This is a genomic window from Kitasatospora viridis, assembly GCF_007829815.1.
Taxonomy (GTDB): domain Bacteria; phylum Actinomycetota; class Actinomycetes; order Streptomycetales; family Streptomycetaceae; genus Kitasatospora; species Kitasatospora viridis.
This window is the reverse complement of the sequence record NZ_VIWT01000006.1, coordinates 507083-561473: the sequence shown is the minus strand read 5'-3', so window position 1 is coordinate 561473 and position 54391 is coordinate 507083. Positions and strand designations below refer to the sequence as shown.

At 74.3% G+C, this 54391-nt stretch carries 60 protein-coding genes (2 of these 60 cut by a window edge); 32 read left to right on the top strand and 28 right to left on the bottom strand.

Annotated elements, in window-relative coordinates:
* Positions 1 to 1524, top strand: the 3' portion of a protein-coding gene (locus FHX73_RS41690) for a bifunctional nitrate reductase/sulfite reductase flavoprotein subunit alpha (protein ID WP_145911286.1). Its footprint begins 2697 nt before the window's first position; only the last 1524 of its 4221 coding nucleotides appear in the window; its start codon lies off the left edge, out of view; the stop codon is at positions 1522 to 1524.
* A gap of 18 nt (positions 1525 to 1542) precedes the next feature.
* Here the strand turns inward: FHX73_RS41690 and FHX73_RS41685 are convergent, their stop codons facing one another.
* Positions 1543 to 2856: a cytochrome P450 gene (locus FHX73_RS41685; protein WP_246214206.1), complete on the bottom strand. Its 1314-nt coding sequence runs from the start codon at positions 2854 to 2856 to the stop codon at positions 1543 to 1545.
* Positions 2857 to 2911: 55 nt separating this feature from the next.
* Positions 2912 to 4105, bottom strand: a complete 1194-nt coding sequence (locus tag FHX73_RS41680; RefSeq protein ID WP_145911285.1) for an aromatic ring-hydroxylating oxygenase subunit alpha — start codon at positions 4103 to 4105, stop codon at positions 2912 to 2914.
* A gap of 264 nt (positions 4106 to 4369) precedes the next feature.
* On the opposite strand from FHX73_RS41680, the gene FHX73_RS41675 reads away from it, so the two are divergent.
* Both FHX73_RS41675 and FHX73_RS41670 read left to right on the top strand, forming a co-directional pair.
* The gene (locus tag FHX73_RS41675; protein WP_145911284.1) at positions 4370 to 4990 is read left to right on the top strand and encodes an L-threonylcarbamoyladenylate synthase; all 621 of its coding nucleotides are present in this window, start codon (positions 4370 to 4372) and stop codon (positions 4988 to 4990) included.
* 250 nt (positions 4991 to 5240) lie between these two features.
* A complete protein-coding gene (locus tag FHX73_RS41670; protein WP_246214205.1) occupies positions 5241 to 6029 on the top strand; it encodes an RICIN domain-containing protein in 789 nt (262 codons plus the stop codon).
* A 31-nt stretch (positions 6030 to 6060) separates the two neighbouring features.
* On the opposite strand, the gene FHX73_RS41665 is transcribed toward FHX73_RS41670, so the two are convergent.
* From FHX73_RS41665 to FHX73_RS41655, 3 genes are read right to left on the bottom strand one after another with little or no spacing between them, the layout of a single operon-like run.
* Entirely contained in the window at positions 6061 to 6729 is a 669-nt protein-coding gene (locus tag FHX73_RS41665) for a response regulator (RefSeq protein ID WP_145911283.1), read from the bottom strand.
* Positions 6730 to 6732: 3 nt separating this feature from the next.
* Complete coding sequence (locus tag FHX73_RS41660; protein WP_211786500.1) at positions 6733 to 7896, bottom strand: sensor histidine kinase; 1164 nt, start codon at positions 7894 to 7896, stop codon at positions 6733 to 6735.
* Positions 7897 to 7924: 28 nt separating this feature from the next.
* Positions 7925 to 10120, bottom strand: coding sequence for an MMPL family transporter (locus tag FHX73_RS41655; protein ID WP_145911281.1), 2196 nt, complete (start codon positions 10118 to 10120; stop codon positions 7925 to 7927).
* Between the two features lie 205 nt (positions 10121 to 10325).
* On the opposite strand from FHX73_RS41655, the gene FHX73_RS41650 reads away from it, so the two are divergent.
* The 3 genes from FHX73_RS41650 (at position 10326) to FHX73_RS41640 (ending at position 11970) form a co-directional block, all read left to right on the top strand.
* On the top strand, positions 10326 to 10649 hold the full coding sequence (locus FHX73_RS41650; RefSeq protein ID WP_145911280.1) for a hypothetical protein: 324 nt from the start codon (positions 10326 to 10328) through the stop codon (positions 10647 to 10649).
* 4 nt (positions 10650 to 10653) lie between these two features.
* A complete protein-coding gene (locus tag FHX73_RS41645) occupies positions 10654 to 10908 on the top strand; it encodes a hypothetical protein (RefSeq protein ID WP_145911279.1) in 255 nt (84 codons plus the stop codon).
* A gap of 108 nt (positions 10909 to 11016) precedes the next feature.
* Entirely contained in the window at positions 11017 to 11970 is a 954-nt protein-coding gene (locus FHX73_RS41640; RefSeq protein ID WP_145911278.1) for an aldo/keto reductase, read from the top strand.
* A 44-nt stretch (positions 11971 to 12014) separates the two neighbouring features.
* Here the strand turns inward: FHX73_RS41640 and FHX73_RS41635 are convergent, their stop codons facing one another.
* Complete coding sequence (locus tag FHX73_RS41635) at positions 12015 to 12419, bottom strand: hypothetical protein (RefSeq protein WP_145911277.1); 405 nt, start codon at positions 12417 to 12419, stop codon at positions 12015 to 12017.
* 200 nt (positions 12420 to 12619) lie between these two features.
* On the opposite strand from FHX73_RS41635, the gene FHX73_RS41630 reads away from it, so the two are divergent.
* On the top strand, positions 12620 to 13429 hold the full coding sequence (locus FHX73_RS41630; RefSeq protein WP_145911276.1) for an MOSC domain-containing protein: 810 nt from the start codon (positions 12620 to 12622) through the stop codon (positions 13427 to 13429).
* On the opposite strand, the gene FHX73_RS41625 is transcribed toward FHX73_RS41630, so the two are convergent.
* A complete protein-coding gene (locus FHX73_RS41625) occupies positions 13416 to 13877 on the bottom strand; it encodes a hypothetical protein (RefSeq protein ID WP_145911275.1) in 462 nt (153 codons plus the stop codon). The two genes, FHX73_RS41630 and FHX73_RS41625, sit on opposite strands and share 14 nt — an antisense overlap.
* 338 nt (positions 13878 to 14215) lie before the next feature.
* On the opposite strand from FHX73_RS41625, the gene FHX73_RS41620 reads away from it, so the two are divergent.
* The 3 genes from FHX73_RS41620 to FHX73_RS41610 all read left to right on the top strand — a co-directional run bounded on the left by FHX73_RS41620 (position 14216) and on the right by FHX73_RS41610 (position 17426).
* Positions 14216 to 14818, top strand: a complete 603-nt coding sequence (locus FHX73_RS41620) for an acetate uptake transporter (RefSeq protein ID WP_145911274.1) — start codon at positions 14216 to 14218, stop codon at positions 14816 to 14818.
* Between the two features lie 220 nt (positions 14819 to 15038).
* The gene (locus FHX73_RS41615; RefSeq protein ID WP_145911273.1) at positions 15039 to 16262 is read left to right on the top strand and encodes an enoyl-[acyl-carrier-protein] reductase FabV; all 1224 of its coding nucleotides are present in this window, start codon (positions 15039 to 15041) and stop codon (positions 16260 to 16262) included.
* A gap of 468 nt (positions 16263 to 16730) precedes the next feature.
* Complete coding sequence (locus FHX73_RS41610) at positions 16731 to 17426, top strand: hypothetical protein (RefSeq protein WP_145911272.1); 696 nt, start codon at positions 16731 to 16733, stop codon at positions 17424 to 17426.
* 7 nt (positions 17427 to 17433) lie between these two features.
* Here the strand turns inward: FHX73_RS41610 and FHX73_RS41605 are convergent, their stop codons facing one another.
* Positions 17434 to 18228 carry an SAM-dependent methyltransferase gene (locus FHX73_RS41605; RefSeq protein ID WP_246214204.1) on the bottom strand — a complete coding sequence of 265 codons (795 nt, stop codon included), beginning with the start codon at positions 18226 to 18228 and terminating at the stop codon, positions 17434 to 17436.
* Positions 18229 to 18527: 299 nt separating this feature from the next.
* Here FHX73_RS41605 and FHX73_RS41600 point away from each other — a divergent pair, with 299 nt between their 5' ends.
* Positions 18528 to 19256 (top strand): hypothetical protein, encoded by a 729-nt coding sequence (locus FHX73_RS41600; RefSeq protein ID WP_145911271.1) that lies wholly within the window; start codon positions 18528 to 18530, stop codon positions 19254 to 19256.
* A 142-nt stretch (positions 19257 to 19398) separates the two neighbouring features.
* Here the strand turns inward: FHX73_RS41600 and FHX73_RS41595 are convergent, their stop codons facing one another.
* From FHX73_RS41595 to FHX73_RS41575, 5 genes are all read right to left on the bottom strand, one after another.
* Positions 19399 to 19971 (bottom strand): dihydrofolate reductase family protein, encoded by a 573-nt coding sequence (locus FHX73_RS41595; protein ID WP_145911270.1) that lies wholly within the window; start codon positions 19969 to 19971, stop codon positions 19399 to 19401.
* Positions 19972 to 20038: 67 nt separating this feature from the next.
* A complete protein-coding gene (locus FHX73_RS41590) occupies positions 20039 to 20779 on the bottom strand; it encodes an SRPBCC family protein (RefSeq protein WP_145911269.1) in 741 nt (246 codons plus the stop codon).
* Positions 20776 to 21477, bottom strand: a complete 702-nt coding sequence (locus tag FHX73_RS41585; RefSeq protein WP_145911366.1) for an ArsR/SmtB family transcription factor — start codon at positions 21475 to 21477, stop codon at positions 20776 to 20778. Before FHX73_RS41585 ends, FHX73_RS41590 begins: the two co-directional genes overlap by 4 nt.
* A 92-nt stretch (positions 21478 to 21569) precedes the next feature.
* Entirely contained in the window at positions 21570 to 22286 is a 717-nt protein-coding gene (locus FHX73_RS41580) for a hypothetical protein (protein ID WP_145911268.1), read from the bottom strand.
* Between the two features lie 96 nt (positions 22287 to 22382).
* Positions 22383 to 23180, bottom strand: coding sequence for a hypothetical protein (locus FHX73_RS41575; RefSeq protein ID WP_145911267.1), 798 nt, complete (start codon positions 23178 to 23180; stop codon positions 22383 to 22385).
* Between the two features lie 316 nt (positions 23181 to 23496).
* On the opposite strand from FHX73_RS41575, the gene FHX73_RS41570 reads away from it, so the two are divergent.
* Entirely contained in the window at positions 23497 to 24756 is a 1260-nt protein-coding gene (locus tag FHX73_RS41570) for a tetratricopeptide repeat protein (RefSeq protein WP_145911266.1), read from the top strand.
* A 74-nt stretch (positions 24757 to 24830) separates the two neighbouring features.
* On the opposite strand, the gene FHX73_RS41565 is transcribed toward FHX73_RS41570, so the two are convergent.
* The 4 genes from FHX73_RS41565 to FHX73_RS41550 form a co-directional block, all read right to left on the bottom strand.
* On the bottom strand, positions 24831 to 25040 hold the full coding sequence (locus FHX73_RS41565) for a hypothetical protein (protein ID WP_425461483.1): 210 nt from the start codon (positions 25038 to 25040) through the stop codon (positions 24831 to 24833).
* A gap of 58 nt (positions 25041 to 25098) precedes the next feature.
* The gene (locus FHX73_RS41560; RefSeq protein ID WP_145911265.1) at positions 25099 to 26139 is read right to left on the bottom strand and encodes an alpha/beta fold hydrolase; all 1041 of its coding nucleotides are present in this window, start codon (positions 26137 to 26139) and stop codon (positions 25099 to 25101) included.
* A gap of 154 nt (positions 26140 to 26293) precedes the next feature.
* The gene (locus tag FHX73_RS41555) at positions 26294 to 27064 is read right to left on the bottom strand and encodes an MBL fold metallo-hydrolase (RefSeq protein ID WP_145911264.1); all 771 of its coding nucleotides are present in this window, start codon (positions 27062 to 27064) and stop codon (positions 26294 to 26296) included.
* A gap of 105 nt (positions 27065 to 27169) precedes the next feature.
* Positions 27170 to 27685: a hypothetical protein gene (locus FHX73_RS41550; protein WP_145911263.1), complete on the bottom strand. Its 516-nt coding sequence runs from the start codon at positions 27683 to 27685 to the stop codon at positions 27170 to 27172.
* 168 nt (positions 27686 to 27853) lie between these two features.
* On the opposite strand from FHX73_RS41550, the gene FHX73_RS41545 reads away from it, so the two are divergent.
* The 11 genes from FHX73_RS41545 to FHX73_RS45340 all read left to right on the top strand — a co-directional run bounded on the left by FHX73_RS41545 (position 27854) and on the right by FHX73_RS45340 (position 38639).
* Positions 27854 to 29836, top strand: a complete 1983-nt coding sequence (locus FHX73_RS41545) for a ricin-type beta-trefoil lectin domain protein (RefSeq protein WP_145911262.1) — start codon at positions 27854 to 27856, stop codon at positions 29834 to 29836.
* Between the two features lie 300 nt (positions 29837 to 30136).
* A complete protein-coding gene (locus FHX73_RS41540) occupies positions 30137 to 31018 on the top strand; it encodes an SIS domain-containing protein (protein WP_145911261.1) in 882 nt (293 codons plus the stop codon).
* On the top strand, positions 31015 to 31995 hold the full coding sequence (locus FHX73_RS41535; RefSeq protein WP_211786499.1) for an ROK family protein: 981 nt from the start codon (positions 31015 to 31017) through the stop codon (positions 31993 to 31995). The genes FHX73_RS41540 and FHX73_RS41535 overlap by 4 nt, the downstream gene beginning before the upstream one ends.
* Complete coding sequence (locus FHX73_RS41530) at positions 31992 to 32936, top strand: 1-phosphofructokinase family hexose kinase (RefSeq protein WP_145911260.1); 945 nt, start codon at positions 31992 to 31994, stop codon at positions 32934 to 32936. Before FHX73_RS41535 ends, FHX73_RS41530 begins: the two co-directional genes overlap by 4 nt.
* Before the next feature lie 31 nt (positions 32937 to 32967).
* The gene (locus tag FHX73_RS41525; RefSeq protein WP_145911259.1) at positions 32968 to 33807 is read left to right on the top strand and encodes a class II fructose-bisphosphate aldolase; all 840 of its coding nucleotides are present in this window, start codon (positions 32968 to 32970) and stop codon (positions 33805 to 33807) included.
* Between the two features lie 394 nt (positions 33808 to 34201).
* Positions 34202 to 35473: an extracellular solute-binding protein gene (locus FHX73_RS41520; protein ID WP_145911258.1), complete on the top strand. Its 1272-nt coding sequence runs from the start codon at positions 34202 to 34204 to the stop codon at positions 35471 to 35473.
* A gap of 97 nt (positions 35474 to 35570) precedes the next feature.
* The gene (locus FHX73_RS41515) at positions 35571 to 36527 is read left to right on the top strand and encodes a carbohydrate ABC transporter permease (protein ID WP_246214203.1); all 957 of its coding nucleotides are present in this window, start codon (positions 35571 to 35573) and stop codon (positions 36525 to 36527) included.
* A 4-nt stretch (positions 36528 to 36531) separates the two neighbouring features.
* On the top strand, positions 36532 to 37368 hold the full coding sequence (locus FHX73_RS41510) for a carbohydrate ABC transporter permease (protein WP_246214202.1): 837 nt from the start codon (positions 36532 to 36534) through the stop codon (positions 37366 to 37368).
* Between the two features lie 14 nt (positions 37369 to 37382).
* Positions 37383 to 38165 (top strand): DeoR/GlpR family DNA-binding transcription regulator, encoded by a 783-nt coding sequence (locus FHX73_RS41505; RefSeq protein WP_145911257.1) that lies wholly within the window; start codon positions 37383 to 37385, stop codon positions 38163 to 38165.
* A 184-nt stretch (positions 38166 to 38349) separates the two neighbouring features.
* Entirely contained in the window at positions 38350 to 38454 is a 105-nt protein-coding gene (locus FHX73_RS47780) for a YciI family protein (RefSeq protein ID WP_484140838.1), read from the top strand.
* Positions 38451 to 38639, top strand: a complete 189-nt coding sequence (locus FHX73_RS45340; RefSeq protein WP_170305317.1) for a YciI family protein — start codon at positions 38451 to 38453, stop codon at positions 38637 to 38639. Before FHX73_RS47780 ends, FHX73_RS45340 begins: the two co-directional genes overlap by 4 nt.
* A gap of 7 nt (positions 38640 to 38646) precedes the next feature.
* Here FHX73_RS45340 and FHX73_RS41495 read toward each other — a convergent pair whose 3' ends face one another.
* From FHX73_RS41495 to FHX73_RS41485, 3 genes are read right to left on the bottom strand one after another with little or no spacing between them, the layout of a single operon-like run.
* Positions 38647 to 38910: a hypothetical protein gene (locus tag FHX73_RS41495; protein WP_145911361.1), complete on the bottom strand. Its 264-nt coding sequence runs from the start codon at positions 38908 to 38910 to the stop codon at positions 38647 to 38649.
* Between the two features lie 60 nt (positions 38911 to 38970).
* Positions 38971 to 39354: an Imm32 family immunity protein gene (locus FHX73_RS41490; protein ID WP_145911255.1), complete on the bottom strand. Its 384-nt coding sequence runs from the start codon at positions 39352 to 39354 to the stop codon at positions 38971 to 38973.
* Positions 39354 to 39938 carry a TetR/AcrR family transcriptional regulator gene (locus tag FHX73_RS41485; protein ID WP_145911254.1) on the bottom strand — a complete coding sequence of 195 codons (585 nt, stop codon included), beginning with the start codon at positions 39936 to 39938 and terminating at the stop codon, positions 39354 to 39356. The genes FHX73_RS41490 and FHX73_RS41485 overlap by 1 nt, the downstream gene beginning before the upstream one ends.
* Before the next feature lie 118 nt (positions 39939 to 40056).
* On the opposite strand from FHX73_RS41485, the gene FHX73_RS41480 reads away from it, so the two are divergent.
* The 3 genes from FHX73_RS41480 (at position 40057) to FHX73_RS41470 (ending at position 42923) form a co-directional block, all read left to right on the top strand.
* Positions 40057 to 41007, top strand: a complete 951-nt coding sequence (locus tag FHX73_RS41480) for an alpha/beta hydrolase family protein (protein ID WP_145911253.1) — start codon at positions 40057 to 40059, stop codon at positions 41005 to 41007.
* A 52-nt stretch (positions 41008 to 41059) separates the two neighbouring features.
* On the top strand, positions 41060 to 42082 hold the full coding sequence (locus FHX73_RS41475; RefSeq protein WP_145911252.1) for an aldo/keto reductase: 1023 nt from the start codon (positions 41060 to 41062) through the stop codon (positions 42080 to 42082).
* 82 nt (positions 42083 to 42164) lie between these two features.
* On the top strand, positions 42165 to 42923 hold the full coding sequence (locus FHX73_RS41470) for a hypothetical protein (RefSeq protein ID WP_145911251.1): 759 nt from the start codon (positions 42165 to 42167) through the stop codon (positions 42921 to 42923).
* On the opposite strand, the gene FHX73_RS41465 is transcribed toward FHX73_RS41470, so the two are convergent.
* The 5 genes from FHX73_RS41465 to FHX73_RS41445 form a co-directional block, all read right to left on the bottom strand.
* Complete coding sequence (locus FHX73_RS41465; RefSeq protein WP_145911250.1) at positions 42911 to 43552, bottom strand: nucleotidyltransferase domain-containing protein; 642 nt, start codon at positions 43550 to 43552, stop codon at positions 42911 to 42913. The genes FHX73_RS41470 and FHX73_RS41465 overlap by 13 nt on opposite strands.
* A gap of 35 nt (positions 43553 to 43587) precedes the next feature.
* Positions 43588 to 44502, bottom strand: a complete 915-nt coding sequence (locus FHX73_RS41460) for a DUF2797 domain-containing protein (protein ID WP_145911249.1) — start codon at positions 44500 to 44502, stop codon at positions 43588 to 43590.
* Positions 44503 to 44562: 60 nt separating this feature from the next.
* Positions 44563 to 45156: an ATP-binding protein gene (locus tag FHX73_RS41455; protein WP_246214201.1), complete on the bottom strand. Its 594-nt coding sequence runs from the start codon at positions 45154 to 45156 to the stop codon at positions 44563 to 44565.
* 36 nt (positions 45157 to 45192) lie between these two features.
* Entirely contained in the window at positions 45193 to 45864 is a 672-nt protein-coding gene (locus tag FHX73_RS41450; RefSeq protein ID WP_145911247.1) for a response regulator transcription factor, read from the bottom strand.
* Between the two features lie 92 nt (positions 45865 to 45956).
* Positions 45957 to 47201: a sensor histidine kinase gene (locus FHX73_RS41445; RefSeq protein ID WP_145911246.1), complete on the bottom strand. Its 1245-nt coding sequence runs from the start codon at positions 47199 to 47201 to the stop codon at positions 45957 to 45959.
* A gap of 171 nt (positions 47202 to 47372) precedes the next feature.
* Between FHX73_RS41445 and FHX73_RS41440 the strand changes: the two genes are divergently transcribed.
* Positions 47373 to 47576 carry a hypothetical protein gene (locus tag FHX73_RS41440; protein ID WP_145911245.1) on the top strand — a complete coding sequence of 68 codons (204 nt, stop codon included), beginning with the start codon at positions 47373 to 47375 and terminating at the stop codon, positions 47574 to 47576.
* Between the two features lie 25 nt (positions 47577 to 47601).
* Positions 47602 to 47946, top strand: a complete 345-nt coding sequence (locus tag FHX73_RS41435) for a hypothetical protein (protein ID WP_145911244.1) — start codon at positions 47602 to 47604, stop codon at positions 47944 to 47946.
* 44 nt (positions 47947 to 47990) lie between these two features.
* Here the strand turns inward: FHX73_RS41435 and FHX73_RS41430 are convergent, their stop codons facing one another.
* The 3 genes from FHX73_RS41430 to bla form a co-directional block, all read right to left on the bottom strand.
* A complete protein-coding gene (locus FHX73_RS41430) occupies positions 47991 to 48725 on the bottom strand; it encodes a class I SAM-dependent methyltransferase (protein ID WP_145911243.1) in 735 nt (244 codons plus the stop codon).
* Positions 48726 to 48825: 100 nt separating this feature from the next.
* Positions 48826 to 49461: an NAD(P)-dependent oxidoreductase gene (locus FHX73_RS41425; RefSeq protein WP_145911242.1), complete on the bottom strand. Its 636-nt coding sequence runs from the start codon at positions 49459 to 49461 to the stop codon at positions 48826 to 48828.
* 61 nt (positions 49462 to 49522) lie between these two features.
* Positions 49523 to 50437 (bottom strand): class A beta-lactamase, encoded by a 915-nt coding sequence (gene bla, locus FHX73_RS41420; protein ID WP_145911241.1) that lies wholly within the window; start codon positions 50435 to 50437, stop codon positions 49523 to 49525.
* Positions 50438 to 50570: 133 nt separating this feature from the next.
* On the opposite strand from bla, the gene FHX73_RS41415 reads away from it, so the two are divergent.
* The 4 genes from FHX73_RS41415 to FHX73_RS41400 form a co-directional block, all read left to right on the top strand.
* Entirely contained in the window at positions 50571 to 51518 is a 948-nt protein-coding gene (locus FHX73_RS41415) for a LysR family transcriptional regulator (protein WP_145911240.1), read from the top strand.
* A gap of 107 nt (positions 51519 to 51625) precedes the next feature.
* Positions 51626 to 52471, top strand: coding sequence for a serine hydrolase (locus tag FHX73_RS41410; RefSeq protein ID WP_246214222.1), 846 nt, complete (start codon positions 51626 to 51628; stop codon positions 52469 to 52471).
* Between the two features lie 67 nt (positions 52472 to 52538).
* A complete protein-coding gene (locus FHX73_RS41405; protein WP_145911238.1) occupies positions 52539 to 53903 on the top strand; it encodes a HEAT repeat domain-containing protein in 1365 nt (454 codons plus the stop codon).
* A 133-nt stretch (positions 53904 to 54036) separates the two neighbouring features.
* Positions 54037 to 54391: the 5' portion of a flavodoxin family protein gene (locus tag FHX73_RS41400; protein WP_145911237.1), read on the top strand. It continues 125 nt past the right edge of the window; only the first 355 of its 480 coding nucleotides appear in the window; the start codon lies at positions 54037 to 54039; its stop codon lies beyond the right edge, outside the window.

Genomic DNA, 54391 nt, shown 5'->3' with positions numbered 1-54391 from the left:
GCCGCCCCGGGGCAGCTCACCGCCGACACCGACCTGCTGGTCGTCACCAGCACCTTCGGCGACGGCGAAGCCCCCGACAACGGAGCCGACTTCTGGCACTGGCTGACCGCCGACACCGCGCCCCGGCTGGACGGAGTGCGCTACTCGGTGCTGGCGTTCGGCGACTCCAGCTACGACGACTTCTGCGGCCACGGCCGCCGCCTCGACGAGCGCCTCGCCCAACTCGGCGCCACCCGCCTGCACCCGCGCACCGACTGCGAACCCGACTTCGACGAGCCCGCCGGCCGATGGCTGGACCAGGTCACCGCGGCCCTCGCCGCCCCTGCGGCGAGACAGCCCGCCCATGCGCCGGCCGCACCCGCTCCCGCGGCTCTGCCGGCCCGCGCGCCGCAGTCCGCACCTGCGGGCCCGTCGAAGGCGTCCCCGTTCGCCACCCTGCTGATCGGCAACCGCGTGCTCAGCCTGCCCGGATCCCAGAAGGAGGTACGGCAGTTCGCCTTCGACACCCGGGGCGGTGAGCTCGCCTACGAGGCCGGCGACGCCCTCGGCGTGTGGCCGACCAACGGCTCCGGGCTCGTCGCCGAGTGGCTCGCCGTCACCGGCCTCGACGCCCGCGACGGCGTCGCGCTGGCCGGTGACGGCGTGCTCCCCCTCGGCGAGGCCCTGCGCACCCGCCTGGACATCGCCCGCATCACCCCGGACCTGCTCAGGTTCGTCGCCGAACGCACCGCCGACCGCGACCTGCGCCGGCTCCTGCGCCCCGACAACAAGGACGAGCTGGCGAAGTGGAGTTGGGGTCGCCAGGCCGCCGACGTGGTCGGCGCCTTCCCGGTCCGGGCGAGCGCCGCCGAGTGGGTCGGGGTGCTCAAACGTCTCCAGCCGCGCCTCTACTCCATCTCCTCCAGCCCGCTCGCCCACCCGAGCGAGGTCCGGCTCACGGTGTCCGTCGTCCGCTTCGATGACCCGGGCCGCGACCGCGGGGGCGTCTGCTCGACCTACCTCGCGGACCGCGCCGACGACGGCCCGGTGCAGGTCTTCGTCCAGCGCTCGCCCCACTTCAGGCCGCCCGCCGACCCCGCCGCCCCCATGATCATGGTCGGGCCGGGCACCGGTGTCGCACCGTTCATCGGGTTCCTCGAAGACCGCGAGGCCCGGGGGCACACCGGCCCCAACTGGCTGTTCTTCGGCGAGCAGCGCGAAGCCACCGACTTCTACTACCGCGAGGAGCTCCAGGCCCACCACGCCCGCGGCCACCTGGACCGTCTCGACCTCGCCTTCTCCCGCGACCAGCGCAACAAGGTCTACGTCCAGGACCGGATGCGCGAGCACGGCCCCCGCCTGTGGCGCTGGCTCCAGGACGGCGCCCACTTCTACGTCTGCGGCGACGCCGGCCGCATGGCCAAGGACGTCGACCAGGCGCTGCGCGAGATCGTCGCCACCCACGGCGGCCTCGGCGAGGAGGACGCGGCCGCGTACGTCAGGCAGTTGGCGGCCGACAAGCGCTACGTCCGTGACGTCTACTGAACGGGCCGCGCGGCGCCGTCAGGTTCCCGCGCCCGTCCGCCAGCGGATCGGCAGCTCCTTGAGCCCGTTCTGGAAGTTCGACACCAGTCGGGCGGGTGGCTTCCCATCAGCTGACTCCAACTCGGGCAGCCTGAACAGTGTCTGACGGAGCATCAGCCTCATCTGCAGGCGGGCCAGCTGCGCTCCGAGGCAGAAGTGCGGACCGTAGCCGAAGCTGACGTGGTCGTTCGGCGTGCGCCCGATGTCGAAGCGGTCCGGCTCCGGGAAGACCGTCTCGTCCCGGTTGGCCGAGGCGTGGTAGACGACCACCTTCTCGCCCGCCCGGATCAACTGGCCGCCCAGCTCGACGTCCTGAGTGGCGGTCCGCCGGAAGTCCAGCACGGGCGGCCAGAACCGGAGCATCTCCTCGACCGCCGGGTCGAGGAGATCGGGGTTGCGGAGCAGGAGACGGTACTGGTCCGGGTGGCCGAGCAGCGTGTACAGGCCTCCGGGCAGCGCGTTGCGCACGGTCTCGTTGCCGGCGACCGCGAAGAGGAAGAACGCCGTCTCGAACTCCTCGGTGCTCAGGCCGCCTTCGCGCATCCGGGCGAGCAGGCTGCCGGGGCGGGGGCGGGCGGCGAGGCCGTGGGCGTAGCCGAACATGTCGGCCAGGGCGGCGCGGGAGCGGGGGTTGACGGGGCGGCCGTCGGGGGCGGCGCGGGTCGGCCGGGCGGCGAGGGCGGTCCGGCCGAGGTCGGTGAGGCCGGCGGGGTCGACCGTGTCGGAGTCGGCGTAGTCGGCGTCCTGGTAGCCGATCACCCGGTTCGACCAGTCCACCAGCAGCTGCCGGTCCTGTTCGGGCACGCCGAGGATCCAGGCGAGCGTGCGCACCGGCAGGTCGGCGGCCAGCCGCACGAAGTCGGCCTCGCCCGAGCCGCGCACCGAGTCGACCAGGTCCCGGGCGCACGAGTCGATCGCGGTGGCCAGCTCGGCCAGCGCCCGGGGCGTGAACGCCGCCGCCATGATCCGCCGCAACCGCGCGTGCTCGGGCGGGTCCTGGTTGAGCATCATGGTCCGCGCGAACTCCAGGTCGCCGGCGGTGTCGGGGTCGCGGATCTGGGTCGCGCCCGCGTGGGAGGAGAACACCTGCGGGGTGCGCAGCACGTGCTTCACGTGGGCGTGCCGCAGCACCGCCCAGTACCCCGGCCCGGCCGGCCACTCCCCCACCGGCGGTTCCTCGACCCGCACCACCGGCGCCGCTGCCCGCAGTTCGCGGAAGAGGTCGTACGGCACGCCGTCGGCGTACGTCTCGGGACGGAAGATCCGGTTCACCCGCGCCTGATCAAGAGCCACGCCGATCGACGGTACGCCAGCGCCGCGCGGTGGGCCAGGGTGCCGGCGGGGCCGGTCAGCTGTCGGGGTCGGCGCAGGCGCCGACCCCGCAGCCGTTCGCCGGGGAGTCGTTCGCCGCGCAGCCGTGCAGTGGGGAGCCGTTCGCCACGCAGCCGTTCGCCGGGGAGCCGATCGGCACGCCGTTGGTGCGCAGCACCTCGCGCAGGTCCAGGATCAGCGGGAAGACCTCGTGGTTGCGGTCGCCGCCCTGCTCGTCCCAGGCCCGCTGCTCGGCCTCGACCGCCGTCCGGTCCTCGGCGAACACCCGCTCGGTGAAGCGCCTGATGAACGGCCAGGCCAGCCGCAGCGCGCCGGGGATCCGGGGCTTCTCGATCATCAGCAGGCCGTAGGCGTGGCAGCTGCGCTGCTCGGCGTCCTCGGGCACGTACGCGACCCAGAGGCGGAAGGCGGGGCGCTCGGCGCCTTCCGGAACGAGGTCGAGCGTCTGGTACGGGTACTCGGTGCGGATGGTCATGACGTCGCTGGAGTCGCGGCCGCCGAGGCCCTCGCCGGCCAGCAGGTTCGCGCCCCGGTTCCGCTTGCCCCCGGTGTGCGTGAACAGGTACCTGGCCTCCACCGACCGGGCGTCGGTGCGGCGGTCCAGCAGTTCGGGGCGGAGCTTGCCGACCACGCCCCGGTGCAGGAACTGGTGGTTCATGTCGAGCAGGTTCTCGTGCATGAACGAGTAGTGGCAGCGCACGGTCCGGGAGAACGTCATGGTCTGGTAGGCCTGCGTCCCGAAGGCCGGCAGCTGCGGCAGTCCGGTGACCGCCGCCTTCTGCGGGTCCCCCGGGAAGACGAACACGAAGCCGTACGCCTCGCGGACCGGGTAGCCGCGCACGCCGCGCGGCGGCCGGCCGTCGCCCTTGGACAGGTAGGGGATCTGCGAGATGCGGCCGTCGCCGCGGTAGGCCCACGCGTGGTAGCAGCAGCGCAGGGTCTCGCCGTCCACGACGCCCATGCTGAGCGGCACCTGACGGTGCGCGCACCGGTCCTCCAGTGCGTGGACGGTGCCGCTGCGGCCGCGGTAGAGGGCGATGCGCTCGCCGGCGAAGGAGGTCGCGATCACCCGCCCGGTGCGCACCCGCCGGGACAGCGCGACCGGGTACCAGAAGTCCGGGTGCGCCCCGACGCGCCGCAGGTCGGGTCGGTTGGCGTCCGGGGCGGGGCGCACCGCCTGCCGCTCGCTCCTGGCGTCGATCTCCGTCATGCCTCTCCCTAGCCCGGGGACTTCGGCTGCGCGCCGCCCTGGGCCGGGTCGGTGACGCCCCGTCGGGCGGCACCGGCCCGCCGACCCCGGCGAGCCCATCGCCGTCCATCCTCCCGGCCGCCCGGTCCGGTCGGCCCGCCCAGCGCCCCGCAGGGGTGAGCGGATCGGCGAACCGGCCCAACGCGCGACTGCCGAACGGCGCGCTTTCCCGAACGCGCCGGGCGGGATGCGACGGCCGGGCGCGGATCCCGCTAGGGTCGGCCAATGGCGAAGTACTTCGACGTGCACCCGGCCTCTCCGCAGCCGCGCACCATCAGCACGGTGGCCGACAGCCTCCGCTCCGGGGCCCTGATCGCGTACCCGACCGACTCCTGTTTCGCCCTGGGCTGCCGGCTGGACAACCATGACGGGCTGGAGCGGATCCGGTCGATCCGGCGGCTGGACGAGCGCCACCACTTCACCCTGATGTGCGTGGACTTCGCGCAGCTGGGGCAGTTCGTCCGGCTCGACAACAACGTCTTCCGCGCCGTCAAGGCCGCGACGCCGGGCAGCTACACCTTCATCCTGCCCGCCACCAAGGAGGTGCCGCGCCGGCTGATGCACCCGAAGAAGAAAACGGTGGGGGTCAGGATCCCCGACCACACCGTCACCAGGGCCCTGCTCACCGAGCTCGGTGAGCCACTGCTCTCCAGCACCCTGCTGCTGCCCGGCGAGGACGAGCCGATGACGCAGGGGTGGGAGATCAAGGAGCGGCTCGACCACCTGCTGGACGCCGTGGTGGATTCGGGCGACTGCGGCACGGAGCCCACGACGGTGATCGACTTCTCCAGCGGTGCCGCGGAGATCGTCCGGCGCGGGGCGGGCGACCCGGCGCGTTTCGAGTGACCTGCCTGTCCTGCCGGCGCCCCGCTGATTGATGGTCCGTCAGTTCGACTCCGCTGGTGACGCGTTCGCCACCGGGGCGGGTGGCGTCGGCGAGGCGCATGTGCTGAGATGAATGAAGTGATCGGTAGTGGCCACATCCGTTGACGCCTGTTCGATGATGCTGGCATGCTCCTGGCAGCAATGGTGAACGCCTGAGCGACAAGGCACACGTCTCACTCACCGAACACTCACCGAAAGGGATTCGTCCCCCATGCGCCGTACCGCTGCCGTCCTGATGACCACGCTGCTGGCCTCCGCCGCGGCCCTCACCGCCCCCGCCGCCGCGCAGGCGGCCGCCCCCAGCACCGCCAAGGCCGCCCCGGCGTCGACCGCGGTGAAGAACGCCCCGGCCGCGCCGATGGCCGGCAGCTGCAACGCCTTCGCCGCGGGCGGCGGCACCGTGGTGGGGATCTGTACCGGCATCGCCGCGAACCAGATCTGGCACGTGCAGGCGCAGTGCCAGTACTACATCAACGGCAACGGCCCCTTCACGACCTTCGCGATCGGCGGCCCGGTGGTGGGCCCCGGGCAGAGCACCGCCCAGTGCGGCTTCAACGACACCATCCTGTTCGAGCAGGTCGTCTTCACCGGCGTCGTGCCGCCGCCGGTGTCCGGCCCGCAGGGCCAGATCACCGGCTACGTCGGCAAGTGCATCGACGACCAGGGCGCCAACACCGCCAACGGCACCCCGATCCAGATCTACGACTGCAACGGCACCAACGCCCAGCACTGGACCGTCGCCACCGACGGGACCCTGCGGGTGCTCGGCAAGTGCATGGACGTGACCGGCGGCGGCACCGCCAACCACACCATGGTCCAGCTCTACGACTGCAACGGCACCGGCTCGCAGCAGTGGAAGGCGCAGGCCAACGGCTCGCTGGTCAACCCGCAGTCCGGCCGCTGCCTGGACGACCTGGGCTTCGGCACCAACAACGGCAACCAGCTCGGCATCTGGGACTGCAACGGCGCCGCCAACCAGGTGTGGAACCTCCCGCACTGATGCCCCGTGGGGGCGTGGGCGTGACCGCCGCTCACGCCTCGCCCGCCCGGGCCAGGCCCGACTGGTAGGCGATCACCACCAGTTGGGCCCGGTCGCGGGCGTCCAGCTTGGCCATCGCGCGGTTGACGTGGGTCTTCGCGGTGAGCGGGGTGATGAACAGCCGGGCGGCGATGTCCTCGTTGGACAGGCCCGCCGCGACCAGGGTGACCACCTCCAGCTCGCGGGCGGTGAGCGCGGACAGCCGGGCCGGCACGCCGTCCGGCAGGGCGGGCTGGGCGAGGAAGCGGCTGATCAGCGAGCGGGTGGCGGCGGGCGAGAGCAGGGCCTCGCCGGCGGCCACCACCCGGATCGCGGTGAGCAGTTCCTCCGGGTCGATGCCCTTGCCGAGGAACCCGCCGGCGCCGGCCCGCAGCGCCTCCGCGACGTAGCCGTCGTTCTCGAAGGTGGTCAGCACCAGCACCTTGACCGCGCCCAGCTCCGGGTCGGCGGTGATCTCCCGGGTGGCGGCCACGCCGTCCAGCTCGGGCATCCGGATGTCCATCAGCACCAGGTCGGGCCGCAGGGCCCGGGCCATGGTGACGGCCTGGCGACCGTTGCCCGCCTCGCCGACCACCTCCAGGTCCTCGGTGGAGTCGATCAGCAGGCGGAAGGTGCCGCGCAGCAGGGCCTGGTCGTCGGCGAGCAGCACGCGGATGGTCATGGGTCAGCCCTTGGGTCGCAGGGGGAGTTCGGCGTGCACCCGGAAGCCGCCGCCCGGGCGCGGGCCGGCGCTCAGGGTGCCGCCGGCGGAGCGGGCGCGCTCGTGCATGCCGATCATGCCGTGGCCGGTGCCGGGTCCGCCGCCGCGGCCGTTCCCGTCGTCGGTGACGGTGATGGTCAGGGCCGCGGCGCCGGTCTCCAGCCGGACCAGGGCGGCGCCCGCCCCGGCGTGCTTGTGGGTGTTGGTCAGCGCCTCCTGGATGATCCGGTAGGCGGTGAGCTCGGTCAGCTGGGGCAGTTCGCCGTCGGGGCCGCCGCGCTCCAGGCCGACGGTGAGCCCGGCGTGCCGGAAGGAGTCGAGCAGCGCCGGCAGGTCGGCCAGCCCGGGGGTGGGCTCGCGCGGCTCCTCGCCGTCGTCGCGTCCGCGCAGCAGGCCGACGGTGGCGCGCAGTTCGTCCAGGGCGGCCCGGCTGGTGTCGCGGATCCGCTCCAGCGCCTGGTAGGCGTGCTCGGGGTCACGGCGCATCAGGTGGTGGGCGACGCCGGCCTGGGCGTTGACCAGGGTGATGTGGTGGGCCACCACGTCGTGCAGCTCGCGGGCGATCCGGATCCGCTCCTCGGTGACCCGTTTCTGGGCCTCGGCCTCCTTAGTGCGTTCGGCGCGCTCGGCCCGTTCGCGGTAGGAGAGCAGCAGTTCGCGGCGGCTGCGCAGGGCGTCGCCGAGCGCGATGGCGGCGCCGGTCCAGCCGAGCACGCCGAGGTTCTCGGCCAGCCGCTCCACACCGGGGCGGAAGAGCAGGCCGGAGAGGAGCAGGACGGCGGCCGAGGCGCAGCCGGTGCGCCAGGAGGTGGCCCGGTCGGTGGTGACGGCCACCCAGTAGAGGGCGAAGATCACCGAGATCGGGGTGGAGGCCACGGCGGGGGTGAGCGCGAAGCTGAGCTCGCAGGCCAGCACGGTGGCCGCGGCGACCGGGATCGGCCAGCGGCTGCGGACGAGCAGCGGCAGGCAGGAGAGCAGCAGCACGGCCATGGTGACCGAGACCCGCTTGTGCTGCTGGTAGGCGGTGGTCAGGGCGATCGGCACGCCGATCGCCAGGCAGATGAGGGTGGCGATGACGTCGGCGAGGGCGGGCCGCATCCGCTGCCAGTCCCGGTACCGTTCGATCATCGCCACCCCTCCACCTTAGGTGCGCCGGTCAGCGCGGACCGACCACCGTGAGCTCGGGCGCGCGGGCCGGCTCCGGGTCGGGTTCGCCCTCGACGGACACGTGCGGCAGGACCCGGTCGAGCCAGCGCGGCAGCCACCAGTTGGCCCGGCCGAACTTGTGCATCAGCGCCGGGACCAGCACCAGGCGCACCAGCAGCACGTCGGCGAGCACCGCCACGGCGAGGCCGACGCCGAACTCGGCGATCATGCGCTGGCCGCCGAAGACGAAGCTGGCGAACACCGAGCCCATGATCACGGCGGCGGCGGTGATCACCAGTCCGGTCTCGCCGTGGCCGACCCGGACGGAGCGGCGGTTGTCGCCGGTGCGGTGCCACTCCTCGTGCATCCGGCTGATCAGGAAGACCTGGTAGTCCATCGAGAGGCCGAACAGGATCGCGATGATCATGGTGGGGGCGAAGGCCTCCACCGGTCCGGCCGCGCCGGCGCCGAGCGCCTCCGATCCCCAACCCCACTGGAAGACCGCGATGATCGCGCCGAACGCCACGCCCATGGTGAGCAGGTTCATCACGGCGCCGAGCAGCGGTACCAGCAGGCTGCGGAAGGCGATCATCATCAGCAGGCAGCCGAGGCCGACGATGATGGCGACGAACAGCGGCAGCTTGCCGGTGAGCACGTCGGCGAAGTCGGCCGAGGTCGCGGTCGCGCCGCCGACCAGCACCTTCAGGCCGGTGCCGTGCTCGGCCTGCGGGATCACGTCGTGGCGCAGGTGGGTGATCAGGTCCGAGGTCTGCGCGGACTGCGGCGAGGTGGTCGGCACCACGCTGACGGCGGTGACCTGCTGGCCGGGCTTGGCCGGCAGCTCCGCCACCCGGGCCACGCCCGGCGTCGTCTTCAGCTCGGTGACCAGGTGGTCCAGCGCCTGCTGGTCCTGCGGCCCGCTGGTCTCGGCGACCAGCAGCAGCGGCCCGTTGGAGCCGGGGCCGAAGCCCTGGGCCATCAGGTCGTAGGCCTGCCGGGTGGTGCTGGTCTTCGGGTTGTTGCCCGCGTCGGAGCTGCCGAGGCGCAGCGAGAGCACCGGCAGCGAGACGGTGACCAGTACCAGGAGCGCGATCAGGGCCTTGCTCAGCGGCCGGGCCTCGACCTTCTTCGCCCAGCGGCCGAAGGCGCCGCTGTCGTTGTGGTCCTGCGTCACCCCGGCGGCCAGCTGGCGGCGCTGACGGCGGCTCAGCACCCGCAGCTTCAGCAGGCCGAGCAGCGCGGGCAGCAGGGTGGTGGCGGCCAGCACGGTGAAGGCGACGGTGAGCGCGGCGCCGATCGCCATGCCGTTCAGGAAGCCGATGCCGAGCACCAGCATGCCGAGCAGCGCGACCACCACGGTGGCGCCGGCGAAGACCACGGCGCGCCCGGAGGTGTTCAGCGCCCGGACCACCGACTCCTCGACGCTCAGGCCGGCCATCAGGCCCTTGCGGTGCCGGTTGACCACGAAGAGCGCGTAGTCGATGCCGACGCCGAGGCCGACCAGCGAGGCCAGCGTCGGCGCGGTGTCGGCGAGCGAGACGGCGTGGCTGAGCATGCCGATGCCGAGCACGCCGGCCCCGACCCCGGCCGCGCCGGTGACCACCGGCAGCACGGCGGCCCAGGCCGAGCGGAAGATCAGCAGCAGGATGGCGAGCGCGGCCATGATGCCGACCAGCTCGCTGGTGCCGCCCATGTGCTGCTCGGTCTTGCCGATCGCCGAGCCGCCCGCCTGCACGTCCAGCGCCGGGGTGCGGGCCTGGTCGGCGAGCTTGACCACCTGGTCGGCCTCGCTGGTGGAGACGTGCATCGCGTCCTGGTCGAAGACCACCTGCGCGTAGGCGGTGCGGCCGTCAGCGCTGATCTGCGCGGCGCCGTGCGGGCCGTACGGGCTGGAGACGGAGGCGATGCCGGGGCTGTGCGCGATCGCGTCCAACGCGCCGGCCATCCGGTCCTTGACCGCCGGGTCGGTCACCGGGGTGCCGTCGGTGGTGTGCCAGACGACGGTGTCCTGGTCGCCGGCGGCCGCGGGCAGGCTCGACTTCAGCAGGTCCATCGCCTGGCTCGACTCGGTCGAGGGCAGCGAGAGGCTGTTGCTGTAGGCGGTGCCGACCTTGCCGGACACCACGCCGAGGCCCACCAGCAAGCCGAGCCAGAGCAACACGGTCACAACCCGGTGCCGGTGGCACCAGCGGGCAAGGACGGACATCGAACCTCCTGGATCTTGGAACCTTTCCAGGCTCCGGGATCGCGGCGGCCGCGTCGTCCGGCGGGCGCAGACACCTGGCCTGCTGCGTTCGCGGTACGCCGGGGATCGCGTACTGCGGACGCGGTGCGCGCACGTCCGGCCCCGGCGGTCGGGTGCGGGCCCGGCCGGACCGTGCCGTGCGGCCCCGACGGGCGTTGTACTTCGGGTGAACCGTGACGAGCAGCCCCGCACCGCCGACCCGCGCACGGCCTGGTCCCGCCGCGACGGGCCGGCCGACTTCCGGCAGGCCCCTCGGCAGGCCCCGCAGGAGGCGCTGCAGGACACGTTGCAGATCGACGCCTGTGCGAGCAGCTGGGCCGAGCTGGCCCTCGCGCTCTCGGACGCCGAGGTGCCGCTGGAGGTCGGCGACACCGCCGTGCTGCGCGCGCTGTCCAAGCTCGACCCCGTCACCATCGGCGTGCTGGCCCGCTGGCTGCGCACGGCGGGCGGGCGGCCCGGCGACCGGCGGGCAACGGCCACGGGAGAATGACCCGGTGACCCACCAACCGATGTCGCGCGGCCTGACCGCGTTGATCCCCACCGCCGCCGCCCCGGCCACCAGCAGCGCCGGCGAGCGGGCCGCCGCCCAGCTGCACCACCTGCGCACCGTCGCGCTGCCCGCCCCGGTGGTGGCCGCCGCCGTCGAACTGCTCGCCGACCGGATCCGCGACCCCGATCCGACGACCCGTCAGGCCGCCGCCGCGGTGCTGGCACACCTGACGGCGGCGCTCCAGACGCTGGACGGTTGACCTGCGTTTCTTGCGGAGGAGGGCGGCAGGTCGGCGCCCGGCAGGGCGTCGACCTGCTCCACGAGCCGTCGGCGCCGTTGCGACGGAGCGTCATAATAGAGTGGCGCCATGGACTACCGGACGCTCGGCACCAGTGGACTGCTCGTCTCCGTGGTCGGCCTGGGCTGCAACAACTTCGGCGCCCGCCTCGACGCGGAGCAGACCCTCGCGGTGGTGAACGCGGCCCTGGACGCCGGGGTGACGCTCTTCGACACCGCCGACATGTACGGCGGCGGGGGCGGCTCCGAGACGCTGCTCGGCCAGGCGTTGAAGGGGCGGCGCGACGAGGTCGTGCTGGCGACCAAGTTCGGCCACCAGCACGCGGACCTGGGCTACGGTCCGGCCGCCGGGGCGAAGGGCGGCCGGGCGTACGTGCGGCGCGCGGTCGAGGAGTCGCTGCGGCGGCTGCAGACCGACCACATCGACCTCTACCAGCTGCACACCCCCGACCCGCGCACCCCGATCGCCGAGACCCTCGCCGCGCTCAGCGAGCTGGTGCGCGAGGGCAAGGTGCGCTACGTCGGGCACTCCAACTTCGCCGGCTGGCAGCTCGCCGAGGCCGCGCACGTGGCCCGGGAGACCGGGGCCGTCCCGTTCGTCTCGGCGCAGAACGAGTGGTCGCTGCTGGAACGCGGCGCGGAGCGCGAGGTGGTGCCCGCGGCGCTGCACTACGGCCTCGGCGTGCTGCCGTACTTCCCGCTCGCCAACGGCATGCTGACCGGCAAGGTGCGCCGCGTCACGGGTGTGCCGGCGGGCTCGCGCCTGGCCTTGCGGCCCGAGCGGGTGACCGAGGCCGGGCTCGACACGGTCGAACGCCTCGCGGCCTGGGGCGAGGCGCACGGCCGGAGCGTCCTGGAGATCGGCGTGGGCGCGCTCGCCGCGCGGCCCGGCTGCGCCTCGGTCATCGCCGGGGCGAGCAACCCCGAGCAGGTGCGCGCCAACGCCGCCGCCGGGCAGTGGGTGCCGACGCCCGAGGAGCTGGCCGGGATCGACGCGGCGCTCGAAGCCCCCGGCTCCCCGTGACCCGGTGACCCCTTGACCTGGTGACCCCGTGACCTGGCGACCGATCAGGGCGCGGCGACCGCCTGGGCGGCCGGGGCGGCCTGAGCGGTGCTCTTGCGGATCCTGGCGACGAAGCTCTCCAGCTCGTCGCGCGACTGGAAGGACACGTTCAGGCGCAGCGGCCTGCGGCGCCCCGGCAGCCGCAGGAAGAGCGCGTTCCAGCCGTTGCCCCGCTTGACCTTGGCGATCAGGCCGGCGGCCCGGTCGAGCGGGACCACCTCGTACAGGGTCTCGGGGAGGTCCTGGGGGCGCGAGCCGCGGTGGATGTACACGGCCTGGTCCGTGAGGGTGACGAAGTACGCGTTTGTGACCAGCATGGACACCAAGCCGCCGCCGAGGCTCCGCAGGAACGGCGGGTAGGGCCCGCCCACCGCCAGCAGCACCAGGCGGCACCGCGCGGTCGGGTCCACCCGCCGGACGGCCCGTCTGGCCTCGGAGTGCAGATCGAGTTTCCGATCCGCCGTCAAACCCCTCATCGAACCTGCCTGTTTCCGAAGGAACCGTGCCCGCTGTGGGCGCGGGGTAGACCCTAGTGGTGCAGCCGTCCGGCCCGGCGGGCGGGGTCAGAACACCCGTGCGACCCGGCGCCGGTTCGGGCAGGATGGTGCGCATGGAGATCGAACTGCTCTGCCGTTACCCCGTGAAGTCGCTGCTGGGCGAGGAGTTGTCGCAGGTCGAGGTGACGGAGCGCGGGCTGGCCGGGGACCGCGCGCTGGCCCTGCTGGACCACGCGACGGGCAAGGTCGCGAGCGCCAAGTACCCCAGCCGCTGGCGGGAGTTGCTCCAGCTGTCGGCGGCCACCGGTCCGGACGGCCGGGTCGGGATCACCGGCCCGCGGGGGCTGCGGCTGCGGGCCGCCGACCCGGTCGGCACCTCGCGCGAGCTGTCCCGGCTGCTCGGGCGCGAGGTGGCGCTGATCACCGAGCCGCCGGCCGACGGCGAGCTCGACCGGGCCGTGCCCGAGGAGGTGCTCGCCTCCGGCGTGGCGGCCGAAGTCCCGTACACCGTCTCCCGGTTCGGCCGGGGCGCGCCCGCCGGGACGTTCTTCGACTTCGCCCCCGTCCACCTGATCACCACGGCCACCCTCAAGCGGACGGGAGCGGACTGGCGGCGCTACCGGCCCAACCTGGTGATCGCCACCGGCGGCGCCGAGGGCTACCTGGAGAACGACTGGATGGACCGCGAGCTGCTGATCGGCCCCGAGCTGCGGCTGCGCATCGTCGCGCTGACCCCGCGGTGCGCCGTCCCGACCCTGGCGCACGGCGAACTGCCGCGCGACACGGAGGCGTTGCGAGTGGTCAACCGGGAGAACCGGGTCGTCCCGCTGCCGGAGGCGGCCGCCATGCCGTGCGCCGGCGCGTACGCCCGCGTGGTGCGGCCGGGCCGGATCGCGCCGGGGGACGCGGTCAGGTTCGGCTGAACCGCTCGGCCGCCGCCCGGACCCGGGCCTCCCAGGCCCGGAAGTCCTCGGGGTGGTCGTCCCGCATCATGACGACGACGTACTCCTCCCCCACCGCTTCGAGGAACTCCCGTTCGGGCCCGGTGCGGGCGGCGGGCAGGGCGCACCAGACCCACCCCGCCACCTGCCAAGGCGTCCCGTCGCCGGCCGCCAGCCGGTCGGCCAGGTCGCGGAGCCGGCAGCGCTCGGCGCTCTCCGGGTCGGGCACGGTGGCGCCCAACTCGGCGACGGCCTGCCGGAACAGCCCTTCGAGCTCCCAGCCGTCCTCGCGGCGGCCGCGCCCCGCGAGGTCGCGCAGGGCGGGCGAGTCGAGGCCGTCGGCCAACAGCCGCGCGGCCGCCATCGGCAGGTCGTCGGTCTCGACGAGACCGGCGACGTACTGCCACGCGAGGGTGAACACCTGATCCATGCCCGGCATCCTGCCGCAGGGGCGGCGGGCGGGGCGAACGGATTTGATTGGTGATCATTTAACGGGGTGTTCGGGCCCTGTGATTACCTCTCCAAGAAAATCATATTTTTCTGATCATCGAAGGCTCATTCGAACGCCGCCCGAGAGCGCCCCGGTTGGCCGCCGAGCCGCTTCGAAGGCCCCCCGACCTCGGCCCGAACCGCCCGCCACCTCGGGCGATTGGCCGGTGCTCCTTTCGTTTGACAATTTCTCATCACGGAGCGTTTCAAAGCAGCTATTCATGTCAACATATCTCACCTGTCGCGGCGTCAGGCCGCTCGTCTGAAAGGACGACATCCATGGCAACACAACAGTCAACCCCGCCGTCCCCCGCCGTCGTTATCGCCGATCCGGCGCCGCTCGGCCTGGCCGGCTTCGCCATGACCACCTTCGTGCTCAGCTGCTTCAACGCCAACCTGCTGGACGCCAAGCTGGGCGCGGTGGTGCTGCCACTCGCGCTGATGTACGGCGGTCTGGCGCAGTTGCTCGCCGGCATGTGGGAGTTCCGCAAGGGCAACACCTTCGGCGCCACCGCGTTCAGCTCCTTCGGCGCCTTCTGGCTCGCCTACTACCTCCTGATCAAGGACGTGGTGCCCTCCATCGCCACCGACCCGGACCTGCACAAGGCACTCGGGCTCTTCCTGCTCGCCTGGGCCGTCTTCACCGCCTACATGACCGTCGCGGCGCTGCGGGTGAGCGGCGCGGTGCTCGCCGTCTTCGTCTCCCTGACCATCACCTTCGCGCTGCTCTCGGCCGGCCAGTTCGGGCCGAGCGACAGCGTGACCAAGGTGGGCGGCTGGCTCGGCCTGGTCACGGCCGTGCTCGCCTGGTACGCGTCCTTCGCCGGCGTCACCGCCTACACCTTCAAGCGCCAGGTGCTGCCCACCTGGCCGGCCCGCTAGCGTCCGGCAGCACGGGGGCACGGGGGCCGCGCGATGCGGCCCCCGCGGCGCCGGCCGGTAGCCGACCCGGGGGCCGGGCGCAATGCCGGTCCGCACAAGAACCGACCTGGTCCTCCGTCACCCGACCGCGCGGGCCGCGGTCCCGGGACTGCCTACGCTCATGAACGGACAGGCACCCGGGGCACTGCGCCCGGCCCGAACGCGGCGGAGAGGCCATCGAATGAGCAAGCAGCGGATCGCGCCGAAGCAGCGCGGCTACCTGATCCTCAACTCGCACCCGGCCGGCTGCGCGGCGGCCGTCGAGCAGCTGTGGGAGTCGATCGAGCCGGCTCCGGCCGGGGGCCGGGCGCCGGTCGTGCTGGTCCTCGGGTCCAGCGCGGGCTACGGGCTGTCGATCCTGCTGGCCGGTCTTCGCCGGCACGGCGTCCGGGGCGTCGGCGTGGCGTTCGAGGCACCCGAGACCGAGCGCCGCACCGCCTCCGCGGGCTGGTACCGGACCGCCGCGGCCGCCCGGCTGATCGAGGAGGCCGGCGGCGATGTCACCTTCCTGAACGCGGACGCCTTCGCGCACCGGACCCGCGCCGAGGTGCTGGACCTGCTGGCCGACCGCTACGGCCCGGTCGACCACCTCGTCTACTCGCTGGCCTCGCCCCGGCGCACCGACCCGGACACCGGCGCCGTCCACCACTCGGTGATCAAGCCGCTCGCCCGGCCGTACAGTTCGCCGTCGCTGGTCTTCGAGGACGGTGAGCCGCGGGTCGGCGCCGTGGAGCTGTCCCCCGCCGACGAGCCGGAGCGGGCGGCCACCGTGCAGGTGATGGGCGGTGCGGACTGGCGGCTGTGGGTCGAGGCGCTGGCCGGACGCGGGCTGCTCGCCACGGGGTTCAGCACGGTCGCGCTGTCGTACGTCGGCTCCGAAATCACCGCGCCGGTGTACCGGCAGGGCACCATCGGCGCGGCGAAGGAGCACCTGGAGCGGACCGCGCGCGAGCTCGACGCGACCCTGCTGGCCGAGCACGGCGGCCGGGCCCGCACGGTGGTGGCGGGCGCCGCCGTGACCCAGGCCTCCACCGCCATCCCGTCGATCGCGCTCTACACCTCGCTGCTGCGCAACGTGCTGGGCGCGGACGGCTGGCGCAGCACGGCGGACCAGGCGGTGGACCTGTGGGACCGGCTGACCGGCGCCGCGCCGCTCGGCCTGGACGAGCAGGGCCGGATCCGCCTGGACGACTGGGAGCTGGAGGAGTCCGTGCAGGACCGGGTGCGCGAGCTGTGGGCCGACCCGGGCGCCGCGCTGGCCGCCGGTCCGGCCGGACCGGCCTGGTTCCACGGCCAGTTCCGCGAGTTGTACGGTTGGGACGTCGCCGGCGTGGACTACGCGGCCGAGCAGGAGACCAGCGTCGCCTGGCCCGGGGCCGAGGTCGCCGGCCGGGCCGGCGGCTGACCCGCCGCTGCTCGCCGCCCCCGGTGATCGTGACCCCGTGGGCGGCGAGCGCCCGGGCGAACTGCTCGGGGTGGTCGGGGGTGACGACGGGCTTGATCCGCCCGCCGAGGTCGAGGACGAACCCGGTGCTCTTGTGCGGCCGCCCGGTGTCGAGGTTGTAGTAGTGCACGAAGTCGCCGGAGCCCCAGAGCCGCCACCGCCCGCGCACCGCCGTCAGCGCCGTCCGGCGCGCGCCGCCGATCCGGGCGTAGGGGATGCGCTTGGGCGGGCCGACGGGAAAGAAGTACCGACGGATGATCAGTTCCCGCTCGGTGCACGCCACCAGGCCGTCGTCGTACATGTGTCCATGGTAGGGCCCGCCGCGCCGAACCGCCCGGGTCCGGGCGGCGGCTGATCCGCTGTCAGTGGCGGCTGCCAGACTCTCGCCGCTGTCCCCCGCCTGTCCCCTATCGAACGGAGCCGCCGGCGATGAGCGTCCACTTCGATGCCGGTTGGTGTGCGACCGACCTCGGCGACCACCGGCCCTGCCGCCTCACCTACGAGCGGTACTCGTACGACTCGCTGCCGGTGCTGGACGGGGCGCGCTTCACCGGCGCCTTCCAGTGGCTGGGCGAGCCGGGCGAGCCGCTGCCGGAGCGGACCGCCGAGCTGCGCCGGGTGTCGGAGCTGCTCGCCGCCGAAGGCCTGGCGCTGCCGGCGGACTTCGTGAAGTTCGAGACCGCGTCGAACCTGCGCGGCAGGCTCGACGAGGTCTCGGTGACCGGCTGCTGGAGCAGCCTGTCCGAGCCGCTGCCCAGCCCGGTCGAACCGGGGGCGTTCCTGGTGCGGTTCTTCCGCGACCAGCAGGACTGCGTGCTCTGGTGCCTCTACCTGCGGCCGTCCGGCGAGGTGTTCGTGGTCAACTCGCACCTCGACTACGAGGCCGAGTACGAAGCCCGGGACGAGGACGGCTGGGAACCCCGCTCCGACCTGGACGACCCGGTGGCGCAGCGGGCGGCCATCCTGTGGTGCGCGCCCACCTTCGAGCAGTTCGCCTACCGGTTCTGGGTGGAGAACCGCCTCTGGTACCTGACTGACGACGGGCCGGAGCAGGAGCTGCACCTCGACGCCGAGCTGCGCGCGTACCTGGACCACTACCGGGCGGACCCGGCCGCCGCGGGGTGAGCCCGGCTCAGCGCTTGCGGGCGACGCCGGACCAGTAGTACGCGGCGGTGGGGTCGGCCGGCGCCGGGCCGTCGGGGCGCCAGGCCATCACGGGCACCACGCCCGGCTCGACCAGCTCCCAGTCGCCGAAGAACCGGGCCACCTCCTCGCGGGTGCGCGGCACCAGGGTCATCCGCCCCTTGCCGGCGGCCTCGACCACGGCGGCCATCGCGACCGGGTCGAAGTCGACGCCCGGGTGGGTGATCGCCACCTGGCTGCCCGGGGGCAGGGCGTCCATCAGCACCCGGGCGCGGGCCCACGGGTCGTCCGCGTCGGCGAGCAGCATCAGCACGGCGACCAGGGTCAGGCCGACCGGCCGGGTCAGGTCGAGGGTGCCGGTCAGCACGGGGTCGGTGAGGATCTTCTCCGGCTCCAGCAGGTCGGCGTGGATGTAGGCGGTGCGGCCGGAGCCGGTGGCGTCCATCAGCGCGCGGGCGTGGGCGAGCACGATCGGGTCGTTGTCGACGTAGACGACCCGGCTGTCCGGTGCCGCGGCCTGGGCGACCTCGTGGGTGTTGCCCTCGGTGGGGATGCCGGTGCCGATGTCGAGGAACTGGCGGATCCCGCCGTCCACCACCATCGCGCGCACGGCCCGGCCGAGGAACTTCCGGTTCTCCCGGGCCATCACCTTGATGCTGGGTATCGCCTGCTCGAAGGCCTCGCCCAGGGCCCGGTCCGGCGGGAAGTTGGTCTTCCCGCCGAGCCAGAAGTCGTACATCCGCGCCGAGTGCGGAAGGTCCGTCCTCAGGTCCACCGACTCCACCGCTGCCTCCTCAAGCCCGCGCCTCATCCAGTCCGTGCCGTCCGACACAGCGTCCACCCCCAGTCGAGAGATCCGACGGATCGTCAACAACCTACCCTAGCCACCGCATTGCCCCGAACCGGCACCCTCCGTGGCCACCCCGGCACTCTCCCAGCGGGCGCGGGGGCCCGGCCACCCGGGTCGCCGACTGTTTCCCGAACCGACCCCGGATGTGCGCCCGACGTCTTCCATGACCCCTGCGAGTAGTGGTATGTATACCGTCCGAGACGACAGGATCCGGTCATGACAGGGGGTGTGCCGTGAGCGAGAGCTGGCCGGGACTCGCCGGAGACGGTGCTGAGCTGGCAGCCCTCGGGCTGCTGCGGATCGCCGCGGACGGCCTCGCCACCGGGGGTGCGCGGGGCGGGGGCGCGCGGGCCGGGCGGGGGCAGGACGGGCAGGAGCAGGACCGGCGGGAGCAGGACTGGCGCTGCCGGGCCGAGGAGTACCTCAAGGCCTGGTCGGGCGACGGGCCGCAGGCCGCGGAGGCCGCGGCCGTCGCGGTGGCCCTCGCGCTGGCCACCCGCCAGGCGGCGCTGGTGATGGAGCTGCACCACGGCGACGCGGACGGCGCCCGGGCCTGGCTCGGCGAGCGCTCGGCGGCGGCCGGCGAGGGGGCCCGCTCGGCGGGCGAGGCGCGGCCGGTGGTGCCGGTGGTGATGGCGATGGTCTGGTTCGGCATCGACGCGATAGCCGCGAGCGCGCCCGGGCCGTCTGCTGTCTGCGTGCTGGACCCCGAGCGGGCGCTGCGGGTGGTCGAGCGCTGCGAGGCGTTCCTGCGCCGCGCGGAGGACCACTCGGCGCTGGTGCTGAGCGCGGCCGAGACCACGGCCGCCGTGCTGGCCCGGCGGACCGGTCGCGGCCGGCGCCAGCTGCGCGCCTGGCTCGACGCGCAGGCCGACGGCCTGCTGCGGGCGCCCGGCGACGCGGACCGCTCCGGCCACGACACACCCTGGTGGGTCCCGGAGCACCCGGGCGGCATCCGCTGACCCCACCGGCCGGGGCGGTCGCCGTGCGCCCGCAGGTAGGGGCGCGGCGGCCGCTGCTCGGCCCGGCGGGCCTGGCACCGCTCTCCGCCCTCGCCGCGGTCGGCCCTGGTGGCCCGAGGCGAGGGCCACCAGGGCCGGGCGGTCAGCGGACCACGTCGAAGACCTGCTTCTGCAGGCCGTTGGCGTAGGCCTCGTGCTCGACCAGCTTCAGCTTCTGGGTGTCCTTGTCGGTGCTGCTGAACAGGCGCTTGCCGGCGCCGAGCAGCAGCGGGAAGACCAGCAGGTGGTAGCGGTCGATCAGGCCGGCGTCGGACAGGGCCTGATTGAGGGCGGCGCTGCCGTGCACGATGATCGGGCCGCCCTCGGTCTCCTTCAGGGCGGCGACCTGGTCGAGCGAGCTCAGGATGGTGGTCTCGCCCCAGCCGGCCACCAGGTCGGCGTCGGTGAGGGTGGTGGAGACGACGTACTTGGGCAGCTCCTTGTAGCGGGCGAACTCGGGCATGTCGGGCCAGACCGGGCTGAAGGCCTGGTAGCTGACCCGGCCCAGCAGCATGGCGGCGGCCTCCTCCTGCTCCCGCCCCTTGATCTCGAACGCCTCGGGGAGGAACTCGACGTCCTTGAAGGTCCAGCCGGCGTTGCGGTATCCGCTCTCGCCGCCGGGGGCCTCGACGACGCCGTCGAGCGAGATGAAAGCGGTGCTGATCAGGGTGCGCATCGGTTCTTCTTCCTTGCCTTGGTGGGGAGTTGGGGGATGTCTGAGGGGGGACGTCTATGGACGGTGCTCAGGCGAGCAGCCTGGTGAGCCAGGCCTGCCAGGCGGCCTCGGCCCCGTCCGTCCGCGGATTGAACAGGTGATGGAACATCAGGACCGGGCCGGCGCCGTGGTGGAAGGTGTGGAGGCCGTCGGCGGAGCGGACTTCGAAGCGCTCCGGGTCCGCCCAGGTCACCTCGCCGTCCAGCGGCGGCAGGCCGGCCGGCTCGGCGCGGGTCCGCGCGCCCACGGTGACCGGTGACGGCAGGCCGAGGGCCCGGGCGAGCAGCTCCCCCGCCTGCTGCGGCGTCCGGCCGGGGGCGGGTGGAGCGAAGGCGAAGACCGGGGCGGCGGTGCGGCCCGGGAAGTGGGCGAGGTACTCGCGCAGCGTGTGGAGGTGGAAGGGCCAGCCGCGGCGCAGCGCGTCGTACTCGTCCTGCCAGTCGTCGCCGAGCAGGCCGCTGTGCACGACGCGGAGCACGGTGGCGGAGCCTTCGCGTCCCTCGATCAGGTACTCGAAGGCCATGAAACGGCCGTCCTCGCCGGTGGCGGTGCGGGTGGCCAGGCGCTTTCCGGGCTGGTAGGCGGTGATCACCGCCTCGGCCCGGTGGCCGCCGGTCTCCATGGCGGCCACCCCGCCCTCGTGCGGGTCGAGTTCGTTGCGGCCCATGAACCAGGAGTCGAGGCCCGGGCCGGTGGCGATCGCCTCCCAGACCTGGTCCGGGTCGGCGGGCAGGGTGATGTCCAGCTCGATCTCGAACGGGTGGGTCATCGGGGGGTCTCCTCTCCTGCGGCGGTTCCGGCGCCCGTTCCGGCACCGGTTCCTGCGGCGGTTCCGGCGCCGGTTCCGATGGCGGGTCGCGGGTCGGGGTCGGTGCCCGCCACCGGCCGGGCCGCCGGGACCTGGTGGAGTCCGACCACCACCCGGTGGGTGCGGCCGCCGGTGGCGGACTCGTCGTGGTAGCGGCTGACCAGGCCCGCGACGGCCTGGGCGAGGTCCTCGGCGAACGCGGTCCGGTCGGCGGCGGAGGCGAACCGCACCTGCGCGTCGATCCCGAAGGTGGCGACCCGCTGCCGGGCCCGGGAGGCGCCGGTGAGCAGCGCCCCCACCTCCTGCACCAGCCGCGACCCGAGGGCCAGCAGCCAGCGGGCGGACAGCTGGTCGGGCGAGCGGGCGGGGTCGGGGCTGACCCCGGCCAGCACGGCGGGCGAGATCACGTAGGAGGCCGCCGTGGCGCGGTACACGCGTTCGGTGACGTTGCCCTTGCGGCGCTCCTCGATCAGTTCGACCAGGTGGTGGCGCTCCAGTTCCTTCAAGTGGTAGTTGATCTTCTGCCGGGGCAGCCCGAGGCGGCCGGCCAGCATGGTGGCCGAACCGGGTTCGGCCAGGGCGGCGAGGATCCGGGCCCGGATGGGGTCCAGGGAGGCCTCGGCCGCGGCGGGTTCTTCGATCACGGCGACGTCCAGCACGCTTCCAGCCTGCAACCGACAAATTTTTTTGTCAAGAAAGGCGCGCTTGTCGGTGAGCCGAACGGGGGACCTGACCGAAGCGGGGGTGAGCCTCACCCGGACCGGCGGCTCCACGGCGGCCCGGTGCAGGTGCGGCTGTACTTCGCGTGCTGGTCGGCGCGGGCGGCGTTGATCGGCACCGCTTCCGTGGCGAGGCCGCCGGGCCGCTGGACCTGGGCCTCCAGCACGCCGGCCGCCATCCACGGCGCGTCGAAGACGTAGGCGGCGAGCGGCTCGCCGTCGGGGGCGGTGAGGCGGGCCACCTGGCGCGGGGTGATCCGGGCCCCGGCGCAGCCGAGGCTGCGCAGCTGCTCGCGGTCGGCGACCAGGACGGCGAGCCAGTCGGTGGTGGTCACGGCGTCCGGGCCGAGCAGCGGCCGAACCACGGGGGCACCCCCGGCGGGCAGTTCCGCACCGGGCACGCAGCCGGCCAGCACCCGGAAGTCGGTGGCGGCGTACTCGCCGCACAGGTCGTGGCCGACGGTCTGCCAGATGAACAGCGTCGACGGGCCGTGCCGGTAGGCCACGATCAGCGCGCCCACCGGGGCCTTGCCGGCGTCCACCGCGTCTGCGGTGACCAACCGCGCCGTCTCGGGCGGGGGTTGGTCCGGCGGCGGGAAGACCGGCTGGGTGCTCACCGGCCCGTCCGGGGGCGGCGGCGCGGCAGGGTGGCGGGTGCGGGCGGCCAGCGCCAGGCCCGGCAGGATCGCGGCCACCACCAGGCCCAGGGCGATCCGGTTGAGCCGGCTCTCCGGTGACCGCTGTGCCATGGTCGCTCCCGTTCCGCTGCGCGCAGGTACGGGGTGGGTCTACCCGTCAGCCCACCCGCGCACCGCCGGCGCGCGGGTGGGCTGACGGGGCGTCGGTCAGCGGTGCAGGCCGCTCGGGCAGCGGCCCTCGTCCGGATCGGTCTGCAGGCAGAGCACCTGCGCGGGACCGATCAGCTGGACGTCGAAGGCGAAGAGGTCGGAGAGTTCGGCCGGCCGCCCTCGCGCGGGGGTGAGCAGCACGCTCGGCACGTCGCCGTCCTGCATCATCCAGGTGCCGGCCTCGTCGGTCGCCGTGCCCGTGGGCAGCGAGGGGTCCAGCCCCGGCGTCGCGTGACGGAGGGTGAAGTTCCCGTCGGCGCGCAGCTCCAGTGCGCCCGGTCCGCCCGCCTCGTGCCAGGTGCCGGTGAGTTGGCCCGCCACCACCGGGCCGGGGTCGCGGACGTGCTGGCGCGCGTAGGCGTCGAGGCCCCACCAGCCGCCCGCCACCAGCAGCAGCGCGCCCACGGCGATCGCGCCGACCCGCTGCCGGGCGCGCCGGGCCCGCAGGGCGAGGCCGACGGCCAGCAGCAGGGCCTCGACCGGCCAGAGGATCGCCAGCAGCAGCGCGAGGTCGGCCCCGAGCAGCACCGGCAGCAGCGCCTCCGATCGCCAGCGCCGGTGCCGCAGGGCCAGCAGGATCCCGCCGGGCACGACGGTCATGCCCCAGAGCGCGGACGCCACCAGGTAGTGGGAGTACGGGTACTGTTCCGGGAACGGCCCCGGCCCGAACGCGTTGGCCACCCCGATCAGGGTGGCCACCAGGAGGCCGAGGAAGGTGACCACGGACAGCCCGGCGATCGCCGCCCAGCGCCATCCCGACTGCCGTCGCGGCAGCCCCGATTGCTGTCGCGCCACTGGAACCTGCCAGGTCACGACCCCACCTCCGAGCTTTTGAACGCGTTCGAAACCTGTGCTCAGACCCTAACCCACGCCCGTCGGCGAAAAGGACTTGGCCCCCGGCCGACGATCCGTCATGCTCACCCGTATGTTCGACCGGATGTACGACCGAGACTTCGACCGGAAGGGCGGCCTCCGCCCCTCCCGTTGAGCGCGCCGCGCCGCCCGTGGGCGGCCCGCCTGACGCGCGTCCCCTGCCGTCGCACAGACCGTCCCGCCGTTCACCACCCTCTCGGCGGAGCACGTCTGCTCGCCGACCGTCCCAGGAGGACCCATGACCACTGAACCGTCCGCGCTCGACCAGGCCTGGGAGCAGTACCGCTCCGGCGACGTCCCGGGCGCGGTCCGCACCCTGCGCCGGTCCGCCGAGCAGCTGCGCTCCGTCGACATCGCGCCGCTGATCGCCGAGTTGGCCGCCGGCAGCGGCTTCGACGACCTGGCCTCCGCCGCGACCGCGCTGCTCGGGCGACCAGACGGCGCCCGGGAGCACTACGACTTCGGGTACGCCTGCATCGAGCGCGGGGTCTCCGCGCTGGCCGTGCCCGCGCTGCGCGAGGCGCTGGCCCTGGCGCCCGGCCGCAAGGTGCTGGTCGAGCTGGCCGTCGCCCTGGAGGACGAGCAGCGCCACGCCGAGGCGGCCGACCTGCTGACGCAGCACCAGGAGATCACCGCCGACTGGCCGGACCGCTACCTGCTCGCCTACAACGCCGCGATGGCGGGTCAACTCGACCGCACCAGCGCGGTGTTCGCCCAGCTGTCCACGCCGGACGCGACCTGGGCACCGGCCGCCGACCGGATCCGCGCGATCCTGACACGGTCCAGCCAGGCCGCGCCCGGCGACCACTACGACCTGCGCGGCTGGCACTACGCGCTGACCGGCGGCCTGCTCACCACGCTCTCCCCGCACGGCTACCGGCAGGGCATGACCGGGCGTTGGGCCTACCTGCACGACACCCTCGACTCCTGCCGCCACGGCCTGCACCGCCTGCACACCGTGCTGTCCGCCACCGGCCGGCGGCCGGCGACGGTCGCGCTGCTGCCCGACCACGCCAGCCAGGCGCTCGGCCTGGCCGCCGCCGAGCTGTTCGGCCTGCCCGCCGCGCCGTACCGGCCGGGCACGCCGGATGCGCTGGTGGTGGCCTACGACCTGAGCGAAACCGACCCTGCGGCCGTGCGCGCGCTGCGCGAGCGGGCCCCGGGCGAGGTGCTGTTCGAGCACGCCACCTGCTGGACGCAGCCGCCCGCCGCCACGGCGGACGTCTCCACGCTGCTGGTGCAGCACGTCGTCGCACCCTGGGAGCCCGGGATCGGCTCGGACGGTGGCGCTGCGCCGGTAGAACCGCCCTCCCCCGTCGCGCTGGCCGGGTCGATCCGCTCGGCGACGGGCGAGCCGGACCCGGGGGACGGCGGCACCCCGGCGGACCCGGACGAGGCGCTGGCCGCCTTCGCCGCGCGGGCGGCGGGCAGTTGGCTGAGCGGTCCGCGCGATCAGGTCCGCTCCCCCGGCCCCGTACCCAGCTCGCGGTTCGCCTGACGGTCCGTCATACCGGTGACGAGGGAGCAGCCAACCTCGCCCCCTCGTCACCGGTTCATCAGGTGACGTTTTCGCTACAGGCCTAGGTCCACGGCGAGGCAGGAGTAGTGCAGCCACGCGCTCTGCGGGTCGTACCCCGTCCCGGCGGGGTCGCGCGGTCCGGCGGGGCGTTCCTCGACCAGGTCCGCGTACGCGACGCGCTCGGGCAGCTTCCCGAACCGCGCCCGGCGGGCCTCGGCGGCGGCGTCCGGCGCCTGCGGACCGGTCTTCACGATGGTTCCCACGGTCTTCCTCCGATCGGTGTGCGACTGGGTCCTGCCTGGTGGGACGGGCTCCGTCGGATCAGAGCCGGTCCGCCGTCAGCACCGCGCGGGCGAACGCGCCCGGCGCCTCCTGCGGCAGGTTGTGGCCGATGCCGGCCAGGGTGTGGTGCTGGTACGGGCCGGTGAACCGGTCCCGGTAGGCGGCGCCGTCGCCCGGCGCGGTGAACGGGTCCAGCTCGGCGTCCAGGGTGACGGTCGGCACCGTGATCACCGGCCGCGCCTGGAGCTGCCGCTCGTACTGGTCGTACTGCCGCTCGCCGTCCGCCAGGCCGAGCCGCCACCGGTAGTTGTGGATCACGATGGCCGGGTAGTCGGGGTTGTCGAAGGCGGCGGCGGTCCGGGCGAAGGTCGCGTCGTCGAAGTGCCAGGTGGGCGAGACGGTCTGCCAGACCAACCGGCACAGCTGCGTGCGGTCGGTGGCGTCCTCCATCGCGAGGCGGCCGCGCTCGGTCGCGAAGTAGTACTGGTACCACCAGGCGTACTCGGCCTTCGGAGCGAGCGGCTTCTGCTGGGCCGCCAGGTTGGTGACGAGGTATCCGCCCACCGAGACCAGCGCCTTGACCCGCTCGGGCCAGAGCGCGGCGATGATGTCGGCCGTCCGCGACCCCCAGTCGAAGCCGGCCAGCACCGCCCGCTCGATCCGCAGCGCGTCCATCAGGGCCACGATGTCCAGGGCCACCGCCGACTGCTGGGCGTTGCGCACGGTCCGGTCGGACCGGAAGCGGGTGCTGCCGTGCCCGCGCAGGTAGGGCACGATCACCCGGTAGCCGCGGGCGGCCAGCAGCGGCGCGACGTCCACGTAGCTGTGGATGTCGTACGGCCAGCCGTGCAGCAGGATCACCACCGGCCCGTGCGCGGGGCCCGCCTCGGCGTAACCGACGTTCAGCACACCGGCATCGACCTGCTTCAGGACCGGGAAGCCGGTGTGCGTGGAGCCGGCGGGCTCCGGCGCGGCGGCCGCGGCGGCCGCGGCGGCCGGCGCACCCAGCGACCCGGAGACCGCGAGGGCGGTGGGTGCGCCCAGGCCGACGGCCTTGGAGAAGGTGCGCCTGTCGATCATGGGGAGCCTCCTTGGGTGCTGGCCGGGGCGGTGCCGCCCGCCGCCGGCGCGGTGCGTGACGTCATGACTGTGCCACGCCGCGCGTAACCGGTCAAGGAGGTTACTCATCTCTGTCGCGGTGCGGCGGACACCAACTGACGCACCGACAGTGCCGCTACCACAACCGCTGGGCGCGCTCCCGGGCCAGCGCCGCCGCCTCGCACACCGAGCCGCGGTGCACCGGCCCGTGACCGGGCACCAGGACGTCCGCGTCCAGCTCGCCCAGCACCGCGAGCGCCCGCTCCGCCGCCGGCCGGTCGTGGTGGAACATCGCGGGCAGCAGCTGCGGGCCGGTGACCCGCGTGGTCGGATGACCCGTCACCAGCGAGTCGCCGCTGATCAGGATGCCGCTGCCGGGCAGCAGGTAGGCGCAGTGCCCCCTGGTGTGTCCGGGCGTGTGCACGGGCACCGGCGCCCCGGGCAGGTCGAGCGCACCGGGCGCCGGAAAGGCCTGCGGCTCCAGCACGGGCACCGGCACCTTCCCGCCCGCCGCCAGCGCGTGCTTCGCCCACGCCGCCACCCCCGGCCGCCAGGCCCTGGCGAACACCTGACCCAGCGTCACCTGGTCCAGGAAGTCCCGCCGGGCGTGCGGCACCTCCTCCTCGTGCATCAGCACCGGCACACCGTGGCCGACGCGCAGGCGCTCGGCCGCGCCGATGTGGTCGTTGTGCGCGTGGGTCACCAGCACGGCGGCCACCGCCTCGGGGCCCAGCCCGACGGCGGCCAACGAAGCGAGCAGCGCGTCGTGGTCGCCGGGGTAGCCGGTGTCGATCAGGGTGCAGCTGTCGCCGTCCTTGACGATCACCCAGTTGGTGTTGCTTCCGGCGACCGCGTACACGTGGTCATCGACGCGGACCAGGTCCTCGTCGCGCAGGGTCTTCGGCATGGTCGGTGGCGTTCCTCTCGCTGCGGTCGGCCGGGCGCCGGGCAGGAGGGAGCCGCGGCGCCGGGGGGCGGGCGTACCGTACCGCGCACCGGAGGCGACGGTGGGTCAGCAGGGGTGCGCCAGCAGCGCGGCGAAGGCCCGGTCCACGGCGTCGTCCGGGAACCGGCGCAGCACGGCGCTCCCGTCGGCCGAGGTGATCAGGTAGCCGAGCGCGAGGTACGACAACTCGCCCCACGGCTCCCACTCGTGCAGGCGCGTCAGCACCGCGCCGCATCCCGTGCAGGCGATCCACGGCACCCGGACGGACCCGGACACCTCCGCATCCGCACCCGCGCCCCGAGCCTGCTCCGCCAGCAGGACCAGCCGGTCGGGCCCGCCGGCGCCCACGCACCGGGCCAGCGCGGGCGCGAGCGTCGCGCGCTCGCCCCAGGCCTCGGCGATCACCGCGATCTCGGCGCGGGTGGCCCCGTCGATCGGGATGCGGTGGGCGAGCAGTCCGGTGACGAGCAGGCCGAGGCCCGCCTCCTGCTCGCCGATCTGCCAGCAGTCCGCGACCTGCCCGGCCTCGGCCGGCGGCAGCAGGGCGGCGAGCCGGTTCCAGGCGTCGAGGTCGTCGGTCACCCGCGAGAGGCTACCGGCCCGCCCGGCGCGAAACTCCCCCGCGTCGACGTCTTGACGGCAGCACCCCTCTACCCCAACACTCTGGCCACAGCAGTTGAGCAAAGCTGCGCGTTTCTCGCTACTTTGCAGCAGCATCGATCATAAACCCCTCACAAGGACGGCTTCTCCATGGCCAACCGCCTCCTGCACCGCACCGCCCCAGCCCTCATCGCCGCCGCCCTGCTCGCCAGTCCGCTCGCCGTGCCACAGGCACTCGCGAACGACGGCGTGAGCCAGCCGGCCGCCAACTACACCGCCTCGGCCTCCCCGAACGGGCCGCTCGCAGCCGTGCCCCCGATGGGCTTCAACGACTGGGCGCGCACCGAGTGCACGCCCCAGGCGCCGCTGGACGGCTCGCCGCAGCTCGGCTACTCGTTCCAGCAGTACATGGAGGACAACGCCAAGGCGCTGTCCGACACCGGTCTGATCGCCGACGGATACAAGACCGTCACCGTCGACGACTGCTGGATGTACCGCAACAGCTCCGGCTACCTTCACGGCGCGCTCAACTGGGGCGGCGCCACCGACGTGCGCGACACCACCAGGCAGCCGGGCTTCGACTCCGAGCTGACCGCCTACGGCGACTACCTGCACGGCCTCGGTGCCAAGTTCGGCATCTACGAGACCTCCGGCACCCACACCTGCTCCACCGCCGCGCCGACCGCGCCCAACCTGCCCAACGGCAGCGAGTACTACGAGCAGAACGACGCGAACTCCTTCGTCGCCTGGGGCGTCGACCAGCTCAAGTACGACAACTGCGGCGACCAGGAGCCGGTGCAGACCCTGGACACCCGGATGTCCGGCGACCTCGCCACCGCCGTCGCCAACGCCAACGCCGCCGGCACCGCCACGCCCAACGTCGCCTTCGACATCTCCGCGCCCGCCGGGTACGGCAACGGCTCGACCAAGTCCGCCGCGATGAACTGGGTCCGGCCGCTCGGCCAGCTCTGGCGGGTCGGCCCGGACATCTGGACCTACGGCGACGGCAAGGACCCGTGGAACCAGGCGCTGCAGAGCGGCGGCTACAACTTCGGCGCCTACCAGAGCTTCGACAACACCCTGGAGTACAGCCGCTACCAGGGCCCGGGCAACTGGAGCAACCCGGACATGCTGCTGATCGGCGACAACGGCATGACCACCGCCGAGGAGCGCAGCCAGATGTCGCTGTTCTCCGCGCTGGCCGCGCCGCTGACCATCTCCACCGACGCCCGCAAGTTCGAGCCCTCCTACATCTCCTCCCACCCCGCCGAGGCGGCGCACCTGACCGCCTCGCTCGGCATCCTGGGCAACACCGAGGTCATCGCGGTCGACCAGGACCCGCTGGGCGCGGGCGGCTACCGCGTCTCGGGCGGCGCGGCCAACGCCGACGGCACCCCGGCCGCCGCGAGCGGCATCGACGTCGTGGTCAAGCCGCTGGCCGACGGCAGCCGCGCCGTCGTGGTGACCAACAAGGGCGCCTCGACCGCGAACTACACGCTGAACCTGAACGCCGTCGGCTTCGACACCACCGGCGCGAGCTACACCGTGCGCGACCTGTGGGCGCACAGCACCAGCAGCTCCACCGGCACCGTCCCGCTGACCATCGCCTCGCACGACAGCGCGATGTTCAAGATCACCCCGCCCAGCGGCAGCACCGCCACCCCGCGCGGCCAGATCACCGCGGCCCGCGACGACTGGAGCAAGGAGTCGCTCTGCCTGGACAACTACCAGTCCCGCACCAGCAACACGGCCGTCGACGTCTACCCGTGCAGCGGCACCTCCAACCAGCAGTGGCAGATGAACGCTGACGGCTCCGTCCAGCTGCTCCAGACCGGCGCGGCCAACCTGTGCCTGACCGCGCAGAGTTCGGCGAGCACCGGGGTGATCAACGGTCAGCAGGGCCAGTGGGTCGGCGTCGCCGCCTGCGGCTCCGCGCCCGGCCGGCAGAGCTGGAGCTACGACCGCGACGGCAACCTGAAGCTCGCCGGCACCAGCCAGTGCCTGGACGTCTACAGCGGTTCGACCACCACCTCCGGCACCCCCGTGGACCTGTACTCCTGCGGCGCCGCGCCCGACAACATCCAGACCAACCAGTCCTGGGCCGCCCCGTACAACACGCCGCCCGCGGCCTGACCCCTCCCACTCGCGTGATCCGGCCCCCGGCTGACAAGCCGGGGGCCTTCTCGCTGAGCGCTGCCGCGCACCCTCGTCGGCCCTCCCCTGCCCTCGCCTCCCCTCGTCTGCCCTCGCCTCCTTGCTCGCAAAGTCCATACTCCGATCAGCATTGCTCAATGTTGCTCGTTTGGTCTATAAAAGCTGCATCTTCACGCACACGTTTTTCGCGCAGCCAGTTCCGCCGCGCTCCGATCCCCAGCACCCGCACCCGCTCCCGTTCCGCGCCGCAGGCGCGGGACGCCGTGGAAGGACCCGCCCATGACCACCCACGTCGCCACCGAGATCGCCAGCCAGCCCGAGTGCTGGCGCACCGCGATGGCCCTCGAACCCGCCGGGCTGCCCAAGCCGGGCGAGCGCGTCGCCGTCGTCGGCTGCGGCACCTCGCTCTACGTCGCCCAGGCCTACGCCGTGCTGCGCGAGGCCGCCGGCCTCGGCGAGACGGACGCCTTCGCCGCCTCCGAGTACCCGGCCGCCCGCCGCTACGACCGCCTGCTGGCGATCACCCGCTCCGGCACCACCACCGAGGTGCTCGCGGCGCTGGCCCGGGCCCGCGCCGCCGGCATCCCCACCACCGCGATCACCGGGGACCTGGCGACCCCGATCACCGGCGCCGCCGACACGATCGTGGACCTGTCCTTCGCCGACGAGCAGTCGGTCGTGCAGACCCGGTTCGCCACCACCACCCTGGTGCTGCTGCGCAGCAGCCTCGGCCTGACCCCGGCCGACCTGCCCGAGCAGGCGGCCGACGCCGTCGCCGGCGAGCTCCCTGCGGCCGCGCTGGCGGCCCGCCAGTTCACCTTCCTCGGCACCGGCTGGACCATCGGGCTGGCCAACGAGGCCGCGCTCAAGCTGCGCGAGGCCGCGGGCGCGTGGACCGAGTCCTACCCGGCGATGGAGTACCGGCACGGTCCGATCAGCGTCAGCGCGCCGGGCGGCGTGGTCTGGTTCTTCGGCGAGGCGCCGGAGGGCCTGCTGGAGCAGATCGCCGCCACCGGCGCCGAGGTCTGGCTGGGCGGCATCGACCCGCTGGCCGACCTGGTGCGCGCCCAGCGGGTGGCCGTCGCGCTCGCCGAGGCGCAGGGCCTGGACCCGGACCAGCCGCGCAACCTGACCCGTTCGATCATCCTGGCCACCCCGTGACCACCCCGCGCCGCCCTCCCGGCGACCGGCCGGTGGTCGCGCTCGACGTCGGCGGCACGCACGTCAAGGCGGCCGTGCTGACGGCCGACGGCACCCCGCTGCACACCGAGAGCGCCGACACCCGGGCCGAGCGCGGCCCCGACGCCGTGCTGGAGACCATCCTGGCGCTGGCCGGCGGGCTGGCCCGCCGGTTCCGGCCGGCGGCGGTGGGCATCGCCGTGCCGGGCATCGTCGACGAGGCGTCAGGCGTCTGCCGCTACTCGGCGAACCTGGGCTGGCGGGACGTGCCGGTGCGCCGGTGGGCCGAGGAGGAGCTCGGCCTGCCGGTCGCGGTCGGCCACGACGTGCGGGCGGGCGGCATCGCGGAGGCCCGGCTCGGTGCCGGGCGCGGCTGCCGCTCGTTCCTGTTCGTTCCGGTCGGCACCGGCATCGCGGGCGCGGTGCTGCTGAACGGCCGGGCGCTGCTGGGCGGGCACGGCGGGGCGGGCGAGGTCGGGCACCTGGTGGTGCGGCCGGACGGGCCGCCGTGCGCGTGCGGGGCCCGGGGCTGCGTGGAGGCGATCGCCTCCGCCTCGGCGATCGCCCGCCGGTACCGCCAGCTCACCGGCCTGCCCCCGCAGCAGCAGGTCAGCGCCGAGCAGGTGCAGCAGCGGGCCCGGGCCGGCGACGCGGTCGCCGCGCGGGTCTGGCGCGAGGCGGTGGCGGCGCTGGCCGACGGGCTGCTCGCGGCCGTGACCCTGTTGGATCCGCAGCGGGTGGTGATCGGCGGCGGCCTGTCGCGGGCCGGCGCCGCGCTGCTCGATCCGCTGCGCGCCGCGCTGGCCGAGCGGCTCACCTTCCAGGCCGCGCCCGAGCTGGTCCCGGCGGAGCTGGGCCACCGGGCGGGCAGCCTGGGCGCCGGCCTGCTCGCCCTGGACCTGCTGGAGCGCACGGCGGCGGACCGGGCCGACCTGGTCGGGGCGGGTGAGCGCGAGTGATCCTCACCGTGACGCTGAACGCCGCGCTGGACGTGACCTACCGGGTGGAGCGGCTGCAGGTGGGCGGCAGCACCCGGGTGCTGGCGGTGGCCGAGCGGGCCGGCGGCAAGGGCATCAACGTGGCCCGGGTGCTGCGCACGCTCGGCCACCCCGCCGAGGTCACCGGCCTGGTGGGCGGCGCGACCGGCCGGGCGATCCGGCTGGAACTGGCCGACGCCGCGCTGCCGGACGCCATGGTGACGGTCGCCGGGGAGAGCCGGCGCACCGTCGCCGTGGTCGACGAGCAGGCCGGCGAGACCTCGGTCCTGCTGGAGCCCGGCCCGCGGGTGACCCCGGGTCAGTGGCGGGCCTTCACCGCCCGGTTCGCCGAGCTGGTGCGCTCCGCGCGGGTGGTGGTGCTCTCCGGCAGCCTGCCGCCGGGCCTACCGGTGGACGCCTACGCACAGCTGCTGCGGATCGCCGGCGAGCACGGGCTGCCGACCGTGCTGGACGCCGAGGGCGAACCGCTGCTCGCCGCCCTGCCCGAGCGGCCGGCGCTGATCAAGCCGAACGCCGACGAGCTGCGCGCCACCACCGGCGAGGCCGATCCGCAGGCGGCGATCGCCCGGCTGCGCGAGGCCGGCGCCCGGTCGGTGGTCGCCTCGCTGGGCGCCGAGGGCCTGCTCGCCGTCACCCCGGAGGGCAGCTGGCGGGCGCGGCCGCCGCACCCGGTGGCCGGCAATCCGACCGGCGCCGGGGACGCGGCGGTGGCCGCGCTCGCGGCGGGCCTGCTGGCCGGCACCGACTGGCCGTCCGCGCTGGCCCGGGCGGTCGCGCTGTCGGCGGCCGCGGTCGCCGCGCCGCTGGCCGGCAGCTTCGACGCCGCGCTCCACCGGCGCCTGCGCGAGCAGGTGGCGGTCACCGCTCACACCCCATCCACCCCGTCGACCCCGACCCGATGAACCGTCAGTTGATCCACCAAGGAGTCCTGCCATGCCCCTGATCGGAACCGGCGCGCTGGTCGCCGAGGCCGCCGCCACCGGCCGCGGAGTCGGCGCGTTCAACGTCATCCAGCTGGAACACGCCCAGGCGATCGTCGCGGGCGCGCAGGCGGCGAACGCGCCGGTGATCCTGCAGATCAGCGAGAACGCGGTGCGCTACCACGGCGCGCTGGCGCCGATAGGCCGCGCCGCCCTGGCCGTCGCGGAGGCGGCCACCGTGCCGGTCGCCGTCCACCTGGACCACGCGACCAGCACCGAGCTGGTCGCCGAGGCGGTCGCGCTGGGCTTCGGCTCGGTGATGTTCGACGCCTCGAAGCTGGCGTACGCCGAGAACGTCGCGGCGACCGCCGAGATCGCCGCCCGCTGCCACGCGGCGGGCTGCTGGGTCGAGGCGGAGCTGGGCGAGGTGGGCGGCAAGGACGGCGTGCACGCGCCCGGCGCCCGCACCGATCCGGGCGAGGCGGCGGAGTTCGTCGCCGCGACCGGCGTGGACGCGCTGGCGGTCGCCGTCGGCACCTCGCACGCCATGCTCACCAGGGACGCCGCGCTGGACTTCGAGCTGATCGGCGCGCTGCGGGCCGGCGTGCCGGTGCCGCTGGTGCTGCACGGGTCGTCGGGGGTCGCGGACGAGCACCTGAGCGAGGCGGTCCGGCGCGGCATGACCAAGGTGAACATCGCCACGCACCTGAACGCGGTCTTCACGGCCGCGGTGCGCGAGGCGCTCGGCGCGCAGGCCGCGCTGGTGGACACCCGCCGCTACCTGGGCCCGGCCCGGGAGGCGACGGCGGCCGAGGTCGCCCGGCTGCTCGGGGTGCTCGGCGCCGGGCGCTGACCCCCCGTCAGCTCCCGTGCCCGGGCGGGAGCGCCGCGCCCCGGTCCGGCGTCTCCCGCCCCGCGCGCACTGCGCACTTGGTGCGCTTACTCGTGCGCACTTCTGACTGCTTAATCAAGAAGTTACGCAGTAATGCGCACCAAGGTCTGTTCTTCGACCCGCTCGGGTCTCTAACATCACTGCCACAACGGGCGGAACCCTGACCCCCTGCGGACGGTCCACCACCGCCGCGGACGCCGGTCCCCCGCCCCCGCAGAGCCCACCGCCATCCCGGAGCACCGCCTTCCCGAGGCGCCGCCCCGCGGCACAGCACCACCCCCCTCACGAACGAACCGACCCTCCCGGACGCCGGCCCTCCCTCACCCGCCGGCTTCCGCGGTGAAGGAGCAGTCACATGAACAAGCGTCTCTGGACCGCGTGCGCCACCACCGCGGCGGCCGCGCTCGCCCTGACCGCGTGCGGCGGCGGCAACAGCGGCGGGACCTCCGCGGACGGCACCACGACCATCAAGGTCGTCACGGCGGACTACGGCTCCAACGGCGAGAACCCCAGCCAGGCGTACTGGGACGGCGTGATCCAGGCCTTCGAGCAGGCCAACCCGAAGATCAAGGTCGACCTCCAGGTGATCAACTGGAACGACATCAGCGCGAAGCTGTCCACGATGGTGCAGAACAAGCAGTACCCGGACGTCGTCGAGGGCCCCGGCTACGCCAGCTTCGCCCAGAACGGCCTGCTCTACAGCGCCGACCAGGTGCTCGACCCCTCCGTGCAGAACGACCTGGTGCCCGCCCTGGCCAAGGCCGGCCAGCAGGGCGGCACCGCCTACGGCATCCCGTTCGTCTCCTCCTCCCGCGCCTTCCTGATCAACAACGCGCTCTGGCAGAAGGCCGGCCTGCCGATGAACGGCGCCCAGGCCGTCGCCCCGAAGACCTGGGCGGACGTGGAGACCGACGCCAAGGCGCTGAAGGCGGCCGGCGTCGAGGTGCCGCTCGGCCTGCCGTTGGGCTCGGAGGAGGCGCAGGCCGAGTCCTTCATGTGGGAGATGAACAACGGCGGCGGCTACACCGACGCCTCGGGCAAGTGGACCATCGACTCGCCCGCCAACGTGGCCACCTTCCAGCAGCTCGGCAAGTGGGTCGACGCGGGCCTGACCGAGAAGGACCCGGGCGCGGTCAAGCGCACCGACCTCTACGCCGACTTCGCCTCCGGCAAGGTCGGCATGCTCAACGGGATGCCGATCCAGCTGGACGACGTCAAGAAGAACAACCTCAACGTCACCTGGGCCCCGCTGCCGACCGCCCAGGCCGGCCAGGCCCCGCAGACCCTGGGCGTGGGCGACTGGATCTACGGCTTCAAGCCCGGCGGCCACGCCGAGCAGATCAAGGCCTTCCTGGACTTCGCCTTCCAGAAGGGCAACCAGGTCAAGTTCGACGAGGAGTACGACCTGCTGCCGGTCACCAAGGACGCCGTGCAGCAGGTGCAGACCGACGTGCCGGCCCTGGTGCCGTTCCTGAACGCGCTGCCCACCGCCCAGTTCGTGCCGGTCTCGAACCCGGCCTGGGACACCGTCAACTCCCAGGTGAAGACCCAGATCGGCGGTGCCCTGAAGGACCCGCAGGGCGTGCTCTCCACCCTCCAGAAGGCCGCGCAGCAGGCCGGCCAGTAGTCCGGACGGGAAGTGAGACCCGCGGCGGCGGGCTGTGGGGCCCGCCGCCGCTTCCCCCGCCCAGCCGGCTGTCCCGAACCGTCAGGAGAACGCCCCCGTGTCCGAGCAGACCACCGCAGCACCCCCGGCTCCCCCGCCACCGGGCCGACCCGCCCCCAGCCCGCGGGCCAGCCGGCCCGGCGCCCGCAACACCCTCGCCCGGCTCGGCCCGTGGCCGTGGATCGGCCCGTGCGTCGCGCTGATCCTGCTGGTCGTGGTCTGGCCGGTGGTCGAGATGGTGATCACCTCCACGCACAAGATCAGCGGCCTGGGCATCGACTTCGGCTTCAACGGCGCCGGCCGCTACCAGAAGCTCTTCGCCGACCCCCGGCTCGGCGCGGTGATGCTGTGGACCATCGTCTGGACGGTGCTGGTGGTCGGCTTCACCATGGCGATCTCGCTCGCCCTGGCCCAGCTGTACAACCAGCAGTTCCCGGGCCGCCGGTTCACCCGCTGGGCGCTGATCGTCCCCTGGGCCGCCTCGGTGATCGTCACCTCGATCGGGTTCCGCTGGATGCTCGACGAGGTGGCCGGGGTGCTGAACCGGCTGATGATCGACCTCGGCCTGATCTCCTCCGCGCAGAACTGGACCGGTGACGCCGCGCACTCCAAGCCCTGGCTGATCCTGGTCGCGGTCTTCGTCTCGCTGCCGTTCACCACCTACACCCTGCTGGCCGGCCTGCAGACCGTGCCCGGCGAGGTCTACGAGGCCGCCCGGGTGGACGGCGCCGGCAAGTGGCAGACCTACTGGCGGATCACCCTGCCGCTGCTGCGCCCCTCCTTCCTGGTCGCCCTGGTGATCAACCTGATCAACGTCTTCAACTCCTTCCCGGTGATCTGGGGCATGACCCAGGGCGGGCCGAACACCGACACCGCCACCTCCACCGTCTTCATGTACGTCCTCGGCCAGACCGACGTCGGCGAGGCCGCCGCGATGTCGGTGGTCAACTTCGCCGTCGTGATCGTCATGGTGCTGCTCTTCCTCAAGGTCAGCCGCTGGAACGAGGAGAACTGACACCGTGTCCGCTGCGCTCAAGACCCGCTTGCCCCTGAAGACAGCCCTGATCACCGCCCTCGCCTGGCTGCTGGCGGCGGTGTTCCTGGCCCCCTACCTGGAGATGGTGATCACCGCCGCCCGCCCCGCCGGCGAGCTGCGCGACAACGGCTACCTGCCGCACCACTTCGCCTGGAACAACTTCGTCGACGTCTGGTCGAAGACCACCATCGGCACCAACCTGGAGGTCTCCCTCCTGGTCGCCGGCGGCGCCACCCTGCTCACCCTGCTGGTCGCGCTGCCCGCCGCCTACTACACCGCCCGGATCAGGTTCCGCGGCCGCACCGCCTTCCTGCTGCTGGTGCTGATCACCCAGATGTTCCAGCCCACCGCCCTCCAGGTCGGCCTGGCCCGCGAGTTCACCTCGCTGAACATGATGGACTCGGACCTGACCCTGATCCTGGCCAACGCCGCGTTCAGCCTCGCCTTCGCGGTCTGGATCCTCTCCGCCTACATCTCCTCCATCCCGGCGGAGCTGGAGGAGGCGGCGATGATCGACGGCACCGGCCGGGTCGGCGCCCTGTTCAAGGTCACCCTGCCGCTCGCCCTGCCCGGCGTGATCACCTGCGTGATCTTCACCTTCATCACGGCCTGGAACGAGTTCGTGATGGGCCTGATCCTGGTCAACACCCCGTCCAAGCAGCCGCTCACCGTCGGAATCGACTCGATGATCGGCGCCTACCACCCGCAGTGGAACTACATGTTCGCCGCCTCGCTGGTCGCGATCGTGCCGGTGGTGGTGCTGTTCGCCGCGATCGAGCGCCACGTGGTGGCCGGGCTCACCGCCGGCTCGGTGAAGTAGCGGGACGGCGCGCCATGACCACCCACACCCGACGGGCCCGCCTGCTGGACATGCTCGGCGACCGGCACCGGATCGACGTGACCGAAGCGGCCGAGCAGCTGGGGGTGTCCGCCGCCACCGTCCGCCGGGACCTGCGCGAACTCGCCCACCAGCAGCTGCTCACCCGCACCCACGGCGGCGCGGTGCCGGCCGGCGTCAGCTACGACCTGCCGCTGCGCTACAAGTCCTCCCGCCGGGCCGACGAGAAGGTGCGGATCGCCCGGGCCGCCGCCGCCCTGGTGCCCGCCGGGGCGGTGGTCGGCCTCACCGGCGGCACCACCACCTCGGAGGTGGCCCGCGAACTCGCCACCCGGCCCGACCTGCTGACCGGCCACGAGGTCTCGCTCACCCTGGTCACCAACGCCATCAACATCGCGAGCGAGCTCGCCGTCCGACCCCACGTCAAGACCGTGGTCACCGGCGGGATCGCCCGCCCGGCCTCGTACGAGCTGGTCGGCCCGCTGGCCTCGCTGGTCCTGGAGACCATCTCGCTCGACTACGCGATCCTCGGCGTCAACGCCCTGGACCCGCGCACCGGCGCCTCCACCGTGGAGGAGACCGAGGCCGGCATCAACCAGGCGATGGCCCGCCGCGCGCACACCGTGGTGATCGTCGCCGACTCCAGCAAACTCGGCCGCCGCGCCTTCGCCACCGTCTGCCCACCCAGCGAGATCGACGTCCTGGTCACCGACACCGACGCCCCCGCCCACCTGGTCGCCGCCCTGCGCGCCGCCGGCATCGAGGTGCACCTGGTCTGACGACGCCTCGGCGCCACTGCGGGACGTGATCTGACGGGTGTTCAGGTACGTTTCGGGCCAGGGCTACTACGACATCCACTTCCAGTGATGTCATGCGGGTGAGCGCCGGGGCACCGCCTCGGCGCTCACCCGCTTCCCACCGCGGCGGTGACGCACCGTCGCACGCACCCATGCGGAGGGCCCCGTGGCCTACTACGTCGTCGAGTACACCTTCACCGCCGACCGCCGCCACCTCCCGGTGCGGCCCACGCACCGCGAGTACCTGGCGGGGCTGGCCGACCGGGGGTGATCGTGCTGTGCGGGCCGCTGGTCCGGGACACCGGCGGGCTGCTGATCTTCCGGGCCGGGAGCGAGGCCGAGGTCCGGGGGCTGGTGGACGGCGACCCGTACGCGCGGGAGGGCGTGCTCGAACACGTCCGGATCGAGCACTGGGACCCGGTGCTCGGGTCGCTGGTCGGCCACCTCGGCGACTGACCCGACCTCAGGGCACCTCGCCGACGTCGCCCTGCCAGTCCCAGCGGCGCGGGTCGCCCGGCCGGGGACCGTAGCGGGCCCGGCCGCCCGGGCCGTGGGCGCCGATCTCGGTGGGCAGGGCGGCACCCGCGGCGAGTTCGGCCTCGGTCCAGCCGGTGACGTCGAGCAGCAGGCCGTCGAGCGGGCCGGCCACCAGCTGGCGGTAGGCGTGTCCGGGGCGCGGGCCGGGGTCGGGGTCGTCGTGGTCGGTGCCGTAGACCCGGCCGCGCATCAGCTGTTCCTCATCCACCCGGCCAGCATCCCGCGCGCCACCGACAACGGCGCCCCGGCGTCACCGGGTGAACGCGAGCACCAGGGGGTCGGAGCCTTCCGCCACCCAGTCGAAGCTCGGGTGCTCGACGTGCTCGTGGTCGGACGGGTCGGCCTCGTCGGCGAAGCTCTCGATCTCGGCGGCGAACAGGTCGAGGGCGGCCCGGCCGCCGGTGACCCGCAGCACCGGGCCGTCCGCGACGATCGAGACGGTGTCGCGCTCCGGCTCCTCCCGGCACGCGAACCGCGCCAGCGCCGCGTCGTACGGCGCGGGGTCCGGGCTGCCGGCGAGCGCGCAGCCGCCGGCCAGCTCCCGGAGCAGCTGCCCGACCAGGCGCAGTTCCGGCCGGGTGCCGGAGAGTTTCAGCTCCCTGGTTCGCTCGCTGAACAGCACCTGAGGCACCATCACGACCGCCCCAGTCCGCGCAGCAGCACGGCGATCAGGCGGCGGGGGTCGTAGTCGGGGTCGTCCTGGCGGCCGATGCAGAGGTTGCCGACGCCCCGCATCAACTCGTAGGCGGTCAGGCCGTCCGCGATCTCGCCGGCCGTGACCGCCGCGTCGAGCAGCTGCGCGCAGGCCGGGACCAGGCGGTCCAGGAAGTAGGCGTGCAGGGTCTCGAAGCCGCTGTCGGCGCGCAGGGCGTCGGCGAGGCCGTGCTTGGTGACCAGGAAGTCGACGAAGAGGTCGATCCACTGGCTCAGCGCCACCAGCGGCGTTTCCGCCTCGGCCAGCAGCGCCGGGCCGGCCTGCGCGCAGGACTCGACCTGGTGGCGGTAGACGGCGACCACGAGGTCGGCCCGGGTGGGGAAGTGACGGTAGATCGTCGCGACGCCGACCCCCGCCCTGGCCGCGATCTCCCGGATCGGCACGTCGACGCCGGAGGCGACGAACGCCTCGGCGGCGACGGCGACCAGCGTCTCCCGGTTGCGCACCGCGTCGGCGCGCTTGCTCCGGGCCGGCGTTCCGCCGACCTCGTCCGCGGTGGTCATCCACCCTCTCCTTCCACACGACTCGCCGGGCGTTGACTAAACGGAACGGTGTTCCGTATCGTCGGAAGCGTTAACGGAACATCGTTCCGCTTCGACTCTACTCGAAGAGGGCATCGCCATGCGCACCCCTACGCCCCGAACCCCGCACGCCCGCACCGTCCTGTCCCTCGCCCCGATCGTGCTGCCGACCCCCGACCGCGCCGTCGACCTGCGGCTGCGCGTCTCCGTCCCCGTCGGCGGGGGCGACCTGCCGGTCGTGCTGCTCTCGCACGGGCACGGCCCCTCCCACCACCTCTCCTCGCTGCACGGCTACGCCCCGCTCGCCGAGCACTGGGCCGCGCACGGCTTCGCCGTCGTCCAACCGACCCACCTCGACTCGCGCACGCTGCACCTGCCCGCCGACACCCCCGGCGCACCGCTGCACTGGCGCTCCCGGGCCCAGGACATGACCCGCGTGCTCGACCGGCTCGACGAGGTCCGCGCCGCCCTGCCCGGGTTCGACGGGCGCCTCGACCCGGAGCGGGTCGCCGTGGCCGGGCACTCGATGGGCGGCCACACCGCGAGCCTGCTGCTGGGCGCCCGGCTCACCGACCCCGACGACGGGAGCGAGGCGGACCTCGCCGATCCGCGCATCAAGGCGGGCGTGCTGCTCGCCGCCCCCGGGCGCGGCGGCGACGCGCTGACCGCCGCCACCGCCGAGCGGTACCCGTTCTTCCTGACCACCGACTTCTCCACCATGAGCACGCCCGCCCTCGTGGTGGTCGGGGACCGGGACGCCTCCGCGCACCTGACGGTCAGTGGCCCGAGCTGGCACACCGACCCGTACACCCTCTCCCCCGGCCCGAAGAGCCTGCTCACCCTGTTCGGCGCGGAGCACGGGCTCGGCGGGATCTCCGGCTACGACGTCGCCGAGACCACCGACGAGGACCCCGCCCGCGTCGCCGACGTCCGCCGGTTCACCACCGCCTACCTGCGCACCGCGCTCGACCCGGACGACAACTCCTGGCCGGCGGCGTGCGCGGCGCTGGCCGCCGAACCGCACCCCGTCGGCCGCGTCGACGCCAAGTAGCCCCACCACCTGACGCCCCACCAGACGCACCACCAGGATCGGAGAACCACCCATGCAGTACCGCACTTTGGGCCGCACCGGCGTGCAGGTCAGCTCGCTCGCGCTGGGCACGATGAACTTCGGCCCGATCGGGCGCACCACCCAGCAGGAGGCCACCGCGATCGTCGACGCCGCGCTGGCGGCCGGGATCAACCTGATCGACACCGCCGACATGTACGGCGCCGGCGTGTCCGAGGAGATGGTCGGCAAGGCCATCGCCGGCCGCCGGGACGACCTGGTGCTGGCCACCAAGGCCGGCCTGCCGATCGGCGAGGAGCGCAACCACCGGGGCGCCTCCCGCCGCTGGCTGGTCACCGCGCTGGACGCCAGCCTGCGCCGGCTCGGCGTGGACCACGTCGACCTCTACCAGATCCACCGCTGGGACCCGGGCACCGACGACGAGGAGACCCTCGCTGCGCTGACCGACCTCCAGCGCGCCGGGAAGATCCGCTCCTTCGGCTCCTCCACCTACCCCGCCCACCGCATCGTGCAGGCCCAGTGGGCCGCCCGCGAGCACCGGCTGGGCCGCTTCACCACCGAGCAGCCCAGCTACTCGATCCTGCAGCGCGGCGCCGAGGCCCACGTGCTGCCGGTGGCCGAGGAGTACGGCCTCGGCGTGCTGGTCTGGAGCCCGCTGGCCTCGGGCTGGCTCTCCGGCGCGATCCGCGCCGACCGGCGGCCCGACACCCACCGCGCGGCGCTGCTGCCGGAGCGCTTCGACCTCACCCGCCCCGCCAACCAGGCGCGGCTGGACGCCGTCGAGCGGCTCGCCGGGGTGGCCGAGCAGGCCGGCCTGACGATGATCCAGCTCGCCCTCGGCTTCGTCACCGCGCACCCCGCCGTGACCAGCGCGCTGATCGGGCCGCGCACCACCGAGCACCTGCACGCCCAGCTCGCCGCCGCCGACACCGTGCTCCCCGCCGACGTGCTGGACGCCGTCGACGCGATCGTCGCCCCCGGCACCGACCTCGCCCCGCAGGAGAAGTTCGACACCCCGCCCGCCCTGCTCGACCCGGCGCTGCGCCGCCGGCGCTGACCGGCAGGGCCCGGGGGCCGGTCTGTCCGTCCCGTCTGTGATGATCGCCCGGACCATCACCCGGACGACCGAGGAGGACAGCGTGGACGATCACTGCGGGGGCGGGACCGGGGAGTTCCGGGCGGGTGACGTGCTGCTGCTGGAGTGCCCGTTCACCGCGACGACGGTGACCAAGGTCGGCCCGCACTACCTGTCCGTGCGCTGGCCGTGGCTCGTGGTGGACCCGGCGGTGGACTCGATCCGGTGGAACGGCGACTTCGCGATCGCGCTCCCCGGCAGCCTGGACTGGGGCCGCCTCCACTACGGCTGCGAGCCGCCGGTGCAGGAGCTGCGCGCGGGCGACGCCTGCCGGGTGGGCCTGGCGCCGACGGTGGTGCACGTGCTCCGCGTCGACCACTTCGATCCGCCGCTGGAGACCGGCATGCTGCCCCGGCCCGCCTGCTACGTCACGCTGCTGGCGCAGGGCGAGGCGGAGCAGCCGGAGGACGAGGACCAGGGGTTCCCGATCGACCCGGCGGGCGGCGAGCCACTGCGGCTGGACCTGCTCCTGCGGCCCTACGCCTTCCTCGAACCGGGCGACGAACTCGCCGACCGGGCCGGGCGGGCCTGGCGGTTCGACGCGGCGTGGGAGTGGCACGCCTTCGACGGCGCCGAGCCCGGCGGCGACGACGGCCAGCCGGCCTGGCCACTCGTCTTGCTGACCCGGGGCGGCGCGCCGGTCCTGCCGCAGTCGGAGCCCGCCGAGGCCGTCGCCCGCGCGACGGCGAGCGGCAGCCATGCGGAGCAGCTGGCCCGCTGGACCGAGCTCACCCGGGTCGCCCCGCTCCGCTACCCGGGCTGAAGCTCCGTCAGCCACGGGTGGCCGGGGTGCACTTGCTCCAGCCAGCCGCTCAGCCGGGCCCGCCGCTCGGGGCCGAGCAGCGGCAGCGTGCCGGCGAAGTCGGCCCGGTCCTTGGGCCGGGCCGACTTCGCCTTGAAGAGCAGCACCACTTCGGGGGCGAGGTAGGGGATGCCGTCGGCCGTGCGCTCGATGACCGACTCGTACGGCGCGCGGATGGCGGGGTCCCGTCGGCAGATCCAGGTGTCGCCCTGGTGCGGCTCGCGGAACACGTCGAGCAGGTAGTCGCCGGTGCCCGGGTCGCGCAGCCAGGTCTGGTGGGTGGCCGCCATGGCCGGGGCCGCCGTGCCCGTCCAGACCCGGCCCGAGCCGATCGCGTCGAACTCGTACTCGGGGAAGCGCTCGCGGATCCGCGGGAACAGCGCCGCGGGCACCGCGATCTCCAGGTCGCCGTGCGGCCGGGTCCGCGCCCCGCGGAACAGGTCCAGCGCCCAGCCGGCCGCGACGCACCAGGGCGCCTCGACCCCGCGCAACCGCAGCGCGGCCTGCTCGGGTTGCCAGGCGCGGGCCCAACGGGCAGTCAGCTCGGCGGAGTCGATCACGACGCCACCGGCGGGAAGGTCGTCCGTCATCGCCCGACCGTACCCCAACTGTCGGCTCACCCGGCTCAGAAGAGCGCGTCCTGCTCCTCCTCCTGGTCGAGTTCCCGATCGATCGGCGCCAGGCCGACCGACGGTGCCGCGTCGGCGGCCGCGCGGACGAGCGCCCAGCCGGACAGCAGTCGGGAGTCGAGCAGCACCGGGCCCGCCGCCGTGCCGAGGTAGACGTCCGGGCCGATCCGGCAGAGCACCTGACCGGCCAGCACCTGACCCGGCGTCAGCGGCAGTACGGCGGCGACCGGCCGCAGCCCGCCGGCCGGCAGGCCGTAGTCCGCGGTGTGGTCGGCCGGGCCCGCGCCGGTCGGCACGCCGTCCGCCGGCCGGGCGATCGCCCCGGCCCGCCCGGCCGCGTCCAGCAGGTCGGCGGCGCGCTGCACGGGCGGGGCCGGGCGCAACCGGGCGCGCCGCTTGGCCGGGGTGGAGATCCGCTCCGGCACCCCGAGCACGGTGCTCAGCAGCGTCTCGGTGCGCCGGGCAGCGGGCAGGCGGCAGCTGACCAGCAGCAGCGAGGCCAGCGCGCCCTGTTCGAGCAGCCGGGCCGTGCCCCGCTGGACGGCGGTGATGCCGACCTTCAGGCCCGCGCTGCCGTGGTGGGCGAGGTAGACGGCGAACTCGCGCGGGTCGTCCAGCGCGGTGTCGGTGGCGACCGAGTGCGCCCGCCCGGCCCGTTCGCAGGCCGGGCAGACGGCGGCCCGGGAGTCGGGCGCCACCTCGGCGCCGAACGGGCAGGGCAGCCGGCGCCCGGAGCGCCACAGCCCGGTGCAGCGGCGCTGCGCCCCGACCAGCAGCGCCAGCTCGGCCCCGACGGGCAGCGGGCTGCGGCGCTCCTGCCCGGCGGGACCGCGCCACTTCAGCTCCGCCTGCCCCGAGCTCCAGCTGAGCCCGGCGGCCCGCCAGGCGGGCGCGGCATCGTGGCTGCTCATCGGTCTCCCGGGTCGTCTTGGTGAAGGGTCCAAGCCTGCCAGCCGCGCGCGCCCGAGCCGTCAGCGGGTGGCGCCCGCGCCGAACCCGCCGCCCGTACCGAACGAGAAGCGGGCCGCCGCCTGGGCGGGCGTGCTGCCCTGTCGGCTGCCGGGCACGTCGTGCACGGCGCTCGCGCCCTCCGCGCGCAACCGGCCCGGTCCGGCGTGACGGGCCATCAGCTCGGCGTAGGCGCGAACCTCCTCTCCCGTGAGGTCGGTGCGGCCCCGCTCGGCGTGCTGGCGGAGCAGCACACCGAGGTCCGGCTCGAAGCGCAGCGCCGTCACGGGGGCGGCGAACCGCCGGGCGAGGGCGATCAGCCGGGCGCGCGCCTGCGGGGTGACGTTGGTGGATTCGGCGATCGCGGTCCGGCCGTCGGCGAGCCGGGCGGCGAGCCGCCGGTCGCGCTCCGCGAAGATCCGCGCGTCCGCCGCGTCGGAGGGCGGGCCGGCGGCCAGCTCCGCCCGGATCTCGTCGCTGGAGGAGACCGCGCCCGGATCGATCTGCCGACGCTCGATCAGGGCCCGGACGAAGCTGGTCTTGCCGGAGGCCGGCGGCCCGACCAGGACCACCAGCCCGGTCGCCACCCGGATCGGTTCGGCGGGGTCGGTTGCCATCGCCCCCGTCCTGCCGCCGCCTTGACGGGTCATCGGCTACCGGGCCTCCTCGTCCAGCAGGCCCGCGTCGTGGGCGAGCAGCGCGATCTGCACGCGGTTGTTCAGCTGGAGCTTGGCGAGGATGCCGGAGACGTGCGCCTTGACGGTGGCCAGGCTCATGAAGAGTTCCGCGGCGATCTGGGCGTTGGCCAGGCCGCGGCCGACCCGGACGGCCACCTCGCGTTCGCGCTCGCTGAGGGCGGCGAGGCGCTGCCGGGCGCGGGCGCGCCGGTCGTCGGGGCCGGCGCCGGCGGCGTGGCGGATCAGCTGGCGGGTGACGGTCGGTGAGAGCACCGGGTCGCCGGCCGCGACCCGGCGCACCGCCTCGACGATCTCCTGCGGCGGGGTGTCCTTGAGGACGAACCCGGCGGCGCCCGCGCGCAGCGCCCGCAGCACCAGTTCGTCGGCGTGGAAGGTGGTGAGCAGCACCACCTGCGGTGCGTCGGGGCGGGTGCGCAGCCGCTCGGTGGCGGTCAGGCCGTCGACGCCGGGCATCCGGACGTCCATGAAGACCACGTCCGGCCGGGTGCGGTCCACCAGGTCCTCGACCTCGGCGCCGTCGGCCGCCTCGCCGACCACCTCGATGTCCCCGGCGCCGCCCATCATCAGGCGCAGCCCGGCGCGCACCAGCGGGTCGTCGTCGACGAGGAGCAGTCGGATCGCAGTCATGGCGCCCAGCCAACCACACCGGCAGGTCGGGGCCGCACGGTCGCGGCACTGAGGCCCGTCAGACCCAACGGGCCGTCAGGCCCAACGGGCCGTCAGGCCCAGGGCAGCCGGGCGAACACCTCGAAGCCGCCGTCGTCGGTCGGACCGGAGAGCAGCGTGCCGCCGGCCAGCAGCGCCCGCTCGCCGAGGCCGATCAGCCCCTGGCCGGAGCCGGGCACCTCCGGCACCTCCCCGGGCGGGGCCGGGTTGCACACGGCGAGGGTGAGGTCGCCGCCGGGCGCGCCGGTGAGCGTGACCGTGACCAGCGCGCCGGGGGCGTGCTTGCGCGCGTTGGTCAGCGCCTCCTGGGCGATCCGGTACGCGGTGCGGCCGAGCCCGGCGGGGGCCCGCTCCGGGTCGGCGACCTGCTGGTCCAGCTCCACCCGCATGCCGGCGGCGCGGCACTCGGCGACCAGCTCCGGGAGCGCGGCGAGGGTGGGTTGGGGGCGCCCGGCCTCCTCGTCGCCGCCGGTGCGCAGCACGCCGATGATCTCCCGCAGGTCCTGCAGCGCCTCGTGCGCGCTGGCCCGGATCACGCCGGCCGCCCGGGCGACGTCCGCCCGGGGCGCGTCGGGGCGGAACTCCAGGGCGCCCGCGTGCACGCTGAGCAGGGTCAGCCGGTGCGCCAGCACGTCGTGCATCTCGCGGGCGATCTCCTCGCGGGCCGCGCGCTGGGCCTGGGCGGCGCGCAGCCGCGCCTCGGTCTCGGCCCGCCGGGCCCGGTCGCGCAGGCTGCGCACCAGCTCGCGCTTGGCCCGCACGAACATGCCCCAGCCGATGACGGAGAGGATCAGGATCAGGCCGAAGGCGACGGAGGCGCCGAACGACGTGCCGGGGTCGGGGCGGAGCCAGTAGAAGAGCGGGATCAGGGCCAGTTGGGCCCCGCCCACCCAGGCGACGTACCGGAACGGCCGGTGCACCGCGAGGCTGAACAGGACGACCAGCACCGCCCCGCCCGCCGTGTTGGAGACGGTGCCGACCGCGACGACCGCCACGGCCAGCCCGAGCGGCCAGCGCCGCCGCAGCCAGACCGCGCCGCAGGCCAGCCAGCCGAGCACCTGGTCGAGCACGGCGAACCAGCCCGGCAGGTCGTGCTCCCTGCCCACCGAGGCGGCGTCCGCGGCGGCGAACAGGCAGACCACCAGGAAGCAGCAGACGTCCACGACCCAGTCGCGCGTGGTGCGCCTGACCCGCCCGGGGCGGGCCGGGTCGGGCTCGAACTCGTCGGCGAGGGCCGCCGGCAGCCACCAACGCCGCCTGGGGCGGGCGGCGGTCGTCTCATCTCTCACGGGGGTCAAATGTACGCAGGCCCAGGTCGCCGACGGTGCCGCGCGGACCGTGCGCTCGACCTGAGTCGGGACGGTACCGACTTTCGGCTGGCCGACCCGGGCGCCACAGCGACCTTCGGCGGCACAACACGGCCGCCCGGCCGATGGTGGCCGGGCGTCCGCCCCGGAAGGCTGGTGGCCATGAAGAAGGTGCTGGAGGTCGTCGGGTTCCTCGCCGTGGTGCAGGGCGGGCTGGGTCTGCTGCGCCGGTTCACCGGGTGGCGGGTGGGCGTGACGCACCAGGTGGCCTTCCTCGACGGGCACTTGGTGCTGGTCAGCCTGCTGCTGATCGGGCTGGGCCTCGGGCTGTTCGCCGTCGCCGAGAAGCGGGGCGGGCAGGACTGAGCGGCGGGCGGCATAGGCTCCGCACATGCACAGCACCCTGACGGAGCACGCCCGCTGCCTCTACGGCGACGAGTTCCAGCCCACGCCGGACTGCGACCTGCCCCACCGCGAGCACCTCTTCGTCGAGGAACTGACCTTCGCCGACGCGGACACGATCATCGCCATGCTGCACGAGCTGTGCCCGCCCCCGGTCAACGGCTACCTGCCGGTCTGGGTCCGCCACCTGGCCTACCGGCTGGTGCTGCTGCAACGGCCGGACGACCCGGCGCTGATCCGGGAGGCCGCCGGGAGCCTGGAGCTGTACGGGCCGGACTGGGACGACATCGCGGCCGAACTGCGGCTGCGGGCGGACGCGCTGGAGACGGGCTGAGGCGGGCACCGGTCGGGCGGCCCGACGCTCAGAACGCCCGGCGGTCAGGACGGTCGGCGGGCGATGGTGACGATCTCTCGGCTGTCCGGGGTGACGGGTCCGCGGGTCCAGTCGCCGTAGCGGGCCTCGACCTCGAAGCCCGCCTCGGCGAGGAGCGCGTCCAGCGCCGCCTCTTCGAGGAAGCGCAGCCGCTCGCGGTCGACCCGCAGCACCGTGCCGTCGGGATCGGCGAGCGTCCCGGTGAAGGTGACCACCCCGTCGGCGACGCCCTGCACCTCGTGCCAGACGCGCAGCGCCCGCCCGGCCGCGTCGGTGACCTCCGAGCCGTTCGACGGGTTCCACGCCTCCCAGGCGCGGGCCTGCGGGTGCCTGCTCTCGAAGGCGAAGCGGCCGCCGGCCCGCAGCGCGGCGCGGACGGCGCGCAGCGAGGCCCGGATGTCGTCGTCGGCCAGCAGGAACTGGAACGCGTGGCCGGTCATGACGGCGAGTTCGAACTCGGACTGCCAGCCCATCGTCGCCGCGGTGCCGTCGACCCACTCGACGTCGGCGCGGCGCCGGGCCCGGGCGAGGGCCACACCGTCCGGGTCGAGGCCGACGAGGCGGCCGGTGTGGCCGTGCTCCCGGGCCCAGTGCAGCATCGCACCGGTGCCGCAGCCGACGTCCAGCACCGCGTCGGCGGGGGTGATCAGCTCGGCGTAGAAGGCGTCACCGGGCCACTGCCCGGGGTCCCACGGGTTGAGGAGGTCGTACAGCGCGGCGGCGTCGGCGTCTGAGTACACCGCGACAGTATCGGCGAGCCGGCGCCGCGACCCAACCGGTTTTCCGGACGGGCCGTCATCTGACGCACCGTCATGGTGCTTACCCCTCCCGGAGGGCCGGTCAGCGGCTGACGGCGACGGCGTGGCGCACGGTGTGCGGGGCGGTGAGGAAGTCGAGCATCGCCCGGGCCACGTCCGCGCGCGCGATGCTGGCGCCGGGCGGGCCGGTCTCGACGGCGTGCCGGTAGCGGCCGAGCCCGGGGCCGTTGGTCAGGCGCGCGGGCCGCACCGCCGTCCACTCCGGGTCGGCGGCGCGCAGGATCCGCTCCATCGCCTCCAGATCGGTGTACAGCTCCCCGAACACCGCCCACAGCAGCGGCGCGGCGACCCGGCGCGCCAGCAGGGGCTGCCCGGTGCCGGCCCGGTTGAGGGTGGCCGCGCTCACCACGACGATCCGCTGCACCCCGGTGGCCGCCATCGCCGCGACCGCCGCCCGGGCCGAGGTGGAGGCGGGCCGGAGCCGGTCGTGGCGGCCGGCCTGGCCGACGCCCGACAGCACCGCGTCGGCGCCTTCGACCACCCCCACCAGCTCGTTCGGGTCGAGGGCGTCGGCCCGCACCACGGTCAGCTCCGGCTGCCGCAGCGCGAGCCGGTCCGGGTCGCGGACGACGGCGGTGACCTGGTGGCCGTCGGCGAGCGCCTGGGTGACCAGGTGCCTGCCGATGCCGCCGGTCGCGCCGAGCACGGTGAGTCTCATGACGGCCTCCCGACCGGGTGCGAACCCTCTCCTCCCATGGTCTGCCCGCCCGGGCCGGGGCTCAGCCCAGCGCGGAAAGGGCGGTCTTGGTCGCCTGGGCGAGCAGGTCGTCGTCGGACTTGGCGTCCGCCTTGCCGCGGTCGGAGAGCAGCGCGACGACCAGCGGGGCGCGGCCGCCGGCGGGCCAGACCACGGCGATGTCGTTGCGGGTGCCGTAGTCGCCGTTGCCGGTCTTGTCGCCGACCTTCCAGCCGGCGGGGACGCCGGCGCGGATGTACGGGCCGCCGGTGGTGTTGGCCACCAGCCAGTCGGTGAACTGGGTGCGCCGGTCGGCCGGCAGGGCGTCGCCGAGGGCGTACGTGCGCAGGTCGGTGGCGAGCTGACGGGGCGTGCTGGTGTCCCGGGGGTCGCCGGGGGTGGCCTCGTTGAGGGTCGGCTCGGTGCGGTCCACGTTGGTGGTCGTGTCGCCGAGGGCGCGCACGGTCTGCTGGACGGCGGCGGGGCCGCCGAGTTCGGCGGTGACCAGGTTGGCGGCGGTGTTGTCGCTGTGGTCGAGGGCGGCGGCGAGCAGGTCGCGCACCGTCATGCCGGTGGCGAGGTGCTGGGAGGTGACGGGGGCCCAGGCGAGCAGGTCCTGCTGGCTGTACCTCACCACCTTGTCGAGTTCGGCCTCGGAGGCGGTGCGCAGCAGGGCGCCGGCGGAGAGCGTCTTGGCGGTGGAGGCGAAGGCGAACCGCTCGTCGGCGCGGTAGCGCAGCTCGCGGCCGCTGCCGGTGTCGAGGACGTAGACGCCGAGCCGGGCGCCGTAGTGCTGTTCGAGCTGTTGGAAGGCGGCGTCCGCGCTCGGGGCCGGCGCCGGGGCGCCGGCCGTGCCGCCGGCGGGTGGGGCCGACGGACCGGTGCGGCCGGCGCAGCCGCTCAGCGCGGTGGCCGCCAGCAGGGCGGCGGCGACGGCGAGCAGGGGGCGGGAAGACATCACGGCGGTTTCTCCTCGGGCTGATCGTGTCCGAACGGGGCGCGACGTCGCCCAGCCAATCAGGCCGCCCGGCGACCAGTCCAAGACCATGATGGTGAAGTGCTCGATAGTGCAGTGCCTATCATTACTGTTCATGGACCTGCTACGGCATCTGCGCTACTTCCGCGCCGTGGCCGAGGAGCGCCACTTCGGCCGCGCCGCCGAGCGGCTGCGGATCGCCCAGCCCTCGCTCTCCCAGCGGATCAGGCAGTTGGAGGGCGAGCTCGGCGTGACCCTCTTCGACCGCGGCCCGCGCGGGGTGGCGCTCACCCCGGCCGGGCAGCTGCTGCTGGCCGAGGCCCAGCAGGTGCTGGAAGGCACGGGCCGGCTGCTGGCCACCGCGGCCGACCTGCGCACCGGCCGGGCCGGCACGCTGCGCGCCGCCGTGCCGCCCGACCTCGGGCCGACGGCGCTCGCCGCGCTGCTCACCGGCTTCGCCGCCGCCTCCCCCGGCTCCCACCTGGACCTGCGCGAGCTGCCGGTGGCGGAGGTGGTGCGCGAGCTGGCCCGGCAGACCGTGGACGTCGCCGTGGTCCGGCACCCCTGCCCGGCCGCCGGCCTGGAGTTCGGGCCGCTGCTGCACCAGCCGCTCGGGGTGCTGCTCGCCGCCGACGGGCCGGAGGCCGACCGCGCCGAGCCGGCGCTCGCCGAGCTGACCGGCCGTCGGCTGGTGCTCTTCCCCCGGGCCACCGCGCCGGCGCTGTACGACGAAATGCTCACCACCCTGGCCCGGCACGGCTGCACCCCCGAGGCGGTGCTCGATCCGCCCGGGCCGGACGTGGCCGCCGCCCTGGTGCTCACCGGCAGCGCGGTGGCCCTGGCGCCGCGCGGCTCGCCGCCACCGGGTACGGTCTGGCGGCCGCTGGCCGGCGCGCCGCTGACCTGGCGCACCTCCACCGCCTGGCCCACCGGGCGGGGCGGGCCGGCCGTGCGGCTGTTCGCCGAGACCGCCCACCGCGCGCTCGCCGAGCACGGCGGCCTGCTCCCGCCGACCGCCGAGAGACCGCTCTTCCCCCGCCCCGCAACGGAGTTCCCGTTTTGACCAAGGACCAGCCCGGCGGCCAGCCCGGCGACCAGCCCTGCGACCAGCACAGCACCGGCAGCCGGGCGCCCCGCCCCGGCAGCAGCGGCCGGGCGGCCCGGGCCCGGATCGCGGACGCCTTCGCCGACGCCGGGGTGAGCGGCCTGCTGCACGCCCGCGACCTGGACGGCCCGGCCGAGCTGGCGATCGGCGCCGACACCCCGGTCGCCACCGCCAGCGTGCACAAGCTCTGCCTGCTCACCACGCTCTTCCGGGAGGCCGCGGCCGGCCGGATCGACCTGACCCGCCAGGTCGAGGTCCCCGCCGCCGGGCGCACCGGCGGCCCGACCGGGCTGGCCGCGATGCTGGACCCGGCCCGGCTCTCGCTGCGCGACCTCGCCTACCTGGCCACCGCCGTCAGCGACAACGCGGCGGCCGACCTGCTCTGGGACGAGCTCGGGCTGGACCTGGTCAACCGGACCATGGCCGACCTCGGGCTGACCCGCACCGTCGCCGTGCACCGCTTGCGCGACCTGCTCGCCGTCCTCGCCGAGGACCGCGCGGGCGGCTCGCCGGTGGATCCGGCCGTGGTCGCCCGGCTGCGGGTGCTCGACCCGGCCGCCACCAACCGCAGCACGCCCCGCGAGCTGACCGAGCTGCTCACCGCGATCTGGCACGACCGGGCCTGCCGCGGCGAGCACGGCGCCGCGCTGCGCCGGCTGCTGGGCCTGCAGGTGTGGCCGCACCGGCTCGCCTCCGGCTTCCCGTTCGACGACGTGCGGGTCTACGGCAAGACGGGGACGCTGCCGACGCTGCGTCACGAGGTCGGCGTGGTCGAGTACCCCGACGGGGGCCGGTACGCGGTGGCCGTCTTCACCCGGGCGGCGGCGACCAGCATGACGCTGCCCGCGGCCGACGCGGTGATCGGCACGGCGGCCCGGCTGGCGGTGGACGCGCTGCGCGGCAGCCGCTGAGTGGCCACTCCCCCTGGCACCGGGCGCGGCCGACGGTCTGTCAGCTCGGCTGGCTAGGGTGCCGCGCATGGACAAGCGACTGCTCATCGAACAGCTCTCCGACGGCTACAACCAGACCCGCCCGGCCCGCGACGCACTGGTCGCGCAGGGGGCGGCCGTGGTCGGGGCCGTGCTGGAGCTGCTCTGTGACGAGCGGGCAGGGGTCGACTGGAGCGTCTCGGCCGACGTGCTGCAGCGGATCGGCGAGCCGGCCCTGCTGCCGCTGGCCGAGGCGGCCGCCGGGGCCGGCTCGGCCGAGGTGACCCGGCGGATCGGGTACGCGCTCGGCCGGTTGAAGGTGGCCGACCTCGCGGCGTACCTGCCGCTGCTGGAGCACCCGCACGCCGAGGTCCGCAGCACCGCGCTCTTCGCCTTCCAGACCCGGGAGGAGGAGGCGGCCGGCTTCGTCGAGCGGCTGCTGCCGCTGCTCGGCGACCCGGACCCGGAGGTGCGCCAACGCGCGGTGTGGACCTTCGAGGCGATCGGCTCCGCCGCCGTCCCCGCCCTGCGGGCCGTGCGCGAGCGGCCCGCGACCGGGCCGCGGATCCGGCGCGGCGCGCTCCAGGCGCTGGCGGGCGCGGCGCGGCCGGGCGAGCTGGGCGACCGCGACCTGGCGGCGTGGCGCCGCCTGACCAGGATCAAGCTGGCGGACGAGGTGCCGTCCGGCCTGCACCTGTGCGGCTCCTGGTACGCGCTGCCGACCACCGACCAGGCGGCGGTGCTGGACGCCTTCGACCTCGGCGACGCCGAACCCGTCACCCTGCGCACGGGCGCGGCGGCCTGGAACCAGGCCCAGCACAGCTGGTCCGGGCGGCGGCCGCACACGGGCTGCGCCCGGGTCTTCGTCAGCCCCGCGCTGGCGGGCTGGACCCTGGTCTTCGGCGACTCCGCCGCGGCCACCCACCGGATCCGGGACCGCGAGGAGGCCCGTGACCAGGTGGTCCGCGAGCGGTGCGCCGAGCTCGGCCGCCGGTTCGGCGCCGCGCAGTGGTACGGCATGAGCTGCGGGGACGGCTGGACGGCGTGGTGCATCGCGACGGGCGGCGAGGTGGTGCGCCACTACGACGTGTTCGCGGCGGAGGAGGACGACGATCCGCTCGGCCCCCCGCACCCCGCCGAGTCCGGCTTCCTGCTGCCGCACGAGGACGGTTTCCCGGACGACGCCTTCGACGGCGTGAACCTCTCCGACAACGCGGCCTTCCGCGCCCGCTACGACCAGGTGAAGGAGGAGCTCGGCATCCCCGACACCTGCTACGCCACCGACATCGCGGCCCGCCTGTCCGTCGACCCGTCAGCCCTGGGCCCGGACACCCCCGTCACGGGCCACGGCCTGCTCGCCCTCACCGCTTGCGGCCGCGAGCACGGCCACCCGTCGGGCGCCCTCCCGGCCTGAGGCCCGCGCCGCTCCTGCTCCGCACGGCGGCCGGGAATTGCTCACGGCGCTGATGTCACATCCCCCACGGGTGCCCTGTCCACTGGATGTCCGCGACAGCCGCGGTGCCCAGTGAGCAGTCAGGAGAGCGATCATGAAGGCCGTCATCGTGTGCACGTCGGTGTCCCACGGCAACACCCGGCGGGTAGCCGAGGTCATGGGCCAGGTGCTGTCCGCCCGGGTGGTCGAGCCCGGCGAGGTCGACCCGGCGGAGCTCGCCGGGTACGACCTGGTGGGCTTCGGTTCGGGCATCTTCACCGGGAGCTTCCACCCCCGGCTGCGGGAGTTCGTCGAGTCGCTCCCGGTCGGCGGGCGGGGCCGGGCGTTCGTCTTCGCCACCAGTGGGCTGCCCGAGCTGCGGGTGCGGCCGTTCTCCCGTCCGCTGGTGCGGCTGCTGGAGGGCAAGGGCTTCACGGTGGACGGCACCTTCTCCTGCCGCGCCTACGACA

What these genes read in the sequence shown, in the direction of transcription:
- FHX73_RS41680 (WP_145911285.1), bottom strand. Translation starts at nt 4,105, where the DNA reads ATGACGGAGATCGACGCCAGGAGCGAGCGGCAGGCGGTGCGCCCCGCC.
- FHX73_RS41610 (WP_145911272.1), top strand. Translation starts at nt 16,731, where the DNA reads ATGAGCGTCCACTTCGATGCCGGTTGGTGTGCGACCGACCTCGGCGAC.
- FHX73_RS41440 (WP_145911245.1), top strand. Translation starts at nt 47,373, where the DNA reads ATGAAGAAGGTGCTGGAGGTCGTCGGGTTCCTCGCCGTGGTGCAGGGC.
- FHX73_RS41560 (WP_145911265.1), bottom strand. Translation starts at nt 26,139, where the DNA reads ATGATCGACAGGCGCACCTTCTCCAAGGCCGTCGGCCTGGGCGCACCC.
- FHX73_RS41495 (WP_145911361.1), bottom strand. Translation starts at nt 38,910, where the DNA reads ATGCGCGGCCGGGTCTACGGCACCGACCACGACGACCCCGACCCCGGC.
- FHX73_RS41615 (WP_145911273.1), top strand. Translation starts at nt 15,039, where the DNA reads ATGAGCAAGCAGCGGATCGCGCCGAAGCAGCGCGGCTACCTGATCCTC.
- FHX73_RS41415 (WP_145911240.1), top strand. Translation starts at nt 50,571, where the DNA reads ATGGACCTGCTACGGCATCTGCGCTACTTCCGCGCCGTGGCCGAGGAG.
- FHX73_RS41490 (WP_145911255.1), bottom strand. Translation starts at nt 39,354, where the DNA reads ATGGTGCCTCAGGTGCTGTTCAGCGAGCGAACCAGGGAGCTGAAACTC.
- FHX73_RS41545 (WP_145911262.1), top strand. Translation starts at nt 27,854, where the DNA reads ATGGCCAACCGCCTCCTGCACCGCACCGCCCCAGCCCTCATCGCCGCC.
- FHX73_RS41620 (WP_145911274.1), top strand. Translation starts at nt 14,216, where the DNA reads ATGGCAACACAACAGTCAACCCCGCCGTCCCCCGCCGTCGTTATCGCC.
- FHX73_RS41675 (WP_145911284.1), top strand. Translation starts at nt 4,370, where the DNA reads ATGGCGAAGTACTTCGACGTGCACCCGGCCTCTCCGCAGCCGCGCACC.
- FHX73_RS41655 (WP_145911281.1), bottom strand. Translation starts at nt 10,120, where the DNA reads ATGTCCGTCCTTGCCCGCTGGTGCCACCGGCACCGGGTTGTGACCGTG.
- FHX73_RS41455 (WP_246214201.1), bottom strand. Translation starts at nt 45,156, where the DNA reads ATGGCAACCGACCCCGCCGAACCGATCCGGGTGGCGACCGGGCTGGTG.
- FHX73_RS41405 (WP_145911238.1), top strand. Translation starts at nt 52,539, where the DNA reads ATGGACAAGCGACTGCTCATCGAACAGCTCTCCGACGGCTACAACCAG.
- FHX73_RS41580 (WP_145911268.1), bottom strand. Translation starts at nt 22,286, where the DNA reads ATGGCACAGCGGTCACCGGAGAGCCGGCTCAACCGGATCGCCCTGGGC.
- FHX73_RS41525 (WP_145911259.1), top strand. Translation starts at nt 32,968, where the DNA reads ATGCCCCTGATCGGAACCGGCGCGCTGGTCGCCGAGGCCGCCGCCACC.
- bla (WP_145911241.1), bottom strand. Translation starts at nt 50,437, where the DNA reads ATGTCTTCCCGCCCCCTGCTCGCCGTCGCCGCCGCCCTGCTGGCGGCC.
- FHX73_RS41505 (WP_145911257.1), top strand. Translation starts at nt 37,383, where the DNA reads ATGACCACCCACACCCGACGGGCCCGCCTGCTGGACATGCTCGGCGAC.
- FHX73_RS41480 (WP_145911253.1), top strand. Translation starts at nt 40,057, where the DNA reads ATGCGCACCCCTACGCCCCGAACCCCGCACGCCCGCACCGTCCTGTCC.
- FHX73_RS41435 (WP_145911244.1), top strand. Translation starts at nt 47,602, where the DNA reads ATGCACAGCACCCTGACGGAGCACGCCCGCTGCCTCTACGGCGACGAG.
- FHX73_RS41475 (WP_145911252.1), top strand. Translation starts at nt 41,060, where the DNA reads ATGCAGTACCGCACTTTGGGCCGCACCGGCGTGCAGGTCAGCTCGCTC.
- FHX73_RS41555 (WP_145911264.1), bottom strand. Translation starts at nt 27,064, where the DNA reads ATGCCGAAGACCCTGCGCGACGAGGACCTGGTCCGCGTCGATGACCAC.
- FHX73_RS41670 (WP_246214205.1), top strand. Translation starts at nt 5,241, where the DNA reads ATGCGCCGTACCGCTGCCGTCCTGATGACCACGCTGCTGGCCTCCGCC.
- FHX73_RS41570 (WP_145911266.1), top strand. Translation starts at nt 23,497, where the DNA reads ATGACCACTGAACCGTCCGCGCTCGACCAGGCCTGGGAGCAGTACCGC.
- FHX73_RS41630 (WP_145911276.1), top strand. Translation starts at nt 12,620, where the DNA reads ATGGAGATCGAACTGCTCTGCCGTTACCCCGTGAAGTCGCTGCTGGGC.
- FHX73_RS41460 (WP_145911249.1), bottom strand. Translation starts at nt 44,502, where the DNA reads ATGAGCAGCCACGATGCCGCGCCCGCCTGGCGGGCCGCCGGGCTCAGC.
- FHX73_RS41595 (WP_145911270.1), bottom strand. Translation starts at nt 19,971, where the DNA reads ATGCGCACCCTGATCAGCACCGCTTTCATCTCGCTCGACGGCGTCGTC.
- FHX73_RS41665 (WP_145911283.1), bottom strand. Translation starts at nt 6,729, where the DNA reads ATGACCATCCGCGTGCTGCTCGCCGACGACCAGGCCCTGCTGCGCGGC.
- FHX73_RS41425 (WP_145911242.1), bottom strand. Translation starts at nt 49,461, where the DNA reads ATGAGACTCACCGTGCTCGGCGCGACCGGCGGCATCGGCAGGCACCTG.
- FHX73_RS41590 (WP_145911269.1), bottom strand. Translation starts at nt 20,779, where the DNA reads ATGACCCACCCGTTCGAGATCGAGCTGGACATCACCCTGCCCGCCGAC.
- FHX73_RS41625 (WP_145911275.1), bottom strand. Translation starts at nt 13,877, where the DNA reads ATGGATCAGGTGTTCACCCTCGCGTGGCAGTACGTCGCCGGTCTCGTC.
- FHX73_RS41485 (WP_145911254.1), bottom strand. Translation starts at nt 39,938, where the DNA reads ATGACCACCGCGGACGAGGTCGGCGGAACGCCGGCCCGGAGCAAGCGC.
- FHX73_RS41640 (WP_145911278.1), top strand. Translation starts at nt 11,017, where the DNA reads ATGGACTACCGGACGCTCGGCACCAGTGGACTGCTCGTCTCCGTGGTC.
- FHX73_RS41660 (WP_211786500.1), bottom strand. Translation starts at nt 7,896, where the DNA reads ATGATCGAACGGTACCGGGACTGGCAGCGGATGCGGCCCGCCCTCGCC.
- FHX73_RS41540 (WP_145911261.1), top strand. Translation starts at nt 30,137, where the DNA reads ATGACCACCCACGTCGCCACCGAGATCGCCAGCCAGCCCGAGTGCTGG.
- FHX73_RS41465 (WP_145911250.1), bottom strand. Translation starts at nt 43,552, where the DNA reads ATGACGGACGACCTTCCCGCCGGTGGCGTCGTGATCGACTCCGCCGAG.
- FHX73_RS41520 (WP_145911258.1), top strand. Translation starts at nt 34,202, where the DNA reads ATGAACAAGCGTCTCTGGACCGCGTGCGCCACCACCGCGGCGGCCGCG.
- FHX73_RS41450 (WP_145911247.1), bottom strand. Translation starts at nt 45,864, where the DNA reads ATGACTGCGATCCGACTGCTCCTCGTCGACGACGACCCGCTGGTGCGC.